This is a genomic window from uncultured Xanthomarina sp. (genome assembly GCF_963971605.1).
Lineage (GTDB): Bacteria > Bacteroidota > Bacteroidia > Flavobacteriales > Flavobacteriaceae > Xanthomarina > Xanthomarina gelatinilytica.
Map to the genome: position 1 here is coordinate 1 of NZ_CAXATZ010000019.1, position 50,918 is coordinate 50,918.

57 protein-coding genes and 2 pseudogenes are annotated in these 50,918 nt (G+C 34.6%); 43 read left to right on the plus strand and 16 right to left on the minus strand.

The window, feature by feature from the left end; translation table 11 throughout:
* From AACY93_RS08435 to AACY93_RS08455, 5 genes and pseudogenes are all read right to left on the minus strand, one after another.
* Positions 1 to 294 (minus strand): annotated as a pseudogene (locus AACY93_RS08435) (hypothetical protein); the annotation flags it as partial.
* A 21-nt stretch (positions 295 to 315) separates the two neighbouring features.
* Positions 316 to 1,161, minus strand: coding sequence for a hypothetical protein (locus AACY93_RS08440; RefSeq protein WP_286852677.1), 846 nt, complete (start codon positions 1,159 to 1,161; stop codon positions 316 to 318).
* A gap of 13 nt (positions 1,162 to 1,174) precedes the next feature.
* On the minus strand, positions 1,175 to 2,617 hold the full coding sequence (locus tag AACY93_RS08445; RefSeq protein ID WP_286852676.1) for a SusD/RagB family nutrient-binding outer membrane lipoprotein: 1,443 nt from the start codon (positions 2,615 to 2,617) through the stop codon (positions 1,175 to 1,177).
* 17 nt (positions 2,618 to 2,634) lie between these two features.
* The gene (locus AACY93_RS08450; protein WP_286852675.1) at positions 2,635 to 5,781 is read right to left on the minus strand and encodes a SusC/RagA family TonB-linked outer membrane protein; all 3,147 of its coding nucleotides are present in this window, start codon (positions 5,779 to 5,781) and stop codon (positions 2,635 to 2,637) included.
* Positions 5,782 to 5,901: 120 nt separating this feature from the next.
* Positions 5,902 to 7,596, minus strand: coding sequence for a POTRA domain-containing protein (locus tag AACY93_RS08455; protein WP_286852674.1), 1,695 nt, complete (start codon positions 7,594 to 7,596; stop codon positions 5,902 to 5,904).
* 343 nt (positions 7,597 to 7,939) lie between these two features.
* On the opposite strand from AACY93_RS08455, the gene rpsL reads away from it, so the two are divergent.
* From rpsL to AACY93_RS08645, 38 genes and pseudogenes are all read left to right on the plus strand, one after another.
* Positions 7,940 to 8,314 (plus strand): 30S ribosomal protein S12, encoded by a 375-nt coding sequence (gene rpsL / locus AACY93_RS08460; protein WP_040492199.1) that lies wholly within the window; start codon positions 7,940 to 7,942, stop codon positions 8,312 to 8,314.
* Between the two features lie 24 nt (positions 8,315 to 8,338).
* Positions 8,339 to 8,815 carry a 30S ribosomal protein S7 gene (gene rpsG, locus AACY93_RS08465; RefSeq protein ID WP_007650485.1) on the plus strand — a complete coding sequence of 159 codons (477 nt, stop codon included), beginning with the start codon at positions 8,339 to 8,341 and terminating at the stop codon, positions 8,813 to 8,815.
* Between the two features lie 6 nt (positions 8,816 to 8,821).
* Positions 8,822 to 10,948, plus strand: a complete 2,127-nt coding sequence (gene fusA, locus AACY93_RS08470) for an elongation factor G (protein ID WP_286852673.1) — start codon at positions 8,822 to 8,824, stop codon at positions 10,946 to 10,948.
* A 12-nt stretch (positions 10,949 to 10,960) separates the two neighbouring features.
* Entirely contained in the window at positions 10,961 to 11,266 is a 306-nt protein-coding gene (gene rpsJ / locus AACY93_RS08475) for a 30S ribosomal protein S10 (RefSeq protein WP_007650482.1), read from the plus strand.
* 172 nt (positions 11,267 to 11,438) lie between these two features.
* Positions 11,439 to 12,056: a 50S ribosomal protein L3 gene (rplC, locus tag AACY93_RS08480; protein WP_007650481.1), complete on the plus strand. Its 618-nt coding sequence runs from the start codon at positions 11,439 to 11,441 to the stop codon at positions 12,054 to 12,056.
* Positions 12,056 to 12,685: a 50S ribosomal protein L4 gene (gene rplD / locus AACY93_RS08485; protein WP_286852672.1), complete on the plus strand. Its 630-nt coding sequence runs from the start codon at positions 12,056 to 12,058 to the stop codon at positions 12,683 to 12,685. Before rplC ends, rplD begins: the two co-directional genes overlap by 1 nt.
* 7 nt (positions 12,686 to 12,692) lie before the next feature.
* Positions 12,693 to 12,983, plus strand: a complete 291-nt coding sequence (gene rplW / locus AACY93_RS08490) for a 50S ribosomal protein L23 (RefSeq protein ID WP_286852671.1) — start codon at positions 12,693 to 12,695, stop codon at positions 12,981 to 12,983.
* Between the two features lie 10 nt (positions 12,984 to 12,993).
* Positions 12,994 to 13,818: a 50S ribosomal protein L2 gene (gene rplB, locus AACY93_RS08495; RefSeq protein ID WP_286852670.1), complete on the plus strand. Its 825-nt coding sequence runs from the start codon at positions 12,994 to 12,996 to the stop codon at positions 13,816 to 13,818.
* A 6-nt stretch (positions 13,819 to 13,824) separates the two neighbouring features.
* Positions 13,825 to 14,103 (plus strand): annotated as a pseudogene (gene rpsS, locus AACY93_RS08500) (30S ribosomal protein S19).
* Positions 14,104 to 14,109: 6 nt separating this feature from the next.
* Positions 14,110 to 14,517, plus strand: coding sequence for a 50S ribosomal protein L22 (gene rplV, locus AACY93_RS08505; protein ID WP_286852669.1), 408 nt, complete (start codon positions 14,110 to 14,112; stop codon positions 14,515 to 14,517).
* Between the two features lie 9 nt (positions 14,518 to 14,526).
* Positions 14,527 to 15,252 (plus strand): 30S ribosomal protein S3, encoded by a 726-nt coding sequence (gene rpsC, locus AACY93_RS08510; protein WP_007650471.1) that lies wholly within the window; start codon positions 14,527 to 14,529, stop codon positions 15,250 to 15,252.
* A 22-nt stretch (positions 15,253 to 15,274) separates the two neighbouring features.
* Entirely contained in the window at positions 15,275 to 15,694 is a 420-nt protein-coding gene (gene rplP, locus AACY93_RS08515) for a 50S ribosomal protein L16 (RefSeq protein ID WP_007650469.1), read from the plus strand.
* Positions 15,695 to 15,707: 13 nt separating this feature from the next.
* Positions 15,708 to 15,899 (plus strand): 50S ribosomal protein L29, encoded by a 192-nt coding sequence (gene rpmC / locus AACY93_RS08520; RefSeq protein ID WP_007650467.1) that lies wholly within the window; start codon positions 15,708 to 15,710, stop codon positions 15,897 to 15,899.
* A gap of 13 nt (positions 15,900 to 15,912) precedes the next feature.
* Positions 15,913 to 16,170: a 30S ribosomal protein S17 gene (gene rpsQ / locus AACY93_RS08525; protein WP_040492188.1), complete on the plus strand. Its 258-nt coding sequence runs from the start codon at positions 15,913 to 15,915 to the stop codon at positions 16,168 to 16,170.
* Between the two features lie 2 nt (positions 16,171 to 16,172).
* Entirely contained in the window at positions 16,173 to 16,541 is a 369-nt protein-coding gene (gene rplN, locus AACY93_RS08530) for a 50S ribosomal protein L14 (RefSeq protein ID WP_007650464.1), read from the plus strand.
* Positions 16,542 to 16,552: 11 nt separating this feature from the next.
* Entirely contained in the window at positions 16,553 to 16,864 is a 312-nt protein-coding gene (gene rplX, locus AACY93_RS08535) for a 50S ribosomal protein L24 (RefSeq protein WP_040492227.1), read from the plus strand.
* Positions 16,865 to 16,866: 2 nt separating this feature from the next.
* Positions 16,867 to 17,418 (plus strand): 50S ribosomal protein L5, encoded by a 552-nt coding sequence (gene rplE / locus AACY93_RS08540; RefSeq protein WP_007650462.1) that lies wholly within the window; start codon positions 16,867 to 16,869, stop codon positions 17,416 to 17,418.
* Between the two features lie 3 nt (positions 17,419 to 17,421).
* The gene (gene rpsN, locus AACY93_RS08545) at positions 17,422 to 17,691 is read left to right on the plus strand and encodes a 30S ribosomal protein S14 (protein WP_286852668.1); all 270 of its coding nucleotides are present in this window, start codon (positions 17,422 to 17,424) and stop codon (positions 17,689 to 17,691) included.
* A gap of 74 nt (positions 17,692 to 17,765) precedes the next feature.
* Complete coding sequence (gene rpsH, locus AACY93_RS08550; protein ID WP_007650459.1) at positions 17,766 to 18,164, plus strand: 30S ribosomal protein S8; 399 nt, start codon at positions 17,766 to 17,768, stop codon at positions 18,162 to 18,164.
* Positions 18,165 to 18,181: 17 nt separating this feature from the next.
* Positions 18,182 to 18,724, plus strand: coding sequence for a 50S ribosomal protein L6 (rplF, locus tag AACY93_RS08555; protein ID WP_286852667.1), 543 nt, complete (start codon positions 18,182 to 18,184; stop codon positions 18,722 to 18,724).
* 10 nt (positions 18,725 to 18,734) lie between these two features.
* A complete protein-coding gene (gene rplR / locus AACY93_RS08560; RefSeq protein WP_007650456.1) occupies positions 18,735 to 19,091 on the plus strand; it encodes a 50S ribosomal protein L18 in 357 nt (118 codons plus the stop codon).
* 6 nt (positions 19,092 to 19,097) lie between these two features.
* Positions 19,098 to 19,622: a 30S ribosomal protein S5 gene (rpsE, locus tag AACY93_RS08565; RefSeq protein ID WP_007650455.1), complete on the plus strand. Its 525-nt coding sequence runs from the start codon at positions 19,098 to 19,100 to the stop codon at positions 19,620 to 19,622.
* An 11-nt stretch (positions 19,623 to 19,633) separates the two neighbouring features.
* On the plus strand, positions 19,634 to 19,816 hold the full coding sequence (rpmD, locus tag AACY93_RS08570) for a 50S ribosomal protein L30 (RefSeq protein WP_007650453.1): 183 nt from the start codon (positions 19,634 to 19,636) through the stop codon (positions 19,814 to 19,816).
* Between the two features lie 12 nt (positions 19,817 to 19,828).
* On the plus strand, positions 19,829 to 20,281 hold the full coding sequence (gene rplO, locus AACY93_RS08575; RefSeq protein WP_007650451.1) for a 50S ribosomal protein L15: 453 nt from the start codon (positions 19,829 to 19,831) through the stop codon (positions 20,279 to 20,281).
* Positions 20,282 to 20,295: 14 nt separating this feature from the next.
* Complete coding sequence (secY, locus tag AACY93_RS08580; RefSeq protein ID WP_007650449.1) at positions 20,296 to 21,642, plus strand: preprotein translocase subunit SecY; 1,347 nt, start codon at positions 20,296 to 20,298, stop codon at positions 21,640 to 21,642.
* Between the two features lie 12 nt (positions 21,643 to 21,654).
* Positions 21,655 to 21,870, plus strand: coding sequence for a translation initiation factor IF-1 (infA, locus tag AACY93_RS08585; protein WP_007094967.1), 216 nt, complete (start codon positions 21,655 to 21,657; stop codon positions 21,868 to 21,870).
* Between the two features lie 5 nt (positions 21,871 to 21,875).
* Entirely contained in the window at positions 21,876 to 21,992 is a 117-nt protein-coding gene (gene ykgO, locus AACY93_RS08590; protein WP_013305171.1) for a type B 50S ribosomal protein L36, read from the plus strand.
* A gap of 2 nt (positions 21,993 to 21,994) precedes the next feature.
* Complete coding sequence (rpsM, locus tag AACY93_RS08595) at positions 21,995 to 22,369, plus strand: 30S ribosomal protein S13 (protein ID WP_007650443.1); 375 nt, start codon at positions 21,995 to 21,997, stop codon at positions 22,367 to 22,369.
* 108 nt (positions 22,370 to 22,477) lie between these two features.
* Complete coding sequence (rpsK, locus tag AACY93_RS08600) at positions 22,478 to 22,861, plus strand: 30S ribosomal protein S11 (protein ID WP_007650442.1); 384 nt, start codon at positions 22,478 to 22,480, stop codon at positions 22,859 to 22,861.
* A gap of 170 nt (positions 22,862 to 23,031) precedes the next feature.
* Positions 23,032 to 23,637 (plus strand): 30S ribosomal protein S4, encoded by a 606-nt coding sequence (gene rpsD, locus AACY93_RS08605; protein ID WP_007650440.1) that lies wholly within the window; start codon positions 23,032 to 23,034, stop codon positions 23,635 to 23,637.
* Positions 23,638 to 23,658: 21 nt separating this feature from the next.
* The gene (locus AACY93_RS08610; RefSeq protein ID WP_007650439.1) at positions 23,659 to 24,651 is read left to right on the plus strand and encodes a DNA-directed RNA polymerase subunit alpha; all 993 of its coding nucleotides are present in this window, start codon (positions 23,659 to 23,661) and stop codon (positions 24,649 to 24,651) included.
* Positions 24,652 to 24,712: 61 nt separating this feature from the next.
* Entirely contained in the window at positions 24,713 to 25,192 is a 480-nt protein-coding gene (gene rplQ, locus AACY93_RS08615) for a 50S ribosomal protein L17 (RefSeq protein WP_007650438.1), read from the plus strand.
* A gap of 89 nt (positions 25,193 to 25,281) precedes the next feature.
* Positions 25,282 to 25,980: a hypothetical protein gene (locus AACY93_RS08620; RefSeq protein ID WP_286852665.1), complete on the plus strand. Its 699-nt coding sequence runs from the start codon at positions 25,282 to 25,284 to the stop codon at positions 25,978 to 25,980.
* 56 nt (positions 25,981 to 26,036) lie between these two features.
* Positions 26,037 to 26,747 (plus strand): hypothetical protein, encoded by a 711-nt coding sequence (locus AACY93_RS08625; RefSeq protein WP_286852664.1) that lies wholly within the window; start codon positions 26,037 to 26,039, stop codon positions 26,745 to 26,747.
* A gap of 78 nt (positions 26,748 to 26,825) precedes the next feature.
* Complete coding sequence (carA, locus tag AACY93_RS08630; protein ID WP_286852663.1) at positions 26,826 to 27,929, plus strand: glutamine-hydrolyzing carbamoyl-phosphate synthase small subunit; 1,104 nt, start codon at positions 26,826 to 26,828, stop codon at positions 27,927 to 27,929.
* A 137-nt stretch (positions 27,930 to 28,066) separates the two neighbouring features.
* Complete coding sequence (gene eno / locus AACY93_RS08635) at positions 28,067 to 29,359, plus strand: phosphopyruvate hydratase (RefSeq protein ID WP_286852662.1); 1,293 nt, start codon at positions 28,067 to 28,069, stop codon at positions 29,357 to 29,359.
* A gap of 185 nt (positions 29,360 to 29,544) precedes the next feature.
* Positions 29,545 to 30,831 (plus strand): citrate synthase, encoded by a 1,287-nt coding sequence (locus tag AACY93_RS08640; protein ID WP_286852661.1) that lies wholly within the window; start codon positions 29,545 to 29,547, stop codon positions 30,829 to 30,831.
* A 112-nt stretch (positions 30,832 to 30,943) separates the two neighbouring features.
* Positions 30,944 to 31,858, plus strand: a complete 915-nt coding sequence (locus AACY93_RS08645) for an arginine deiminase family protein (RefSeq protein WP_007650432.1) — start codon at positions 30,944 to 30,946, stop codon at positions 31,856 to 31,858.
* 169 nt (positions 31,859 to 32,027) lie between these two features.
* Here the strand turns inward: AACY93_RS08645 and AACY93_RS08650 are convergent, their stop codons facing one another.
* The gene (locus AACY93_RS08650; protein WP_286852660.1) at positions 32,028 to 32,558 is read right to left on the minus strand and encodes a YceI family protein; all 531 of its coding nucleotides are present in this window, start codon (positions 32,556 to 32,558) and stop codon (positions 32,028 to 32,030) included.
* 119 nt (positions 32,559 to 32,677) lie between these two features.
* The gene (gene lysS, locus AACY93_RS08655; protein WP_286852659.1) at positions 32,678 to 34,372 is read right to left on the minus strand and encodes a lysine--tRNA ligase; all 1,695 of its coding nucleotides are present in this window, start codon (positions 34,370 to 34,372) and stop codon (positions 32,678 to 32,680) included.
* Positions 34,373 to 34,514: 142 nt separating this feature from the next.
* Here lysS and AACY93_RS08660 point away from each other — a divergent pair, with 142 nt between their 5' ends.
* Both AACY93_RS08660 and lipB read left to right on the plus strand, forming a co-directional pair.
* Entirely contained in the window at positions 34,515 to 34,673 is a 159-nt protein-coding gene (locus AACY93_RS08660) for a YqaE/Pmp3 family membrane protein (protein WP_286852658.1), read from the plus strand.
* A gap of 122 nt (positions 34,674 to 34,795) precedes the next feature.
* Positions 34,796 to 35,512 (plus strand): lipoyl(octanoyl) transferase LipB, encoded by a 717-nt coding sequence (gene lipB / locus AACY93_RS08665; protein ID WP_007650427.1) that lies wholly within the window; start codon positions 34,796 to 34,798, stop codon positions 35,510 to 35,512.
* A gap of 15 nt (positions 35,513 to 35,527) precedes the next feature.
* Here the strand turns inward: lipB and AACY93_RS08670 are convergent, their stop codons facing one another.
* The 5 genes from AACY93_RS08670 to AACY93_RS08690 form a co-directional block, all read right to left on the minus strand.
* Positions 35,528 to 36,334, minus strand: a complete 807-nt coding sequence (locus AACY93_RS08670; protein ID WP_286852657.1) for a tryptophan-rich sensory protein — start codon at positions 36,332 to 36,334, stop codon at positions 35,528 to 35,530.
* Between the two features lie 102 nt (positions 36,335 to 36,436).
* Entirely contained in the window at positions 36,437 to 37,486 is a 1,050-nt protein-coding gene (locus AACY93_RS08675) for a nucleoid-associated protein (RefSeq protein WP_007650425.1), read from the minus strand.
* Positions 37,487 to 37,596: 110 nt separating this feature from the next.
* Positions 37,597 to 38,157: a collagen-like protein gene (locus tag AACY93_RS08680; RefSeq protein WP_155949943.1), complete on the minus strand. Its 561-nt coding sequence runs from the start codon at positions 38,155 to 38,157 to the stop codon at positions 37,597 to 37,599.
* A 154-nt stretch (positions 38,158 to 38,311) separates the two neighbouring features.
* On the minus strand, positions 38,312 to 39,691 hold the full coding sequence (locus AACY93_RS08685) for a hypothetical protein (RefSeq protein ID WP_286852656.1): 1,380 nt from the start codon (positions 39,689 to 39,691) through the stop codon (positions 38,312 to 38,314).
* A 151-nt stretch (positions 39,692 to 39,842) separates the two neighbouring features.
* On the minus strand, positions 39,843 to 40,373 hold the full coding sequence (locus AACY93_RS08690) for an outer membrane beta-barrel protein (protein ID WP_155949942.1): 531 nt from the start codon (positions 40,371 to 40,373) through the stop codon (positions 39,843 to 39,845).
* 180 nt (positions 40,374 to 40,553) lie between these two features.
* On the opposite strand from AACY93_RS08690, the gene AACY93_RS08695 reads away from it, so the two are divergent.
* Positions 40,554 to 41,120: a sigma-70 family RNA polymerase sigma factor gene (locus tag AACY93_RS08695; protein WP_007650418.1), complete on the plus strand. Its 567-nt coding sequence runs from the start codon at positions 40,554 to 40,556 to the stop codon at positions 41,118 to 41,120.
* 8 nt (positions 41,121 to 41,128) lie between these two features.
* Positions 41,129 to 41,848, plus strand: coding sequence for a hypothetical protein (locus AACY93_RS08700; RefSeq protein ID WP_286852655.1), 720 nt, complete (start codon positions 41,129 to 41,131; stop codon positions 41,846 to 41,848).
* Here AACY93_RS08700 and AACY93_RS08705 read toward each other — a convergent pair.
* The 4 genes from AACY93_RS08705 to AACY93_RS08720 all read right to left on the minus strand — a co-directional run bounded on the left by AACY93_RS08705 (position 41,841) and on the right by AACY93_RS08720 (position 48,584).
* Positions 41,841 to 44,603, minus strand: a complete 2,763-nt coding sequence (locus AACY93_RS08705) for a CHAT domain-containing protein (RefSeq protein ID WP_286852654.1) — start codon at positions 44,601 to 44,603, stop codon at positions 41,841 to 41,843. The two genes, AACY93_RS08700 and AACY93_RS08705, sit on opposite strands and share 8 nt — an antisense overlap.
* A 71-nt stretch (positions 44,604 to 44,674) precedes the next feature.
* A complete protein-coding gene (locus AACY93_RS08710; RefSeq protein ID WP_286852653.1) occupies positions 44,675 to 45,316 on the minus strand; it encodes a hypothetical protein in 642 nt (213 codons plus the stop codon).
* 203 nt (positions 45,317 to 45,519) lie between these two features.
* The gene (locus AACY93_RS08715) at positions 45,520 to 47,952 is read right to left on the minus strand and encodes a ribonuclease HII (protein ID WP_286852652.1); all 2,433 of its coding nucleotides are present in this window, start codon (positions 47,950 to 47,952) and stop codon (positions 45,520 to 45,522) included.
* Between the two features lie 32 nt (positions 47,953 to 47,984).
* Entirely contained in the window at positions 47,985 to 48,584 is a 600-nt protein-coding gene (locus AACY93_RS08720; protein WP_286852651.1) for a ribonuclease HII, read from the minus strand.
* A gap of 177 nt (positions 48,585 to 48,761) precedes the next feature.
* Here AACY93_RS08720 and AACY93_RS08725 point away from each other — a divergent pair, with 177 nt between their 5' ends.
* Complete coding sequence (locus tag AACY93_RS08725; RefSeq protein WP_286852650.1) at positions 48,762 to 50,747, plus strand: putative porin; 1,986 nt, start codon at positions 48,762 to 48,764, stop codon at positions 50,745 to 50,747.
* The last annotated feature ends 171 nt before the right edge of the window (positions 50,748 to 50,918 follow it).

Genomic DNA, 50,918 nt, shown 5'->3' on the forward strand with positions numbered 1-50,918 from the left:
AGTTCCAGCAGTGAAATCACTTGAATCTGCTGTTCCACCAGTTTGTACTAATGGAATATGAAGATCTACGAATACTGGCTCAGGAATAGAAGCTGTAACTTCAATTACATATCCTAAGTCCGGATCGATCATGCTTTCGTCAACCACTACGCTTGTACTAGCAGTAGATAGCGTAACTGTTGGACTTGTATAATTAATCATACTAGCTCCAGTGTGGTCGTCTTCGCTACAAGAAGTAGCTAAAACACCAGCAGATAGTGCAAGTAAGAATATAGATTTTAATTTATTTTTCATCTTTAAAATTTTAGTCGATTATTATTGTTTAACATAAACATTTGTATATGTTCTATTACCAGCAGAGAATCCAATTTCATAATTGATCTCTAAGTTCCCGTTAGGTAAAACAGAACCATCATCAGTTGGATTTACTTCGTTAGAGTAATATCCTTGAGCTAGATTTTGAGGTGGAACAGTTAATGTACTGCATGTATCATTAAAGTTAAACCCTTGGTCTGGAGCAATAGCGCCAAAAGCCCATAAACCTGTAGTTTTTGTTTTATAATAACCTGGTGAAATTTCAATTACTGGTTCAATACCGTGATTTACACTAGCTCCATCATCTCTGGTTGCAGTTACATCATACATACCAGCTAAGTTAGAAGCACAGTTAACTACTACAGAAAACTCTCCCATACTTGGAGCAAAATAATACAAGTCACCATCTGCTTGATATAATTTTACTTTGAAAGTAAAAACATCTCCAATTCTTAAATCTGAAGCCTCAACACCTAATCCAGATACATATTCATCAATTGTATCATAAGTTAAGTTGAAAGGTAACGTTGATACGTCTCCAACTATGGCTTCAGGTCCATTGTTTAAAGTTTTTACTATTTCAAAACTAGAAACTTGATTATAATTTCCTAATGATAATAAGGAAACAAAATCTAAAGCAATATCTGCATCATTAAATGCTATTTCTGAGTTCTCAAGATCGTTAGCATCAAGAGGTGTTCCTAATACTTTTCCACTTGAATCGTCTACTGTAATAACCAAACCAGCTTCATCAGTCACTGGAGCATTATTATCAGGGTCAGTATCGCAACCAACAAACAGTGTTAGCGCGAAAAACATTGTCAATAAATAATTTAATTTTTTCATTTTTCTTTTTTTTTTAGTTCATCCACCATACTGGTGAAGTTAATTTATCTCCTCCTGGTAAGTTACTTACAGCAGCATTGTAATTAGCAGCATTTAAAGATTGCTCAATTACTGGGTATGTTAATCTTGAAGGAATTTCGTTAAAAGCACCATCAATTGCAGGAGTTAATGCAGGATATCCAGTTCTTCTCCACTCAATCCAAGCTTCAAAACCTTGACTATATAAAGCCAACCATTTTTGTGTAGAAATCTGCTCCATCGCAAATCCTGGAGTATATATTACAGATCCTGAATAGTAACCAGCAATATCTGCACCATCATTATCAGCAAAACTAGATTCAATTCCAGCTTGGTAGTAAGCAGCAGCAGCAGCATTTCCACCAGAGATATAGTTTTTAAAAGCAGCTTCAGCCAATAAGAATTGCAATTCTGTATAGCTTAAGAATACAGCTGGTAATTCTGGACGTAAATAAAATTCACCAAGAGGTGATACGTTAGCATAGCTGTATGTCACACTTGGTACATCTTGAATACCTGATGGTTTTCCTCTATACTCGCCATCTGCATTAGGCTGAGCAATTACAGGTAGTCTATTATCAACTGGAAAACCACCTACAGTTCCGTCCATTCTATCTACAATGGCACTGTTTACTTTCCACTCATTTCTAGTTCCAAATACCACCGATTCGTAAATTGGGTTGGCATTAGGAGCAGCTGATAAATAAACTAAGTTTGCATCGTCTGCACTAGAAGAGAACAATAGGCCACTGTTCACTAAAGCTTGCATTTCGCTAGGTCTTGCATCTTTTCCAGACATACGCATTAAAGCTCTGAATTTTAAAGAAGCAGCGAATTTTCTCCATTTGGATACATCACCTCCATACATAATATCTTGGCTAGAATCCAAACTTCCGTTTGCAGGATTTAATTTAGAAATAGCTTCGTCAAGAAGGTCTAAACAACCATTGTAAACAGTTTGTTGAGAATCGTAAACTGGAGATATGTTAGTTGCTCCTTGTAAAGCTTCAGTGAATGGAATATCACCGTAAAGATCAGTTAACAATAAGAATGCATATGCTTTCATGGTTAAAGCTGCACCTTGAGCCACCATATTTTCTTCAAGTACTGCTAGTTCATACATAGCATTGGCATCGGCAGCTACACTTTCGTATAAAACAGCCCATACATTTCCTATAGCACTCTCTCTTGGAATGTATCTTTCTTCATCGTTATACTGTACTTTAGAGAAATGTTGTGCCCAGCAAGCTCCCATATCTCCACCGTTGAAGGTACTGTACATCACGTTTCCAGTACTTCTTATCATGCTCCCTAATAATAATTCTGCAGGAACAGAAGTAGGATCGTTAGGATTGCTATTTAATTCTTCAAAGTCTTTATCACAGCTTACAAATACCAAGCCGATGAATAGTAAGACAATTAAATTTATTTTTTTCATAATCTATTTTTTTAAAATTAGAATTTAAGGTTAACATTAAATGAAATACTTCTTGCAGAAGGTAGTTGACCAAATTCTTGACCTTGGTTTCCATTATCATTACTGAATGCAGATTCTGGATCGATATGAGGTACTTTCTTGTAAAGGAAAGCTAAATTTCTACCTACAACAGAGAAATTTACATCGTCTAAAGCAATATTAGCTAACCATTTTTTAGGGAAAGTATAAGTCAATCCTAATTGTCTTAATTTGATGTAAGATGCATCAAACACAGAACTTTCAGCAATACTGTTAGAGAATGCTTTTTTGTTGTAGTTTTCAGCAGATACAATCACATTATTAGGAACATATTCAGGGTTAGCTTCTGTACCAATATTCATAGTACCTTGTCCAATTACACCAGTTTCACGTCCTTGCATTGTTTCATCAAGTACACCTGCATATCTACCCCAAGAAGTTGTCATGGTGTAGATATCTCCACCCATTTTTCCATCCACTAAAGCATCAAATCTAAAGTTTTTGTAAGATACAATTAAATTAGCACCACCAGTCCAATCTGGAGTCACGTTTCCTAATACTTCACTTCCACCAATTACTGGTAAACCATTTTCATAAAGAATTTCCCCATTTGGAGCTCTTTCAAAAGCAGGACCAACAATTGTTCCATAAGATTCACCAACTCTTGCCTCAATTGTAGTACTCCATTGTCCACCTAAAACTAAAGTTTCAAGGTCACCTAAAGATACCACTTCGTTGTCGTTTTTAGCCCAGTTAAGTTCTAAGTCAACTTGCCAATCATCAGTTTTCACTAAAGTACCTCCTAATTGAACTTCCATACCTTTATTTCTCATTTCACCAACATTTTGTAGGGAAGAACCACTACCTGTTGCAGATGATAATTGTACGTCCACAATCAAGTCTTCAGACGTTTGATCGTAGTAAGTAAAATCAAAACGCAATCTGTTTTCAAACAATCTAGCATCTAAACCAAATTCATAACCACTGGTTGTCTCAGGTCCAATTTCTGGATTGTTGATTGCTGAAGGTAAGAACACAAAGTTTGTACCATCCCAACCATCTGTAGCAAATTGGTAAACATCTTGTAATCTGTAAGCTCCTAAAGCTCCAGTAGATCCTACTTTAGACCAACCACCTCTTACTTTTAGTAAAGATACAGTTGATTTATCCATATTGAAAATATCACTCAATACAGCACTTAAAGTTACCGAAGGATAGAAAAAGGAGTTGTTGTCTGTTGGTAATAAACTAGACCAATCATTTCTTGCAGTAACGTCAACAAACAACATGTTTTTGAAACCTATTTGTCCAAATCCATATAAACTGTTAATTTTTTGCTCTGCATATGTTGCTCCTTGTATTGGATCCACACCAGTTTTCACGTTACTTACGTTATATAAACCTGGTAACTCTAATTGAGGTGCAGTAGCATAAATTAAATCATTCTTTCTGTACATGGTGTTTCCACCTACATTTAAAGAGTATGTAAAATCATCAGTAATGTTTCCAGCAGAAGATAATAATACTTCACTGTTAACTTCATAGAAAGTTCTGTCAATGACTCTGTAGTAACCTTCAGGGGCATCATTAGATCCAACCGCTTTATTCTCTCTAGTTTGAGATTTCCAGAAGTCAACTCCTGTTTTACCAGATATTGTTAACCAATTGGTAACATCAAAAGAAAGGTTTACACCACCAATTATACGGTCTTTATTATAAGCATTTAAGTTGTTATCTAAATACCAGAAAGGGTTGTTTTGGAAAACAGTATTCCAGTTTAAAGGCGTTCCTTCAGCAGCAGTACCTTCAGCAGCTAACGGTAAGTTTTGCCAATCTTTTAACGCATTGAAATCTACGTTACGACCAGACCAAATCATCTGTTGTACTGGGTTTGCATTACTGTAACCTACAGTTACTAAGTTGTCAGCCTCAGATCTGATATATTTAGCATTTAAAGACACATTGATTTTGTCACTAACCTGCATAGATGTTACTCCTGCAATATTGTATCTTCTAAAATCTGTGTTAGGAACCATACCTTCTTGATCCAATAAACCTAAAGATAATCTAAAATTAGTTTTATCTGTACCTCCAGTGAAGGAGATATTATTGTTTAAAGTAAGTCCAGTTTCATAGAAATCTTTAATATTGTCTGGTTGAGATACCCATGGAAGAGGTGCTCCATCAACAGTGTAAGAATTCCATTGTACGAATTCGTAACCTACATCTAAAGCAGGACCCCAACTTTCATCAATTCCACCATCACCGTTTTGTCCATCTATAAATTCAAAATAGAAAGGGTTTCCACCTTGTCCATAAGAGTTTTGGAAATCTGGTAATAATAATGGGTTCTCAAAAGAAGCGGATGAACTAAATGTAATACCTAACTTATCTTTAGATGTCGAACCTTTTTTGGTAGTAATAACAATTACACCATTAGCAGCACGAAGACCATATAGCGCAGCTGCGTTTGGACCTTTTAATACTGTTACAGATTCAATATCATCAGGGTTAATGTCAGCAGCTCCATTTGGTAAATCAAATCCACCACCATCGCCTGCAGTTCCATAATTTGAGTTATCAACATAAATACCATCAATAACAAATAAAGGTTGGTTGTCACCAGTAATACTGGATGCACCTCTTAAAACGATTCTTGAAGAAGAACCTGTTGCACCAGAACTGTTAGTAACCTGAACACCAGCAACTTTACCAGAAAGCGAGTTAACCACGTTTGTCTCATTGGACTCAGCAATGTCGTCACCATCAACTTTTTGAACAGCGTAACCAATTGATTTTTCTTCTTTCTTAATCCCTAAAGCCGTAATTACTACTTCATCGATAGCAGTTACATCAGGGGTCATACTAAAGCTAATGTTGTTGGAAGCTCCAACAGTCATTTCTTTTTTGGTATAACCAACGAAAGAGTAAGATAAGACATCTCCAGTACTCGCAGTGATGGAATAGTTTCCATCAAAATCTGTTTGTGTACCATTGGTCGTACCTTTTACAATAATATTAACTCCAGGAAGGGGTAACCCGTTTTCATCGGACACAGTTCCTGAAATTGTTTTTTCTTGTGCAAACGTAAATTGCACAACAAACGCTAGGAATAGCGTTAAAATTCCACTAAACTTTGTTTTCATTTTATATTTTATTTGAATTAGTCTACGCCAAAAATCATAATAAAAAGTTAATTAAACAATATTTAAGGGTTAAAATTTTAATTTTTTTTAAAAATACCGTGAATTTTAGTTAAAAAACCCCTAAAAAAATGCTGTAAGACTTAAATGTACTTGAGAATTCGAGAATTTAAAAGTTTGGTTTTCGTTTTTACCATTGGCAAAATTGAACTTTAGCAGTCCAGCTTTGGTAATTAACCCAAACCCAAACCCAAAACTGTAGAGTTTTTCCTTCTGTGCTATGAGTTTGTTTTCCAAATAGGCAAAGTCTATGATGGTATGGATGTAAATACTGTTATTGAAGACATATCTATATTCTGTATTTAAAACCCCAAATTGTGTTGCCGACAGGCTGTTTTCTTCAAATCCCCTTATGGAATTAATGCCTCCAAACCTGGCCAATTCGTTTTCAAAATACGTATCAGAAAACAAACCAAAACCTGTGCCTCTTAAATAAATGTTGTTTTTTTGGTTCAAGTTGAAAATGTGATAGGCATCCAGAGCAAGTTGTTGTTGTTTTGTGTCTTGTTTTTCAAAGGTTCTGTTTCCAGTTTCAAATTGAACATCCAATAGGGTTTTGGTGTTGAATAGCATATTGTCTTTTTGCCGTTTTCTGTATAGGTAACGAACATTGTAAAATGTTGAAGTGTAATCCTGAATGGTAGGATTGCTGTATAGGGAATCCAGTAGGTTGTTCGATTTAATGGATCTGATACCAACAAACACATTGTTTTTTGGGTTTATTTGATAGAATAGTTTGGCATTTTGGTTTACGGTAGAAAAAGAAGAATCTTTTTTCAGCAAACTTAGTTCCAGCTCTGTTCCAATGGGCGAATTGAATAAATAAGGCAGGTTTAAATTCACCAAAAAATTCTTTTGATCGTTTTCGTCACTTTTGTAAACCAACCTAAAAGACTCTCCGTAATTCAAATTATTGTTCAATTCTAGATTTAAATAGCCACTAAACTCTATGTTGTTTGTCTCCTCATTGGTTCCAAAACCAATAAAGCCATCAAAATTGTTGCTTTTTACTTTTTCAATAAACACATACAATGTGGTCGAGTCTTTTGTAAAGAGAACTTCAGGGTCTTTTAGTTGCCTAGCAAAATTCAGTTCGTTTAAATCTGTTATTTGTTTTTTTATTTGTGTTAAGTTGAAAACTTGTTGTTCCTTGACTTTAAGATAGTTTTTTAAAAAAGACTTCGGGAATTTCTCATAACCTTTGATAATGACTTTGTCAATGCGTCTCACTTGTGTCTTTTCGGAGCGTATGAGTGTTGCATCAATTTCACCTTTGTTGTTGATGGTGATGTCCGATAATTTTAATGTGCTAAAAGGGTCTCCATTTTCCGATAGCTTTAAATTAATGGCAGTAAGCACCCTTTCTGTATCTTCAATTGGAATGCTAAATTGGCCTTCGGAAATATTGTTGGACAACTTTTCCAAAATTTTTCTGGAGACAAGGCTGTCTGTGAAAAATATATTTAGGTAATTGTATTTGGTGTTTAGTAAAAACTTGGCGTTAAAGATCGAATCTTCTTTTCTTAAAGGCAACATTTTACTTTCAATATAGCCTAGGGAGTTCAATTTTTTTCTAAAGGCTGTTAACTCGTTTGAGATGGACTCAAAATCCCTATGGTATTTTTCATACCTAATGGAGCCTATGGTTTTGGTTTCAAGGGAGTCTTTTCCGGTTATTTTTAATTGTAACTCTTGACAGAGCATTTCCGAAGAAAAAAAGAAAGATATAATAAGTATAGCGTGTAATGATTTAATCACTTTTTACAACTGTTAGGGAAAACTATTGGATTTGTAAAACTAACGTAAAAAGAACATTTATTATATATCTGTAATATTAATTTTTTTGTTCAGCGCAAAATTGCCCATATTATATCGATAAAAACTGCCATGCATATACATGTATGGATTCTTTTTTATCCCAGCTTCTTCTTTTATGGCAATAAGCTTTCATGATATAGGTGTGAAACCATTTTAAAAAGCTGTTTGAAAAAAAAATGTCTATGATGTGAAAATTAATCAATTAACATTTGAAAGTTTAAAATATATTTCTACCTTTGCAGCCCTCTAATAAGAGGTATTTGTAAAATATTATATAAAATATATGCCAACAATTTCACAATTAGTACGAAAAGGAAGAGCCAAAATAACCAAGAAGAGTAAATCGGTTGCTTTAGATTCGTGTCCACAAAGACGTGGAGTTTGTACTCGTGTTTACACTACAACACCTAAAAAACCTAACTCGGCAATGCGTAAAGTAGCAAGGGTAAGGTTGACAAATGGTAAAGAGGTGAACGCATACATTCCAGGAGAAGGACACAATTTGCAAGAGCACTCGATAGTATTGGTTAGAGGTGGAAGGGTAAAAGATTTGCCAGGAGTTAGATATCACATCGTTCGTGGCGCCTTGGACACAGCAGGTGTTGCAGGTAGAACACAACGTAGATCTAAGTATGGTGCAAAACGCCCTAAAAGTTAATTAAAGAAAACTTAAGAAGAAGACATGAGAAAAAGACAAGCGAAAAAAAGACCGCTTTTACCAGATCCACGTTTCAACGATCAGTTGGTAACTAGATTCGTTAACATGATGATGTGGGATGGTAAAAAGTCAGTAGCTTTTAAAGTGTTTTACGATGCAATCGATATCGTGGATCAAAAGAAAACAGACGAAGAAAAAACTGCTTTGGAGTTGTGGAAAGATGCCTTATCCAATGTGATGCCTCACGTAGAAGTACGTAGCCGTCGTGTGGGAGGTGCCACTTTTCAAATCCCTATGCAGATTAGACCAGATAGAAAAGTTTCTACAGCAATGAAATGGCTTATTAGTTATTCCCGTAAAAGAAACGAAAAATCTATGGCACAGCGTTTAGCTTCAGAAATTTTAGCAGCAGCTAAAGAAGAAGGAGCAGCTGTAAAGAAACGAGTAGATACTCATAAAATGGCAGAAGCAAACAAAGCATTCTCACACTTTAGATTCTAGTAACAAATGGCAAGAGATTTAAAATATACAAGAAACATAGGAATTGCAGCTCATATTGATGCTGGTAAAACAACAACAACTGAGCGAATATTATTTTACACTGGAGTTAATCATAAAATAGGAGAGACCCATGAAGGGTCTTCAACTATGGATTGGATGGAGCAAGAAGCAGAAAGAGGTATTACAATTACTTCTGCAGCAACTACTTGCGACTGGACATTTCCTAGAGAAAATGGTGAGCCAACAGAGGATGCTAAAGATTATCACTTTAATATTATTGATACTCCTGGCCACGTAGATTTTACGGTTGAAGTAAACCGTTCTTTACGTGTTTTGGATGGTTTGGTGTTCTTATTTAGTGCAGTGGATGGTGTAGAGCCACAATCTGAAACTAACTGGAGATTGGCAGACAACTATAAAGTGCCAAGAATTGGTTTTGTTAACAAAATGGACCGTCAAGGTGCAAACTTTCTGGAGGTTTCTAGACAAGTAAAAGAAATGTTAGGCTCCAATTCAGTGCCAATTGTATTGCCAATTGGTGATGAAGCAGATTTTAAAGGGGTTGTAGATTTAGTAAAGAACAGAGCCATTATATGGCACGAAGATAACTTTGGTTCTACTTTTGATATTGTAGATATTCCAGAGGATATGAAAGATGAAGTTCGTGAATATAGAGCTTTATTGATAGAAGAAGTAGCTAGTTACGATGAAAACCTGTTAGAGAAATTCATGGAAGATGAAAACTCTATCACAGAAGAAGAAGTACATGCTGCCTTAAGAGCCGCTGTTATGGACATGGCTATCATACCAATGATCTGTGGTTCTTCATTCAAAAATAAAGGGGTACAGTTCCTTTTAGATGCTGTATGTCGTTATTTGCCTTCTCCATTGGATAGAGATAATATTAAAGGGATTAATCCTAATACAGAAAAAGAAGAAACGCGTAAACCTGATGTTAATGAGCCTTTTGCTGCATTAGCCTTTAAAATTGCAACCGATCCTTTTGTGGGACGTTTGGCTTTCTTTAGAGCTTATTCAGGGCGTTTGGACGCTGGTTCTTATATCCTAAACAACCGTTCAGGAAAAAAAGAGCGTATTTCTAGAATCTATCAAATGCACGCAAACAAGCAAAACGCTATCGATTTTATCGAAGCTGGAGATATTGGAGCTGCTGTAGGTTTTAAAGATATTAAGACAGGAGACACCATGTCTGATGAAAAACATCCAATTGTTTTAGAATCAATGAACTTCCCAGATCCAGTAATTGGTATAGCTGTGGAGCCAAAAACTAAAGCAGATGTTGACAAATTAGGGATGGCTTTATCTAAATTGGCAGAAGAAGATCCAACATTTACTGTTAGAACAGACGAAGCTTCAGGACAGACTATCATTTCTGGAATGGGTGAGCTTCACTTAGATATTATTGTTGACCGTTTAAGACGTGAGTTCAAGGTTGAAGTAAACCAAGGTCAACCTCAAGTAGAGTACAAAGAAGCCATCACAAAAAAGGCTGAACACAGGGAAGTTTATAAGAAACAATCTGGTGGTCGTGGTAAATTTGCTGATATTGTATTCACGCTAGAACCAGCTGAAGAAGGAAAAGTAGGATTGGAATTCGTTTCAGAAATTAAAGGAGGTAACGTTCCTAAAGAATTTATTCCTTCTATTGAAAAAGGATTCAAAATGGCTATGCAAAATGGTCCATTGGCAGGATACGAAGTTGATGCTATGAAAGTAACATTAACAGATGGTTCATACCACGATGTGGATTCTGATCAATTATCTTTCGAATTGGCAGCAAAATTAGGATTTAAAGCTGCTGCAAAAGCTGCAAAAGCTGTAATCATGGAGCCTATAATGAAACTGGAAGTAATTACTCCAGAAGAAAATATGGGTGATATAGTAGGAGATTTAAACCGTCGTCGTGGACAGGTAAGCGATATGGGAGACAGAGCAGGAGCAAAAACTGTTAAAGCTACTGTACCTCTATCAGAAATGTTTGGTTATGTAACCACATTAAGAACCTTGTCTTCAGGACGTGCAACATCAACAATGGAATTTTCACACTATGCTGAAACTCCTTCAAATATTTCAGAAGAAGTTATTAAAGCAGCTAAAGGCGTAGAAGCTTAAAATCTTAAGAAAATGAGTCAAAAAATTAGAATAAAATTAAAGTCTTACGATCACAATTTAGTAGATAAATCTGCTGATAAGATTGTAAAAACAGTAAAAAGTACTGGAGCTGTAGTAACGGGACCAATTCCATTACCAACTCACAAAAAGATTTTCACTGTATTGCGTTCACCTCACGTTAACAAGAAGTCCAGAGAACAATTTCAATTAAGCTCATACAAGAGATTATTGGATATCTACTCGTCTTCTTCAAAAACCATCGACGCTTTGATGAAACTTGAATTGCCAAGTGGTGTTGAAGTAGAGATAAAGGTGTAAGTAAGACAAGAACATGTCCTTAACGATGGTTAGGGAAAAACGGAAAAATACAATTCAAGGCTGAAACGTATTTTTCAGCCTTGAATTTTAAATAAGGACAAGTCGCGACTTGTCCATAGAAAAACAAACAAAAAGGACAAGTCGCGAATTGTCCATACTAAAAAAACAAAATATGTCTGGGTTAATAGGAAAAAAAATCGGTATGACCAGCATTTTCGATGAAAATGGAAAAAACATTCCATGTACAGTAATCGAAGCTGGACCATGTATCGTTACCCAAGTCAGAACTGAAGAAGTTGACGGTTACAAAGCCATTCAACTTGGTTTCGATGACGCGACAGAAAAAAGTGCTACCAAAGCAGACTTAGGTCACGCAAAAAAAGCAGGAACTTCTGTAAAACGCAAAATCGCTGAATTCAAAGGTTTTGATAAGGAGTACAAATTAGGTGATGCAATAACTGTAGAGCACTTTATTGAAGGGGAGTTTGTAGATATCTCTGGAACTTCAAAAGGTAAAGGCTTCCAAGGAGTTGTAAAACGTCACGGTTTTGGTGGTGTAGGTCAAGCTACCCACGGTCAACACAACCGTTTAAGAGCTCCAGGTTCTATTGGTGCTGCTTCATATCCTGCAAGAGTATTTAAAGGAATGAAAATGGCCGGTAGAATGGGAACTGATAAAGTAAAAGTTGAAAATTTAAGAGTTTTAAAAGTAGTTCCAGAAAAGAACTTACTTGTGGTTAAAGGCTGTGTGCCTGGTCATAAAAACGCTTATGTAATTATTCAGAAATAATGAAAGTAGCAGTTTTAGATATAAACGGAAAAGAAACAGGAAGAAAGGCAGACCTTTCTGATGCTGTTTTTGCTATTGAGCCTAATAATCACGCTGTATATTTGGATGTTAAACAATATTTGGCAAACCAAAGACAAGGAACTCACAAAGCTAAAGAAAGAGCTGAGATTTCTGGAAGTACACGTAAAATTAAAAAACAAAAAGGAACTGGTACAGCTAGAGCTGGATCTATCAAGTCTGGAGTTTTTAAAGGTGGTGGACGTATGTTTGGTCCAAGACCAAGAAACTATGGTTTTAAATTAAACAAAAGTTTAAAGCGTTTAGCTAGAAAATCGGCCTTGAGCATTAAAGCAAACGAAAAATCAATTGTGGTATTGGAAGACTTTAATTTTGATTCCCCAAAAACAAAAAATTTCGTTGCCGTTTTAAAGGCTTTAGACCTGGAAAACAAAAAGTCTCTATTTGTGTTGGGCGCTTCAAATAATAATGTATATTTGTCGTCACGCAATTTAAAAGGCTCTGAAGTTATAAGCAACTCAGAATTAAGCACTTACAAGATTTTAAATGCAAATCAAGTAGTGCTATTGGAGAGTTCTTTAGAAGAAATTGAATCGAATTTAAGTAAATAAGAAACAAATGAATATCTTAATTAAACCTATAATCACAGAAAAAGCGACAGCTGATAGCGAGTTAAGAAACTGCTATACATTCTCAGTGAATACCAAGGCGAACAAGGTAGAAATTAAAAAAGCGGTGGAAGCTGCTTATGGCGTTTCTGTTGAAAAAGTTCGTACTATTAATGTCCGTCCAGATAGAAAGACCAAGTTTACAAAAACTGGGATTCAACATGGTAAAACAAATGCTGTTAAAAAAGCAATTGTACAACTGGCGGAAGGTGAAATGATTGATTTATACAGTAACATGTAATTAGACTAAGATGTCAGTAAGAAAATTAAAACCAATCACACCAGGACAGCGATTTAGAGTAGTAAATGGGTATGACGCCATAACTACTGATAAGCCGGAGAAAAGTTTATTAGCTCCGAAAAAACGTTCAGGTGGTAGAAACAGTCAAGGAAAAATGACCATGCGCTACATAGGTGGAGGTCATAAGAGAAAGTATCGTATTATCGATTTCAAACGTAACAAAACTGGAATTCCAGCAGAAGTTAAGTCTATTGAGTACGATCCAAACAGAACAGCTTTTATTGCATTATTGCACTATCAAGATGGTGAAAAAGCATACATAATTGCACAAAACGGTTTGCAAGTAGGGCAAACAGTGGTATCTGGTGATACTGCTCCTACTGAAATTGGTAACGCCATGCCATTAAGTAAAATTCCTTTGGGAACCATTATTTCTTGTGTTGAGTTGCGTCCAGGACAAGGAGCTGTTATGGCTCGTAGTGCTGGTACATTTGCACAATTAATGGCAAGAGGAGAGAAGTTTGCAACTATCAAACTTCCTTCAGGAGAAACCCGTTTGGTATTGGTAACATGTATGGCAACTGTAGGGGTTATATCAAACTCAGACCATCAATTGTTAGTATCTGGTAAAGCAGGTAGAACAAGATGGTTAGGAAGACGTCCACGAACAAGACCAGTGGTAATGAACCCTATTGATCATCCAATGGGTGGTGGAGAAGGACGAGCCTCAGGTGGTCATCCACGTTCTAGAAAAGGTTTACCTGCTAAAGGTTATAGAACCCGTTCTAAAACAAAAGCGAGTAATAAATATATTGTAGAACGTAGAAAGAAATAATAAGTCATGTCAAGATCATGAAATAAAGGACCTTACGTTCATTATAAATTAGAGAAGAAAGTTCAAGATAACGTTGAATCTGGAAAAAAATCAGTAATCAAAACTTGGTCTAGAGCCAGTATGATTACCCCAGATTTTGTTGGACAAACTATTGCAGTTCATAACGGTCGTCAATTCGTACCAGTATATGTAACTGAAAATATGGTAGGACATAAATTAGGAGAATTTTCACCAACAAGATCTTTTAGAGGTCATGCAGGTGCTAAAAACAAAGGTAAAAAGTAGTAAGCTATGGGAAGTCGTAAAAAACAAATGGCAGACGCGATTAAGGAAGAGAAAAAGCACATTGCTTTTGCTAAACTTAATAACTGTCCTACATCACCAAGAAAAATGCGTTTAGTAGCCGATTTAGTAAGAGGCGAAAAAGTTGAGAAAGCGCTTAATATTTTAAAATTCAGTCAAAAAGAAGCATCAAACCGTTTAGAAACCTTGTTACTGTCTGCAATTGCAAACTGGCAAGCAAAAAACGAAGATGCCAATATTGAAGAGGCTGAATTGTTTATAAAAGAAATAAGAGTGGATGGCGGATCTATGTTAAAAAGATTACGTCCAGCACCTCAAGGTCGCGCATACAGAATTAGAAAACGTTCAAACCACGTAACAGTTGTGGTAGGAGCCAATAATAACACACAAAGTTAAGATAGAGATATGGGACAAAAAACAAATCCAATCGGAAATCGCTTAGGAATTATCAGAGGATGGGAATCTAACTGGTACGGAGGAAACGATTATGGCGATAAACTTGCCGAAGACGATAAGATCAGAAAGTACGTTCACGCACGTCTATCTAAAGCTAGTGTTTCAAGAGTAATTATCGAAAGAACCCTTAAACTTGTAACCGTTACTATCACAACGGCCCGTCCTGGTATCATTATTGGTAAAGGAGGTCAAGAGGTAGACAAGTTAAAAGAAGAGCTTAAGAAAATTACTGGTAAAGAAGTTCAAATTAACATATTTGAAATTAAAAGACCAGAACTTGATGCGCAATTGGTGGCAGCTAGTGTTGCTCGTCAAATAGAAAACAGAATTTCTTACAGACGTGCAATCAAAATGGCTATCGCTGCAACCATGCGAATGAATGCAGAAGGAATTAAAATCCAAATCAGTGGTCGTTTAAATGGTGCCGAGATGGCACGAAGCGAACACTACAAAGAAGGACGTATTCCTTTATCAACGTTCAGAGCCGATATTGATTACGCTTTAGTTGAGGCCCACACTACTTATGGTAGATTAGGGATTAAAGTATGGATCATGAAAGGCGAAGTATATGGTAAAAGAGAACTTTCTCCTCTTGTTGGGTTATCTAAGAAGCAAGGAAAAGGTGGAACCGGAGGACGTGGTGGAAACAAATCCAACCCTCGTCGTAGAAAGTAATTTTTTATAAAGAACACAAAAAATGTTACAGCCTAAAAAAACAAAATTTCGTAAGCAACAAAAGGGACGCATGAAAGGTAACGCCGGAAGGGGTCACCGTTTATCCAGTGGAACTTTTGGTATAAAATCGTTAGACACAAGCTTTGTTACAGCTCGTCAAATAGAAGCTGCACGTATTGCTGCTACACGTTTCATGAAGAGAGAAGGATCTATCTGGATTAAAATTTTCCCAGACAAGCCTATCACAAAGAAACCTCTTGAAGTACGTATGGGTAAAGGTAAAGGTGCTGTTGAATACTGGGTAGCAACCGTTAAACCAGGTAGAATATTATTTGAAGTAGGTGGTGTGCCATTAGAAGTAGCTCAAGAAGCTTTACGTCTAGCAGCACAAAAACTACCAGTTAGAACTAAGTTTATAATTGCTCGAGATTACGAAGCATAATTTATTTGATATTATGAAACAATCAGAAATTAAAGAATTATCTGTAGCTGAGTTACAAGAGAAACTTAGTGAAACCAAAAAGAGCTATGTAGATTTAAAAATGGCTCATACAATCTCTCCTTTAGAGAACCCAATTCAATTACGTTCCTTAAGAAGAGACGTAGCTAGAATTGCGACCGAATTAACTAAAAGAGATTTACAATAATTCTGCCGAAAAGATGGAAACAAGAAATTTAAGAAAAGAACGTATAGGAATTGTTACTAGTAACAAAATGCAGAAATCTATTGTGGTTTCTGAAGTTAAAAAAGTAAAACACCCTATGTATGGAAAGTTCGTGTTAAAAACAAAAAAATACGTTGCGCACGACGAAACAAACGATTGTAACATTGGAGATACTGTAAAGATCATGGAAACAAGGCCTATGAGTAAATCCAAATGTTGGAGACTAGTTGAAATAATTGAAAGAGCTAAATAATTATGATACAAACAGAATCAAGATTAAAAGTAGCTGATAACACTGGAGCAAAAGAAGTATTGACCATACGTGTTCTAGGTGGTACCAAGAGAAGATACGCATCTGTTGGCGACAAAATTGTTGTTACAGTTAAAGATGCAACACCTAATGGAAACATTAAAAAAGGTGCTGTTTCAACTGCAGTTGTTGTACGTACAAGAAAAGAAGTAAGAAGACCAGATGGATCTTATATAAGATTTGACGATAACGCATGTGTTTTATTAAACCCAACCGGTGAGATGAGAGGAACACGTGTATTTGGTCCTGTTGCAAGAGAACTTCGTGATAAACAATTCATGAAAATTGTATCATTAGCACCTGAAGTGCTTTAATGCAAAATAAAATGACAAAGCTTAAAATAAAATCAGGAGATACCGTAAAAGTAATAGCCGGAGACCATAAAGGTTCTGAAGGGAAAGTGCTTAAAGTATTAAAAGATAAGAACAAAGCGATCGTTGAGGGAATCAACATGGTAAAGAAACACACTAAGCCAAGTGCACAGAACCCTCAAGGTGGAATCGTAGAAAAAGAAGCAGCTATTCAAATTTCCAACCTATCATTGTTAACCTCTAAAGGGGAAACAACCAGAGTTGGGTACAGAATGGAAGGCGATAAAAAAGTGAGATTTTCTAAAAAATCTAATGAAGTAATTTAGTTATGGCATATACACCTAGACTTAAAGAAGAGTACAAAAGCAGAATAACTGCAGCTCTTACAGACGAATTTGGTTATAAAAACATCATGCAAGTGCCTAAACTTCAAAAGATAGTAGTATCTAAAGGAGTTGGAGCAGCAGTTGCCGATAAAAAGTTAATTGACCACGCTGTGGAAGAATTAACAACTATAACTGGACAAAAGACCGTTGCAACCATCTCTAAAAAAGACGTTGCATCATTCAAATTACGTAAAGGTATGCCAATTGGCGCCAAAGTAACTTTACGTGGTGAAAGAATGTACGAATTTTTAGATCGTTTAATTACTTCAGCATTACCACGAGTAAGAGACTTTAATGGAATTAAAGCCACAGGATTCGATGGTAGAGGTAATTATAATTTAGGAATTACAGAACAAATTATCTTCCCAGAAATCGATATCGATAAGGTAAACAAAATTTCTGGAATGGATATTACATTTGTTACCTCAGCAGAAACAGATAAGGAAGCAAAATCATTATTAACAGAATTAGGATTACCTTTTCAAAAGAATTAAGATATGGCTAAAGAATCAATGAAAGCCCGTGAGGTAAAAAGAGCAAAAACAGTAGCAAAATATGCTGAGAAACGTAAAGCTTTAAAAGAAGCTGGAGATTACGAAGCATTACAAAAGTTACCAAAAAATGCTTCTCCTGTACGCATGCACAACCGTTGCAAGTTAACAGGAAGACCAAGAGGTTACATGAGAACCTTTGGTATTTCTCGTGTTATGTTCAGGGAAATGGCTAACCAAGGTTTAATACCTGGAGTTAAAAAGGCAAGCTGGTAATATTATAAAAGAATTATAAACGGGAATTAGGTTTAACAAAAAGAGTTAAAAACCGATTTCGAAATTTAATAACTATGAATACAGATCCAATAGCGGATTATTTGACTAGAATTAGAAATGCTGTTCGAGCCAACCACAGAGTGGTTGAGATTCCAGCATCTAATTTAAAAAAGGAAATTACTAAAATATTATTCGAACAAGGATATATTTTAAGTTACAAATTTGAGGACAACTCTGTACAAGGGACCATTAAGATAGCCCTTAAGTACAATAAAGAGACCAAAGAACCTGTAATTAAAAAGATTCAAAGAATAAGTAAACCAGGTTTACGTAAGTATGCAAGTTCAAAAGAACTACCTAGAATTTTAAACGGTCTTGGTATTGCCATTGTTTCTACTTCTCATGGAGTAATGACAGGTAAACAAGCACAAAGGGAAAATGTAGGTGGCGAAGTACTTTGTTACGTTTACTAATTAAAAGCGAATAAGAAATGTCAAGAATAGGTAATAACCCAGTAGCAATTCCAGCAGGAATTACAGTTGATATTAACGATAACATTGTTACAGTTAAAGGAAAATTAGGAGAATTGACTCAAGAATTTTCTGATGTTGCAATTAAAGTTGAAGATGGAAATGTATTTGTAGAGCGTCCTTCAGATTCTAAAGTACACAAAGCAAAGCATGGACTTTATAGATCCCTTATCAATAACATGATTAAAGGCGTATCTACAGGATGGACAAAGCAATTAGAATTGGTAGGTGTTGGTTATAGAGCATCAAACCAAGGACAAAAGTTAGACTTAGCGTTAGGATTTTCTCATAACATTGTTTTAGATATAGCTCCTGAAGTACAAGTGGAGACAATTTCAGAAAAAGGAAAAAATCCAATAGTAAAATTAACTTCATCAGACAAACAATTAGTTGGTCAAGTAGCAGCTAAAATACGTGGTTTTAGACCACCAGAGCCTTACAAAGGTAAAGGAGTTAAGTTTGTAGGAGAAGTATTAAGAAGAAAAGCAGGTAAATCAGCTTAATAATTAAGTTATGGCATTAACAAAGAACGAAAGACGATTAAGAATTAAAAGCAGAGTTCGTAAAATAGTTTCAGGAACTGAGGCTAGACCAAGATTATCTGTTTTTAGAAGCAATAAAGAAATATATGCTCAAGTAATAGATGATGTATCTGGTAAAACCATTAGTGCAGCATCTTCTAGAGATAAAGACATTAGTTCTGCAAAAGGTACTAAAACTGAAATAGCAGCTTTAGTAGGTAAAGCAGTAGCTGAAAAAGCCCTTAAGGCAGGTGTGGAAACCATTTCTTTTGATAGAGGTGGATACCAATATCATGGTAGAGTTAAATCATTAGCCGAAGGAGCTAGAGAAGCAGGACTTAAATTCTAAGAAATTATGTATCAGAAATACAAAAGCGCAGAGTTAGTAAAACCAAGTGGATTGGATCTTAAAGATCGTTTGGTTGGTGTACAAAGAGTTACAAAAGTAACTAAAGGTGGTAGAGCATTTGGGTTTTCGGCAATAGTAGTTGTTGGAGATGAAGCAGGTGTTGTAGGTCACGGTTTAGGAAAATCTAAAGACGTAGCAAGTGCAATAGCAAAAGCTGTTGAAGATGCTAAGAAAAATTTAGTACGTATTCCTTTAGTAAAAAGATCCTTACCACACGAACAAAAAGGTAAATATGGAGGAGCAAGAGTAAACATTATTCCTGCAGCTCCTGGTACAGGTGTTATTGCTGGTGGTGCTGTAAGAACAGTGTTGGAAGCAGTAGGTGTTCACGACGTGTTATCAAAATCACAAGGTTCATCAAACCCTCATAACGTAGTTAAAGCTACTTTCGATGCTTTATTACAACTAAGAAATGCAAACACTATTGCACGTGATAGAGGTATATCGCTAGAAAAAGTTTTTAAAGGATAATACAGGAAACGATGGCAAAAATAAAAGTAAAAAAAGTTAAAAGCGCAATCAATCGTACGTTAAGACAAAAAAGAATTCTTGAAGCTCTTGGTCTTAAAAAGATTGGACAAGTCGTAGAACATGATGCCACACCAAACATCCTTGGTATGGTTAATAAAGTTAAACATTTAGTTTCTGTAGAAGAAACAAAATAATAAGATACTGAAATGGATTTAAGTAATTTAAAACCTGCAGAAGGTTCAGTTAAAAGTCAAGGTAAACGAATAGGACGTGGACAAGGTTCTGGAAAAGGTGGAACGGCAACTCGTGGCCACAAAGGAGCAAAATCCCGTTCTGGATATTCAAAGAAAATTGGATTTGAAGGAGGGCAAATGCCTCTTCAAAGACGTGTACCTAAATTTGGCTTTACTAACATCAACAGAGTAGAATATCAAGGTGTAAACTTAGATACTTTACAACAATTAGTAGACGAAAAGAAAATTAAAGATACTTTAGATTTCGATACCCTTGTAGCTCTAAGATTAGCTGGAAAAAACGATCTAGTTAAAATTATGGGAAGAGGCGAGTTAAAAGCTAAATTAAAGGTATCTGCTCATAAGTTTACCGCTTCAGCAAAAGCTGCGATTGAAGCTGCAGGAGGAGAAACTGTAACTTTATAATCACAAACAAGCGCATGAAATTTATAGAGACACTAAAGAATGTTTGGAAAATAGAGGAATTAAGAAACAGAATCATTTTAACCCTTGGTCTGTTATTAGTTTATCGTTTTGGCGCACAAGTGGTTTTACCAGGTATTGATGCAGCTCAATTGGAAAATTTACAGAGCAACACAGAGTCTGGTTTATTAGGTTTGTTAAATGCATTTACAGGAGGAGCTTTTGCTAACGCTTCTGTTTTTGCTTTAGGAATCATGCCATATATCTCTGCTTCCATTGTGGTTCAGTTAATGGGAATAGCTATTCCTTATTTACAGAAACTGCAAAAAGAAGGAGCCAGTGGCCAAAAGAAAATCACACAAATTACACGTTGGTTAACCATTGCCATCTGTTTGGTGCAGGCGCCAGGATATTTAGCAAGTTTGCCAACAGCATTTGGTATTCCACAAAGTGCCTTTTTATTGGGTACTGGAGGGTTATTCTATTTTTCATCAATAGTTATTTTAGTTACAGGCTGTATCTTTGCTATGTGGTTAGGAGAGAAAATTACCGATAAAGGTATTGGTAACGGAATCTCTTTATTAATTATGGTTGGAATTATTGCAACCTTGCCAAAAGCATTTTTACAAAACGCATCTTCCAGGCTAGAAGGAAACAACGTGATGTTGATTCTTTTTGAATTGGTTATCTGGTTGGTTATTATCTTAGCCTCAGTTATGCTGGTTATGGCAGTTAGAAAAATAGCGGTACAGTATGCAAGAAGAACTGCTTCTGGTGGTTACGAGAAAAACGTAATGGGATCCAGACAGTTTTTACCATTAAAACTAAATGCATCTGGAGTAATGCCAATTATCTTTGCACAAGCCATTATGTTCGTGCCAAGTTTAATAGGTCAGTCCTCATTTTTGAAAGACACTAGTGCAGGACAATGGATGTCAACAAATTTTGCTGATATATTTGGTTTTTGGTACAACTTAGTTTTTGCTTTATTAATTATAGTATTTACATACTTTTATACAGCAATCACAGTGCCTACAAACAAAATGGCAGACGATTTAAAACGTAGTGGTGGTTTTATTCCTGGCATACGTCCAGGTTCTGAAACTTCAGAATATTTAGATAAAATAATGTCTCAAATAACATTACCAGGATCTATATTCCTAGCCTTAATAGCTGTGTTCCCAGCCATTATAGTAAAGCTAATGAATGTACAATCTGGATGGGCCTTATTTTTTGGTGGAACCTCACTATTAATTATGGTTGGAGTTGCAATAGATACTATGCAACAAGTAAACTCTTACTTGTTGAATAGACATTACGACGGCTTGATGAAAACAGGTAAAAATAGAAAAGCAGTAGCTTAATATATCAATACTATGGCAAAACAAGCAGCAATAGAACAAGACGGAACAATAATAGAAGCATTATCCAATGCCATGTTTCGTGTTGAACTAGAAAATGGTCACATAGTGACAGCGCATATATCTGGTAAAATGCGTATGCATTACATAAAATTATTACCAGGAGACAAAGTAAAATTAGAAATGAGTCCTTACGATTTAACTAAGGCTAGAATAACTTATAGATACTAACAGAGATGAAAGTAAGAGCATCAGTTAAAAAAAGAAGTGCAGATTGTAAAATCGTGCGTAGAAAAGGTAGACTTTACGTAATTAACAAAAAGAATCCTAGATTCAAACAAAGACAAGGGTAGTTATGGCAAGAATTGCAGGTGTAGACATACCAAAAAACAAAAGAGGAGTTATCTCCCTAACTTATATCTATGGAATAGGTAAAAGTAGAGCAAAAGACATTTTAGCCCAAGCTAAAGTGGATGAAAGTACAAAAGTTCAAGATTGGACAGACGACGAAATAAGTAATATTCGTGAGGCTGTTGGTTCTTTTACTATTGAAGGAGAATTACGTTCTGAAACACAAATGAACATTAAGCGATTAATGGATATTGGTTGTTACAGAGGTATTCGTCATAGAGCTGGTCTTCCATTAAGAGGACAACGTACAAAAAACAACTCTAGAACTAGAAAAGGTAGAAGGAAAACTGTTGCTAACAAAAAAATGGCAACTAAATAATTAAAAGACATTAGTCATTAGAGTTTAGACGTTAGATGAATCTGTTTGAAATAGCAATGTTTAGGATTCTAACAACTAAAAACTAACAACTAGAAATCTAAAAATAATATGGCAAAGTCAAGTACTAAAAAGCGTAAAGTAATTGTTGATGCAATAGGTGAAGCTCACGTAACAGCATCTTTCAATAACATTATCATTTCGCTTACAAACAAAAAAGGAGACGTGATCGCATGGTCTTCTGCTGGAAAAATGGGATTCAGAGGTTCTAAAAAGAACACACCTTATGCTGCTCAATTAGCTGCTGAAGATGCTGCTGCTGTAGCACAGGAAGCAGGCTTAAAGAAAGTAAAAGTATACGTAAAAGGTCCTGGTAACGGTAGAGAATCTGCAATACGTTCCATTCATAACGCAGGTATTGAAGTAACAGAAATTATAGATGTTACTCCATTGCCACATAATGGATGTCGTCCTCCAAAACGTAGAAGAGTATAAGCAAGCATACCAAAGAATTAATATCAACTGTTTTTAATGGTTGATATTAATTTTTTATGTGTAAATTTGCACTCTTAAAAAATAATAAACAAGTATCAACGAGAGGATAACGGTTATCGAAGGATAAGATTAAGACCTTAATTCATAACCACTCTCATAACAAATTTAATATGGCAAGATATACTGGTCCTAAAACTAAAATAGCTCGTAAGTTTGGTGAAGCTATTTATGGAGAAGATAAGTCTTTTGAGAAAAGAAACTATCCTCCAGGTCAACATGGTGCAAACAAGCGTCGTGGAAAAAAATCTGAATATGCAATCCAGTTAATGGAAAAGCAAAAAGCAAAATACACTTATGGTGTGTTGGAAAAGCAATTCAGAAACATGTTTAAAAAAGCAACTGCTGCTCCTGGAATTACAGGGGAAGTATTGTTACAATTATGTGAGTCCAGATTGGACAACGTTGTTTTTAGAATGGGAATATCCCCTTCAAGAAATGGTGCTAGACAACTAGTGTCCCACAGACACATTACAGTAAACGGAGAAATTGTAAATATCCCATCTTACCACCTAAAACCTGGAGATGTTGTTGCTGTAAGAGAAAAATCAAAATCGCTTGAAGCTATCGATAAATCTTTATCAAATTCAAGCCAAGTTTACGAATGGATTACTTGGAATACCGAAAAGAAAGAAGGTACTTTTGTTTCTGTACCTGCTAGAATTCAAATTCCAGAAAACATAAACGAACAATTCATCGTCGAATTATACTCTAAATAATAACTGATACAAATCGCAAATATGGCAGTATTTAATTTTCAAAAGCCCGACAAAGTAATCATGATTGATTCAACCGATTTTGAAGGAAAATTCGAATTTCGTCCTTTAGAACCTGGTTACGGATTAACAGTTGGAAATGCTCTAAGGAGAGTTTTACTTTCTTCTTTAGAAGGATTTGCAATCACTTCGGTTAGAATTGAAGGTGTAGATCATGAATTTTCTACTATTGCTGGCGTTGTTGAAGATGTTACTGAAATTATTTTAAACTTAAAACAAGTACGTTTTAAAAGACAAATAGAAGATGTGGACAGCGAATCTGTTTCAATATCTCTTTCAGGACAAAATCAAATAACAGCTGGTGATTTTCAAAAATTTATTTCAGGATTCCAAATATTAAATTCAGAGCTTGTAATCTGTAATTTAGATCCTAAAGTAAATATCAATATGGAAATTACTATTGAAAAAGGTAGAGGTTACGTTCCAGCAGAAGAAAACAAAAAAGCTTCTGCTCCTATAGGAACCATCTTTACAGATTCAATTTACACACCTATAAAAAATGTTAAGTACAGCATTGAGAACTATCGTGTGGAACAAAAAACAGATTACGAAAAATTGGTTTTCGAAATCATTACTGACGGTTCCATCACACCTCAAGATGCTTTAACAGAAGCTGCAAAAACATTAATCCATCACTTCATGTTGTTCTCTGATGAAAGAATAACCCTTGAAGCTGATGAGATAGCTCAAACAGAAACTTATGATGAAGAATCCCTTCACATGAGACAACTATTAAAAACCAAATTGGTTGATATGGATCTGTCTGTTCGTGCGCTTAACTGTTTAAAAGCTGCTGAAGTAGATACCTTAGGAGATTTAGTATCTTTTAACAAAAACGACTTAATGAAGTTCCGTAACTTTGGTAAAAAATCCTTAACAGAGCTTGAAGAGCTTGTTAATGTGAAAGGATTAAACTTTGGAATGGATCTTTCAAAATATAAATTAGATAAAGATTAATACATCATATTTTGCTCCTCTATAAAGGGTTGTAGCAAGATGGTGATTAAAACAAAATGTCATGAGACACGGAAAAAAAACAAACCACTTAGGGAGAAAAACAGCTCACAGAAAATCAATGTTGGCCAATATGGCTTGTTCCTTAATTGAACACAAGCGTATTAACACAACAGTAGCTAAAGCTAAAGCTTTAAAACAATTTGTGGAGCCTTTAGTAACAAAATCTAAAGAAGACACAACACATAACAGACGTATTGTTATGTCTCGTTTAAGACAAAAAGAAGCTGTTGCAGAATTATTTAGAGATGTTGCCCCTAAAGTAGGAGACAGACCAGGAGGATACACAAGAATTATTAAACTTGGTAACCGTTTAGGTGATAACGCTGATATGGCAATGATTGAACTTGTAGATTACAATGAAATTTACAATGCAGACAAAGCTAAGAAGAAAACAACCAGAAGAAGTAGAAGAGGTGGTTCTAAATCAACCGAAGCTAAAGCTCCTGTAACAGAAACTAAAGCTTCAAACGAAGAAGAATAGTTAAAATTTCTGTTAATTAATGTTAATATAATAAGGATAGACCCAATAAGTCTATCCTTTTTTTATATTTGCAGCCTAAATTTTATACAATGAACAAATTTTTGGTTTTTATACTGGCATTATCAGTTAACTTTTCATTTTCTCAAGCATCTTCAGATGTGTCTGCAAACAGTTTAACAAACGCAAGCAGAATGTTGTCTAACAACGGACTTTGGATTTCCAGTGCTCCAAAAAGCACGAAGCTAAAAGGAACTCCTTATTTATTTGAATCTTGGAACAATGATGACGCCGTAATTTTTATGCAAGATAAAGCTTATAGGTTAAAATCACTTAATTATAACATACAATTAGAGCGTTTTGAAGCTAAATTTTCTGAAGATTCAGTTTTTGCATTCAATCCAAAAAATATTAAAAAAGTAATGATAGAAGGAAGAACCTTTAAACGTTATCTAGATCCTGAATTCCAAAGAAATTCCTTTTTTGAAGAATTGGCAGCTACAAAACCCATCTCTATTTTAAGAAAACATGAAATAGAAATTGTTGAAGCAAGTTTTAACCCAATGACTCAGCAAAAAGTTTCAGACGATCAAATGGTACATAAAGAAAAGTACTATTACACAAAGGATGGAGAAACCCTTAAAGAAACCAAACTTAAAAAATCTGCTGTCTTAAAATTGATTGATGCAGATAAAAAAGATGTCATTAAACAATACGCTAAAGACAATAATTTAAGCTTTAAAGATATTAATGACCTTAAAAACATTTTAAAACATTATAACACTCTTTAAGGTTAAGAGTTTTTTAATTACTAAAAAAGCTTTATATTTAATTAAAACAATTATTTATGAAGCTTTTCTTATTTTACATGTTTAGTGCTTTTATGTTAACACCTTGTTTTTCTCAAAACATGCGAAGTTCACTTTCCAGCAGCTCCGCAAAGTTCCAGACAAGTAGAACAGTTACTACTGCAGATATGTTTCCAGATGAAGCTTTCCAAAAGAGGCTGTACAATAAGGAAGATGGTTCAAGATATTTATATGATACTTGGGAAAGGACTTCCAAAATTATTTTCTCAAACGGTAAAGAACTCAAACTAAAAAATATAAACTTTAATCTAAAAGAGAATAGGTTTGAAACGGAAACCTTAGGTGATACCCTATTTATTTTCAACAATGAAAAGGTTAAAATGGTTTACACCTCTACTGAAACCTTCATTAAAATGTACAATCCAAAAACACGTGAAGCAGGTTTCTTTGAGCCCATATTGGAATTAAATAAAGTCTCGCTGTTTAAGGTGCCCGAATTACATATAGTCAAAGGGGTTTTAAATCCATTGACCCAAGAAACAACTCCTGATGTCCTTACCCGAATTTCAACATATTTTTATTCTAAGAATGATTCAAACTTAGAAGAATTAAAACTTAAAAAGAAACACATTTTGAAAACATTTTCTGATAAGAAAAACGAGATTAGCACTTTTGTAAAAGACAATAAATTGGATTATGAATCTGAAGAAGACTTGATTAAGATCTTTACCTATTACGATTCCCTTTAATAAAAAAGAAATCATAAAAAAGGATAAACATTTTAGTTTATCCTTTTTTTTATGCAATTTTGCAAAACTTTTTTAATCATGAAATACAACAAACGAGACAAAGCCATTATTTTACTAGCAGACGGAACCATTTTTCATGGTAAAGCTGTAGGAAAATCTGGTACAGCCTTTGGCGAGGTATGCTTTAATACAGGCATGACTGGTTATCAAGAAATTTTTACAGATCCTTCTTATTTTGGTCAACTCATGGTAACTACCAATGCTCACATTGGTAATTACGGAACACATGAGGACGAAGTGGAATCCAATTCCATTAAAATTTCTGGTTTAATTTGTAAAAATTTTAGTTACCAGTATTCTCGTGATGCTGCAGATGCATCTTTGGAAACATTTTTAAACAAACACGATTTATTTGCCATTTCCGATGTGGACACCAGAGCTTTGGTAAGCTACATAAGGGATAATGGTGCCATGAACGCTGTAATTTCTACAGACGTTAACAACATTGAAGGCCTTAAAAAAGAACTGGCTCAAGTTCCTGATATGAATGGTTTGGAACTGGCTTCACAGGTATCCACCAAAGAACCATATTTTTATGGGAATGAAAATGCAACTTATAAAATAGCAGCTTTAGATATAGGGATTAAAACAAACATACTAAGAAATTTAGCCAAACGGGATGCCTATATAAAAGTGTTTCCTTACAATGCCACTTTTGAAGATATGAGTGCCTTTAATCCAGATGGATATTTTTTATCCAATGGACCTGGAGATCCAGAACCTTTAAAAGAAGCACAAACGTTGGCAAAACAGATTATAGAGAAAAACTTGCCTTTATTTGGCATCTGTTTGGGACATCAAGTCATTGCTTTGGCAAACGGAATTTCCACTTACAAAATGCATCATGGGCATAGAGGCATAAATCATCCGGTTAAAAACCTAATAACAGGTAAAGGTGAAATTACATCACAAAATCACGGCTTTGCCATTAATAGGGAAGAAGCAGAAAACCATTCAGACATAGAAATAACACACGTTCATTTAAACGATCATACAGTGGCTGGAATTCGCATGAAAAATAAAAATTGCTTTTCGGTACAATATCATCCCGAAGCAAGCCCTGGACCACACGATTCTTCCTATCTGTTCGATCAGTTTATAGAAAACATTAAAAACAAATAATCAAAAAAACCTCAAAGAAGATTTACTTCCTTGAGGTTTTTAACTAAAATTTTTTAGCTTAACCTACAGGATCTCAAACTTAAAACATCGGGACTTGTAGGTTTTATAAATAAACAACTAATTTTAAACTATTTGAGATGAGCATTATTATTAACATTCACGCAAGACAAATTTTAGATTCCAGAGGAAACCCAACTGTAGAAGTAGATGTGGTAACCGAAAACGGCATTATGGGAAGAGCTGCTGTGCCATCTGGGGCTTCAACCGGAGAACATGAAGCTGTAGAATTACGTGATGGAGGAAACTCTTATATGGGTAAAGGGGTTTTAAAAGCTGTAGAAAACGTGAATACCATTATTGCTCAGGAATTGCTTGGAACCTCTGTGTTTGAACAGAACCTTATAGATAAAACCATGAGGGATTTGGATGGTACGCCCAACAAATCAAAATTAGGGGCCAATGCTATTTTGGGTGTTTCTTTAGCTGTAGCAAAAGCTGCAGCAAACGAATTAGGTATACCGCTTTACAGATATGTTGGAGGCGTTAGTGCCAACACACTTCCTGTGCCTATGATGAACATCATCAATGGAGGTTCGCATAGCGATGCTCCTATCGCTTTTCAGGAGTTTATGATTATGCCTGTAAAAGCCAAAAATTTCACTCATGCCATGCAAATGGGAACAGAAATTTTTCATCATTTAAAAAACGTATTACACGATAGAAACTTAAGCACTGCAGTAGGGGATGAAGGTGGATTTGCCCCAAATTTGGCTGGTGGAACAGAAGACGCACTGGATACCATTAAAAAAGCTGTGGAACAGGCAGGATACACTTTAGGCGATGATATCATGATTGCGTTGGATTGTGCTTCGGCTGAATTTTATATCGATGGTAAATACGATTACACTAAATTTGAAGGTGATAAAGGACAAGTAAGGACCAGCAAAGAACAAGCCGATTATTTAGCTGAACTAACCTCTAAATACCCAATCATCTCCATAGAAGATGGTATGGATGAAAACGATTGGGAAGGTTGGAAGTATTTAACCGAAAAAATTGGAGATAAAGTACAATTGGTTGGCGACGATTTGTTTGTAACAAATGTGGAACGTTTGTCCAAAGGCATAGAAAATAACATTGCCAATTCCATTTTAATTAAAGTAAACCAAATAGGAACACTTTCCGAAACCATTGCTGCTGTAAATATGGCTCACAATGCAGGTTATACTTCTGTCATGTCTCATCGTTCTGGTGAAACGGAAGATAATACCATTGCAGATTTAGCCGTGGCTTTAAATTGTGGGCAAATAAAAACAGGTTCGGCATCACGTAGTGATAGAATGTCTAAATACAACCAGTTGTTGCGCATTGAGGAAGAATTGGAAGATGTGGCTTACTATCCAGGAAAAAAAGCATTTAAAGTGAAGTAGCTCCCTTTAAATTAAATTTTATTTAAAGCGATTATCCGTATCTGGATAATCGCTTTTGTTTTACTATTGATTTTTCTAATATTTTTATTAGTAAAACCTTTGTTAAGTGCTTTATAAATCGTTATATATTTTGTAAATTCGTGAAGTTAAAAAGTACAACAAAATACATTAATTTTTTACAATATATGTCAGATAAAGCTACAATAGAAATTAAAGGTAAAACTTATGAATTTCCCATAATAGAAGGAACTGAAAATGAGGTTGCCATAGATATCAAAAACTTAAGAAACAGCACAGAAGGTGTTATTACTTTAGATCCAGGTTATAAAAACACAGGGTCTTGCGAAAGTGCCATAACGTTTTTAGATGGAGAAAAAGGAATTTTAAGATACAGAGGATATTCTATTGAAGAGCTTGCCGAAAAAGCCAATTTCCTGGAAGTTGCATTTCTTTTAATCTTTGGGGAATTGCCAACTAAAGAACAGTTGGAAAAATTTCATGCAGATATTAAGGCGCAATCTGTTGTAGATGAAGATGTAAGAAAGATTGTGGATGCTTTTCCAAAATCGGCTCACCCAATGGGAGTTATTGCTTCTTTAACTAGTGCATTAACTGCTTTCAACCCTTCTTCGGTAAATGTTAACTCTGAAGAAGACATGTACAAAGCCATTGTGAAAATATTGGGTAAATTTCCAGTATTGGTAGCTTGGACTTTTAGAAAAAAGAATGGTCTGCCATTGGATTATGGCGATAAAAATTTAGGCTATGTGGAAAACATCTTAAAAATGATGTTTAAACAGCCAAACGAAGATTATCTTTTCAATCCAATTGTTATAAACGCCTTGGATAAGTTATTGATACTTCATGCAGATCACGAACAAAACTGTTCTACCTCTACTGTAAGAATTGCAGGTTCATCCCATGTTGGTTTGTTTGCTTCCCTTTCTACAGGTATATCAGCCCTTTGGGGACCACTTCATGGAGGTGCCAATCAAGCTGTATTGGAAATGCTTGAAGCCATAAAGGAAGATGGTGGAGACACTGAAAAATATATGGCCAAAGCAAAAGATAAAGAAGATCCGTTTAGATTGATGGGCTTTGGACATAGAGTATACAAAAATTTCGATCCAAGAGCCAAAATCATCAAAAAGGCTGCAGACGAAATTTTAAACGATTTGGGTGTTGAAGATCCTATATTAAACATAGCAAAAGCTTTAGAACAAGAAGCTTTAAAGGATCCTTATTTTGTAGACAGAAAATTATATCCAAACGTAGATTTCTATTCTGGAATTATTTACAGGGCCATGGGCATCCCAACAGATATGTTTACTGTAATGTTTGCTTTGGGTCGTTTACCAGGTTGGATTGCTCAATGGAGAGAAATGAGATTGAACAACGAACCTATTGGTCGTCCTAGACAGATTTATGTAGGGGAAACTTTAAGGTCCTTTAAAACTATTGATAAGCGTTAATTAAATAAACATAATAGTTAAAAGCTTCATTTTTATTAATGGAGCTTTTTTTTATATTTAAAAAAACATCAAAAATAGAAGTCAAAAATAAATTAATTAGGTTTGTAATACTATGATAAAACTAAACGTAACCAACGAAACATCTAGATTAAGAGCCGTAGTTTTAGGCACTGCAGTTAGTAATGGTCCCACACCAACCGAAGAGCAAGCTTACGACCCAAAATCTTTAGAACATATTAAAGCAGGAACCTATCCTGTGGAAGCAGACATGGTCAAGGAAATGGAAGCAGTTGCAAAGGTATTCGAGAAGTACAACATTAAAGTGTACAGACCAGAATTGATAAAAGACTGTAACCAAATTTTTACAAGGGACATAGCATTTGTTATTGACGATGTTTTTGTAAAAGCGAATATTCTTCCAAATAGAGAAGAAGAATTGGATGCTATTCAGTATGTTATAGACCAAATAGATCCAAAAAAAGTGGTAAGACCTCCAGAAGAGGTTCATATAGAAGGTGGAGATGTCATGCTTTGGAACAACCATATTTTTATTGGTACCTATAAAGGTAGTGACTATAAGAACTATATAACTGCCAGAACCAATATGGAAGGTGTGCAGTATATCAAGGATTTGTTTCCACATAAAATTGTGAAGGAATTCGATTTGGTGAAATCCAAAATTGAACCAAGGGACAATGCCTTGCATTTGGATTGCTGTTTCCAACCCGTAGGGAAAAATAAAGGCATTATCTATAAAAGTGGTTTCCGGGAAGAAAGCGATTATATGTATTTGGTTGATTTGTTTGGAAAAGAGAACTTGTTCCATATAACCAGGGAAGAAATGTACCATATGAACAGCAATGTGTTTTCCATAGCTGAAGATGTGGTTGTTTCTGAAAAGAATTTTACCAGATTAAACGCTTGGTTAAGAAGCAATGGCTTTACCGTTGAAGAAGTGCCTTATGCTGAAATAGCCAAACAGGAAGGTCTTTTGCGATGCTCGACGCTACCTTTGATTCGGGATTAATTTAAATTCGTTCATTCTATTGAAGCAGTTCTCTTGAACGATGAATTATTGTCAATCTGAACTTGTTTCAGATTCTAAAAAGGATAAAAGCTTACTTAAGATTCTGAAATAAATTCAGAATGACACTTTTTTAGTTTTATGACAGATACTAGAGCAAGAATAGAATTTGCTACTTGACTTTACAGGTAATGGTCACTTTAGCAGTTTCGCCAACGCGTATAGTGCCAAAGTCCTCACCAATTTTATAGTCAAAACGATTGATTTCCAATTCGCCTATAAATGTATTGTTTTTAAATGTAAAAGGAATAGTCACGGTTTTGGTAACACCATGAATGGTCATCTCACCTGTGGTTTGATAACCATCGCTGGTTTTGGAAACAGAAGATGATTTGTAACAAATAGTGGGATACTTTTCTACCTCAAAAAAATCAGCAGAATGTAAATGGGTATCGCGCTTTTCGTTTTTGGTATTTAAGGTTTTGGATTCAATACAAATGTCAAAATTAGAATTGGAAACATCCGATTCATTAAACTTGAATTCCCCTTGCATACCTGTAAAAGTACCTTTTACAGTAAAAATACCACCTCCAGATATTTTAAAATCAACGACCGATTTATCTGAATCTATGTTTTGTGCTTGAACAGCATAGGTTGTGGACAAAAGAAGGCAAACCAAAAATATACTTTTTAAAATTTTCATAACGTCAAGTTTTTTAATGTTTGTTAAGTCGTTGCAAAAACGTTTTCATTTCCTTAAAAATAAAAAAAAGGAACTACATTTCTGTAGTTCCTTGACTTATAATTACGTTAAAAGTTGTCTTATATAGCTTCAACCATTAAGCCTTCGTCTGTTTTTTCAACTTTAGCAAGTTTGTTTTTTGTGAGGCCTTTTATGGATTTATCCCATTTTTTATTGCTTAAACCAGATTTTGCTTTTAAAGTGTTTAGATCTATTGGTGAGGAGGTTTTTAGAAGTTTGAAAACAGTTTTTTCGTCTTCGGTCATTTCTATGGCTTTTTTTTCTGGTCTCATTTGAGGGAAGAAAAGCACTTCTTGAATAGATTGATTGTTTGTTAAAAACATTATTAATCTATCCATACCAATTCCCATTCCTGAGGTTGGAGGCATGCCATATTCCAGGGCACGAAGGAAATCGTAATCAATAAATTCGGTAGCTTCGTCGTCTCCTTTGGCAGCCAGTTTTAATTGGTGCTCAAACCGTTCACGTTGGTCTATTGGGTCGTTCAATTCTGAATAAGCATTGGCAATTTCCTTACCACAAACCATAAGTTCAAAACGCTCGGTTAATTCTGGATTGTCCCTGTGTTCTTTACACAAAGGGCTCATTTCTTTTGGATAGTCGGTAATAAAGGTTGGTTGGATGTAGTTGCCTTCACATTTTTCACCAAATATTTCATCAATAAGTTTTCCTTTACCCATGGTTTCATCTACTTCAACACCTAGGTCTTTGGCAGCTTGTCTTATTTGTTCTTCTGTTTTACCAGTGATATCGAACCCAGTAAAATGCTTAATGGAATCGGCCATGGTAACCCTAGCGTAAGGGGCTTTAAAATCTATTTCGTGTTTGCCAAAGGTGGCTTTGGTAGTTCCGTTTACTGCCAAGGCGCAATGTTCCAAGAGTTGTTCGCAAAAATCCATCATCCAGTTGTAATCTTTGTAGGCTACGTATATTTCCATGGCTGTAAATTCTGGATTATGTGTTTTGTCCATCCCTTCATTTCGGAAATTTTTAGAAAACTCGTATACACCTTCAAACCCACCAACTATAAGACGTTTTAAATATAATTCATTGGCAATTCGCATGTATAATGGAATATCCAAACTATTATGGTGTGTTACAAAAGGTCTTGCTGCTGCACCACCAGGAATGGGTTGCAGGATAGGGGTTTCTACTTCAAAATATCCAGCTTGGTTAAAGAAATCCCGCATGGCATTAAAAAGCTTGGTCCTTTTCACAAAGACTTCCTTTACGTGAGGATTTACCACTAAATCGGCATATCGTTGTCTAAAACGCAACTCTGGATCTGTAAAGGCATCGTGTACATTGCCATCGGAATCTGTTCTAGGTAAAGGTAAAGGTTTAAGGGCTTTACTAAGAAGTTTGAAATCTTTCACCTTTACGGTTTTTTCGCCCACTTTGGTTGTGAATAATTCACCTTCAACACCAATAAAATCACCAATATCCAAAAGTTTTTTATAAACGGTATTGTATTTGGTTTTGTCTTCACCAGAACAAATTTCGTCTCTGTTAAAGTAGACCTGTATCCTGCCTTCGCTATCTTGAAGTTCTGCAAAGCTGGCATTACCTTGAATTCTACGTGACATCAACCTTCCTGCAACCACTACTTTTTTATCTTCTGCAAAATCCTGTTTTACCTGTTTGGACGTGTGCGTGTATGGGAATAAATCTGCTGGATAGGGGTTGATGCCCAACTCGCGTAATTTGGCGAGTTTGTCTCTTCGTACTAATTCTTGTTCTGATAATTGCGACATATATAATGTAATTGTGTTTTTTTGAAGCTACAAAGATAAATACTATAAGTTAGGATATCAATTTATTATATTGGAAATTGTTTGTAACAAAACAGTATGTTTGTTGACAAATAAGTACATCAATCATTTAAAATAATCCATCATGAGTTTTTGGCGTGTTTTGCTTTCCATTTTTTGCCCTCCTTTGGCTGTAATAGATAAAGGCTGTGGGTCTATTCTAATTGTATTTTTATTATGGCTTTGTGGATGGGTACCAGGGGTTATTGCGGCCTTGGTGATTTTGAACAACCCAAGAAACTAGAATTCTGTTGCTTTTAATAAAGATATCAAAGCTTCCCTATGTGTGTTTTTTGCGAATTTCTTAGGAATAAACAATAAACTCTAAATCGAAATTCAGAAGAAATTATCGTAATTTTGCTGTCTATGAATAAGCGCATACAACTTCAGGATTTAGGAAGTAAGGATTATAAAGAGACTTGGGACTATCAAGAGTCATTGTTTAAAGAGATTGTAGATACGAAGGTTAAGAACCGGAGGGAAAATGCCAACCTGGAAACGACCAATTACTTTTTATTTGTAGAGCATCCACATGTGTACACACTTGGAAAAAGTGGCGACATGAGCAATTTGCTTATTAACGAAGAGCAGCTTGAAGCAAAAGGAGCCAGTTTTTACAAAGTGAATAGAGGTGGAGATATAACCTATCATGGTCCAGGACAAATAGTGGGCTATCCTATTTTGGATTTGGAAAACTTTTTTACGGATATTCATAAATATCTTCGATTACTTGAAGAAATGATTATTTTAACTTTAGCAGAATATGGCTTGAAAGCCGAACGAAGTAAAGGGGAAACTGGTGTTTGGTTGGATGTGGGAACCCCTTTTGCCAGAAAAATATGTGCTATGGGAGTTCGTGCCAGCAGATGGGTAACCATGCATGGTTTCGCCTTAAACGTCAATGCCAATCTAGGTTATTTTGACCATATGATCCCTTGTGGGATTCGTGGAAAAGCTGTAACATCTTTACATGTAGAGCTTGGTAAAAAAGAAGTTGATGAGGTTGAGGTAAAAAACAAGCTGTTAAAGCATTTTACTGTATTGTTTGAAGCAGAATTGGCTTGTTCAGAAAGCAAATGTTAATATTTTTTTAGTTTTCTACACTTTACTTACTTTATATTGCTTGTATTTAATAAGTGGGCTTGTAGCTTTGTTTTTATACCCATGAACCGAACTGCTAATAATTATAATAATAGCGGTTATTATAGCCATATAAAAAATACTGGTATGTGTGTCTTTATTAGCTACAGCAATGGCTATTAAGGCCCAAGCTCCAACAAGTGCAAATTCACGCATGTTACGTTTCCAGGTAACCCATAAATTTATTAGCGTTGCAATACCAATCATGATGAGGGTCCAGGTTACGTCTGATACCCCAAAACCATTCCAATTAATTTTTACTAAATAAGAGGAAACATTAGCAATACTCGCTACAGTAACCCAGCCACTATAAAACGTAAAAGGCCACCAAACAAAAACAATAGTCGTTATGGGAGCATCCCAAAGTTCCATGGCATTGTTTAAAACAATTTTTAAAAGTGCAAACAGTAATATAAATATAAAAATACAAGAAAGCCCTGTATACTCATACAGCCAACTAAACACCCAAGCGCTATTGGCAATGCAGGAAATAACAAACCACCAACCTGTTTTTAAAATAAAGTCGTGGTTGGAGGATGTTTTTACAAACAAGCTTCTGCCTAGATACACGATAAAACCCAATAATAGCAAATAGATAAAACCCCATATGGAGAATGCGTAGCCAGCAGGAGTAAATAAGGAATTATACTGATTTGAAACTTCGCCAATAGTGGTATTGTTAATCTTTCCTGTGTTTGATAGATAATTAATGAATATGGTTGCCAAAAGAGCCAACCCGTTACTTATTTGCAATGTTTTTTTCATAATTAGGTATACATGTTTCAACCTAAGTTACAATTTTGACACTGAATAAACAATTAATCTATTTTTAATTAAGAACTATTAGATATTAAAACGTAATAGGCATTACCCTTCTGCATTGAAATACACTTTGTAATAGTGCATTTTTTTCTCATCGTCGTAACCACGTTCCAGGTATTCACTGGATGCGTCAGGAGCATCGATATCCAATTTAATTTGAATGTTGGTATCCAGTTTAATTTCGGTTTTAATTTTTTTCTTCTCTTTTTTCACTACAGCTTCAGCCACATCAAATTGATTTCTAATAAGGATGTCCTGTTCGCTTTCAAAGGTTTTTTTGTAATCGTCAAATAGGGTTTTGTGTTTGTCTTCTTCAAAAATTTCGTCTTTAAAGCGTTCAATATTTACAGTTTCGTTTTCTTTGAAAAAATCGATGGTTTTTGCTAAAAACGTACTTTGCTCTTGGTTGCCATAAGATATTTTTAAAATGTCTTCAGAAAAATCCTTACATAACTCAATGTATTGTTGGGTGTGGTTGTTGGCATCGTCTGCATATTTGATGTTCAAAAAATGATTGGTCCAATATTGCGCATCGTAATTGTTGTTGTCTGCACTAAGTACAATGGGTCCTTCGGCATCTGTTTGGTTTAAAATTAAACAGGCTTTATCCACTTTTTTAGAGCTGATGCCTTTTTGTACCAACACATCATAACTATTGTTTTCCAAATAGGTTTGAAAGAAATTGACCTTGTTTTCTATTTTAAAAATCCCTAAGGCATTGGTGGTTATTTCGTTGAATTCAATACCTTCAAACATGACAATAAGCACATCGCCAGTTTTTATTTGTGCCGAATTGGATTGCTCGAACAAATGTTTCACGATGTGTTTGGAGGTTTCAACAAAGGCATCATCTTCAGAAAACAGTTGTGAACTGTAGGTGTTTATTTCGTTTAAGGAAATATCGGCATGATGGTTAAACCTGTAAGATTGCACCACAGATCCAAAAGGCCTTAATAAAAACGGCAACATCAGCTCGTAACTGGCTTCGTCGAAATGCACTTCTTTTTCTGAAAAAGCATTTTTGGTGTTGTTGTGCTTGTTACCCACTTTATGGATGATACATTTGGATATGGAGGCGTTTTTACGTGAAATCATGGTCTGAATATTGAGACTGCAATACTAAGCATTTTGTTAGAAACAGCTAAGCGATGTTCATAAAAAAACCGAAGGGATTAGCTTCGGTTTTTAGAAAATATATTTAAAGATTAAGGCTTTAAATCAAACAACTCCATAACTTCCTTGTAGGACATTTTAGATAAATCTGTATTTCCTAATCTTCCAGTAGCATTAGCTGGTATGATTACATATCTATATTCAGCTATTCCAGGACCTCCAAAGGTGCCAGGATCTCCAGCGCCACTTACATTTCGCATTTTAATAGTTAAGTCATTAAGCTCTATTTGAAAACTTAATGTTTGTTCTCCACCAGTAATATTAGCTGAAAAAGGAAGTATAAATGTGTCTGTATTACTTATTACAAAACGCGTATAAACGAGAACTACTCCATTGTCAACAATATCTTGAGAAATGTCAGGTACTGTTATTGGATAGTTTCTATAGTCTATGCTAAATTCATCAGTTAAAGGAGACCAAACTGCTTCATCATATTCTATCCAACCAGAGCTTATAACATTGGCATTGCCATCTGTGCCAGCTGGGCCTTGAGGACCTGCTGGTCCTACAGCACCATCCTCACCATCTTCTGGAGAACAGGAAACACTAAAAGCGACCAATATAGCCATGAGTACGTACTTAGATTTTGACATTGTTTTTTGAATTGTTTTTGAAATTGTTTTCATGATTTTAAAATTTATAATTAATAGTTATATGGTATTTATGTTTGTTTTTTTGAAAGGTTAACATGGAAATGGAAAAAAACCGAAAAGCATTCTTTTCGGTTTTTTAAGGTTTAAATTTCCATTATAAGAATGTTGTTGCTCCAAAACCAGAAGCACTAGGTGATGAGGTGCCAACACCATCATTGTCGTCTTCGTATTGAGGTTGCTCAGGTCTAGCATCGTTTGCAAGAATGTATTTTTGAGCTTCGTACATGGACACTTGTCCATCGCTGTTCAAATCGGCATTAACAGTTGCTCCAGTTATTGGGTCTTGTCCTGTAACAGCAGCAAAAAAATGATAGGTAAACTCGCCATATAAACCAGAGGTATGAGAGTAGGTAACCTGAAATTCTGTTCCAGAGGTCATAATAACCCTGTTAGGCCCTCTAAAATCCCAAATAACGCCACCGCTGTAACAAGGTTTTACAACAGCTATCATAGAACCAAAACCAAGTTCATTAATTTTTGTTGCTAAGTAATCGTCGGTTAATGCCGTAGAGGAATTATAATAAAAATATTGTTCGTCTGTATTGTCAGAAATACTTCCTCTATTATCATCACCATCAGCATCGAACACACCAGTGCTTGGGCGTCCAAAATTATCTTTGCCTCCTCCATGGTTATTCATCATTAAAAAGAATTTGGTGGCACTATTTGTATACTCGTTTAAGTAGCTAAAAGCTTCATCCAGACCTGTTTGGTTGGCAGCATAATGCACAGGGATTTCGCTGTCCTCACCAACACCATTTTTATAGACTACGCGTATTTTGTTTTCTGGATAGCCTTTGTCCCTTAAAATGGTATACATTAATTTTAAATCGTTCCAATATCTTTTATAAGCATAACTAGAATTAATGCCTCCACTATATAACAAAGCTGTTTTATTGTTCTGAAAGACTGGGAACTCGCAGATTTGTGGGTAAATTTGACAGATAGAAATTATTGGAGGTCTTTGAATAATGATATTTGGATTGATAATCTGAATATTGGTTAGATCGCTAATGACAATGGTTGCCAAAGAAATGTCTCCAATTAATTGCGAAGAAACTTGAATGGTATTGTCTTCATTTTCTTCACAGGTTCCTTTAATTTTCACTTTTTTTCCAAAATACTCTGCGAAATTCAAGGAATTATCCAAGCTTGAAACTTTATCTATATAGATGTAGTTGATTTCGTTAATAAGACCATCTATATAATAATCGTTTTTATCGATTAATAGTTTAGCAATGCCGTTTTCTTCCACTAAAATTCCTTCCACTTCAAATTCCTGTCCAATGTTATCTCTCCATTGTGTATTTTTAATATTGGAATATCCTGTTATTTCACCAGGAGGATTGTTTTCTTCACTTGGTGTATCGTCTGTGTCACAGGAAAAAATAATTATTCCTATTAACACCATGAACAATGTTTTGAACATAAAGCCTAGATTAAAGCTTTGTTTGTTGTTTTTTAAATATTTCATCGTATTGTTTTTTAAAGGTTTGCTATTTAATGAGTTGTTTTTAAAAAGGTTAACATAGCAATGAAAAAAAGCCAAAAAATGGTTTTTGGCTTTTCCCCTGAAGACAGATTCAAATAAAATAATTAGGTTAACAAATGCAGAGTCGGTTTCTTTAAATTTGGAATAGAATGCCAGCATTTACCACTATTTGTTCGTAATCGCTTACAATGTATTTTGGTTCTAGGTAAACACTTAGCTTTTCGGAGAAAGCCCATTTGCCACCAGCTCCAATATTGGCACCAAAAGCGTTATCGCTTACCTCATAAGTATCGTAATAATACCCATAATAATACGCGCCTGTTTTGTAGTTGGAATAATTGACACCTAGCAACGGATAAATTTTTAGCTTGTCATCAATAATGTTGAAAAAGTAATGGGCATTTACATCTACAGCTAAAATATTTTGGTTGTAGCCATATAAGCTATTTCCAAAAAAGTAAGTTCCTCCAGGTGCAATAGCAATTTGTTCCGTAATGTTGAACTCTGCTTTAAGTGTAATTCCAGGACCTGAAACCTTTTCGTTATAAGCCAATCCGCCACCAAGGGCTATTTGTGCCTGGGTTTGTAATCCAAACAATAGGATTGCTGCATACATAAGTAGATTTTTTGTGTTGTTGAAGGATTTGAAATTAAGTAGTTTCATGTTTTTAAATGTTTTTAAGTTATTGATGTTTTTCTTTTTAATATTGTATAAACAGAAAGGTTAACATTCAACACTGGAAAACATACAATTATTGATAACTCTTTTAAAAATGAATGGCTTCTGCTTAAAAAAAGTTAATTTAGCAGCATCGTGTTAACCTTTTATAATTTAGGATATTAAATGCATAGAGTTCAAGAGAACATAACTGTTGAAGATTTAAAAAAAGGCTCCGAATTGCTCTTTAAACGGGTTTATGAAGACAATAGGAACCATTTTATAAATTTTGCCAAAAAGTATCATCTGTCCCAAGAAGATACCATAGATGTCTATCAAGATGCCTATATTATTTTCTATAATAATGTGATGCAAGGCAAAGTGGAAGAATTTACAAGTTCTATAACTACCTACTTATTTAGTATAGGAAAGTATTTAATTTTTGATAAAATGAAAAAGAATAAGAAGACTATAAATCCAGATTTCGATTTGTCCCTTATTAGAGAAAAAGAAGAACTTGAAGATATGAACCTGGATTTAGATCAGGAAGCCCTAACAACAGAACAAGTTTTGTTGAAAAAGCATTTTGCAACCTTAGGAAAAAAATGTCAGGAATTGTTAACCTTATTCTATTACAGAGGATTTACCATTAAAGACATTATAGAAACTAGTGAATATACCAGTGAAAATGTGGTTAAAAGTGCTAAATCCAGATGTATGAAAACCTTAAAGGAACGAATTAATAGCAATTAACAATAGCAATGAACAATCAAGAACTTTTATATCATTATTTTTCTAACAGTTTAACACCTGAGCAAGAATCCGTTTTCAAAAAATTACTGGAAACAGATGCCGAATTTAAAGCTGAATTTGAATTTGAAAAGGGATTGCAAAAAGCCATAAAAAGCCATGAAACCGATAGGCTAAAAGCAATGCTTAATGAGGTTGAAACAAAAATAAATAAACGTCATAATACCGTGTTTAACTACAGAAACCTTGCCATAGCTGCTTCTATAGCCATTTTGTTTGGTTGGTTTGGATACAATACCTTTTTTAGTACCAATTACATTAGTTTGTATGAGAATCATTTTACCGAATATCCAAATACGGTTTATACCATTACCAGAAGTGACGATGCCAATTCTATAGAACGTGAAGCTTTTGTAGCTTACGAAACCAAGAATTACCAAACAGCCATTGAAAAATTTGAGGCACTTTCAGCTGATGAAACCAAAGATTACCTAAATTTTTACAAAGCTCAAGCTTATTTGGGTATGGACAACATTCAAGAGGCCAAAGGTTTGTTTCAACAAGTAGTTGCCAAAAATGAAAGTTTTGTTGCAGAAGCTACATGGTATCTGGCCTTAATTGCAATTAAAGAGAAAGATAAATCTTTGGCAGTATCCTATTTGGAACACTTAATGGCCAATTATTCCTATAACAAAGATAAAGCACAAGCACTTTTAAAGGAGCTTAACTAGACTTTTGGTTTTTCTTTACTAGCAAACCTATTATCAATAACAAAACAACTCCTATTGCCACATACCATAACCAATTGTTGGTAGTGGCAATTGCTGAGGTATTTCCAGAAATTATAAATCCAGACCAGTAATAAGGATGCACTAAGGCATTTTGGCTGTTTTCATTTAAAAAAGAAACTTGTGCTTGTTGCAATGCCAAGCTTTTGGAGTTTCCTTCTGATAGATTTTTATAAAAAGCATCCATGATCTTTAAAGTGGAGCCATCGTTAATTTTCCATAAGGTGCTGGATATACTGGAAGCTCCACCAAAGTAAAAGCCTCTGGCAAGACTTAAAAATCCTTCCCCACGTTTTAAATTGCCTATGCCACTTTCGCAAGCACTCAAGGTTACCAAATTGGTGTTGAGGTTTAAATTATATAGATCGCTAACATAAAGTAGGTTGGAATTGGTGTTATTGGGTTGAAATGCCAAATAGGAATATTCGGGAGTTTCATCATTTAAAATGGCATGTGTGGCAAAATGTAACAACCCATAATGTTCACTTTCGGTATTAAAATTTTGAAGTGTCGCTTGGGTATTGGTCAAGGTTTTTCCACTGAAATAATTTAAGATGTCCTCGGCTTCGGTTTGATTGTTTGGTAAAGGCATTAAGTTGGCATTAATCGATGCATCAAAACTGGGAGCAAAGGCCAAAACCTTGTTGTTGATGCCTTCTTTCTCTGAAAGCTGTTTAAATAAAGTAGCAGAATTTACATAGCTTATGGCATGGTTTTCAATTACATACTTCGCTCTGCCATTGGTTGAAAAGCTTGAAAATGGAATGTAATTCAATAAGCCATCTGTTACAATAATAAGATTTTTATGGGACAGATTATCAATGTTTGGAGCCACTAGTTTAGTGTACAAATAAAACGATTTGCTGTTTAACTCTTCAAGATTGGATTTTGGGTTGTTTAGCAATTTGTACAGGGAAACAATATTGTTTTCTAGGTCGTTATTTAATTTACAACGTGTTATATGTTTTGATTTTTTTGTAATGGTGATTGTATAAATGTGATGATTTCCATAAAAGTAGGATAGCAAAGCATCCTTGGTATCCAAGAGGGTTTGTAATTCTTTTATGTTTATTACTTTAGAATTGTATTTTAAATCGTAATAGGTTTTATACCTGTTTTCTATGGTTGTTATAAGTTCCCTGTAATTGTTTTTAACGTCAAAGAGTCTATCCTCCAAAGCTTGATTCTTGGTATGGTTGATTTGTTTTTCTAAATGATTGATTTTGGATTTTAAAAGTTGTTCCTTTTCAATGATATCTTTTGGAATGTTCGCGAATTTTGTGGCTTTTGTGCTTAAAATGGCTTCTAAAAGCAAAACACTCTTGCTTTTTTCTGAATAATAAAAAGCCTTATCCAAAAGTGAGTCTTGTTTGGTTTCTTGATATAAATTATAAACAGCTTCTAGGCCAGATTCAAAAACTGGAAAAGCTTCCTCCATTAAAAACAGTTTGTCTGTGTTGCTTTTAAAAGTAGGCTTTAGCTGGTCTAGGGTTTCTAACGCTTGATCAATGGTTATAAGGTTTTCTGAATACAATTTTAAACTGTTTAAAGCCAAGGCTTTGTTTTTTAAGATTTTTAAAACCACTGTTTGGTTAATGGTAGAGGAATTGTTTATTTCTGAAAACTGTTGTAAGGCTAGATTGTAATTTTCCAAAGCTTTAGTGGGATTCTTAAATTTGGCATGCAACAACCCAATGTTGTTATAAGCTTCAGCCACATCGTTATGAGGTTGGTTTTTCCATTTTTGTTTAATGAGATCTAAAGCTATTTGCAGTTCTTCTTCTGCCATTTCATAAGCTCCTGTAGCTATATGTATTTTGGCTTTGGCCTCGTAGTACACGTTCCATCTTGGATGCTTGTCAGGAAGGTTTTTTTTAATGATATTTAAGTAATAATTGGCACTATCTATTTGCGATTGATTTAAATAGTTTTCCAACAAATGGTTGGCCTCTGTAACAATACTGCTGGAAGAACCGTTGTTTACCAGGTTATACTTCAAAGATTTTTTAAAGTAGCTGTTGGAGGAATCCAGCTGTTTTTGGTTCTTTAAAACTTCTGCCAATAAACTGTAAGTTCTATTAATCTTTACAATATCGTCTGCTTTATTGGATTCTAAAAAGTGAATGTTTTTTGTGTAATAATCTTTGGCTAAGTTGTATTTGCCGTCGTTTACATACATTTTTGCTATAAAGCTGTATGCACTGGTTAACAAATCTATTAAATATATATTCAGCTTTCTGCTATCCAAGGTTTCAATTGAGGTAATGATGGCTTGAAATGCTTTTCTGGATTTATCATAGTCGTTTAACCTGAAATAATACAGACCTTTATCCAGCCAGATGGAATTTATATAGATTAGGTAGTTTTCTGTTTTTTTTAATTCTGAATCATTCTTTAATACTATAGAGTCCAACCGTTCCAAGTTGGTTTTCATTCTTTCAAGATTGTAAAAATGACCTGCTGTTTTATTTGAAGCACTGATGCTGCTTATTAAGCTTTCAAAATCCCCATGTTTGATAGCCATGGAATTTATTTTATTGAAATAATAATATGCAGAATCTTCTTGAGTATAAAGATGTTGGTAGGCTTTGCCATAAAATTCCGTTATGGCATTACTGTAAAGGGAATCTGTTTTGTTTTGGGAAAAAACATGGCTCTTAAAACATATTATAAGTAGTAGCAATAGAGGCGTTTTCATAAAAAAAGTCTTCAGTATGACTGAAGACTAAATTACAAATATTTTAATGAATAATATTTTGAATGATTGTTTTATTCCGGTTCTTGAAAATCCAATAAAATGGAATAGGTTTGGCCGTCACTTTGTATGGTTAGTGTAGCTTGGCCATTAAATCCTGGCTGTTCAAATTGAAATGGTTGAAACCTTCCTGAGTTTTGTGTGTTTGGAATAATCTCAACAGGAGAATTGTTGTTTGTGCTAACTATTATGGTTTCTGTTTCATAATCCCTAATAGTTAAGCTTAATTGGTCTGTGCCTGGTAATAAAACAATGTTCCTAATGGAGTTGTAAACATTAAAGCAAATACATGGTGATGGCGATGGTGGAATAGGAGGTATAATAGGGTTGATAATAGAAAAAGCTTCAGCAGGACTTAAAATACCAGCTATTTCGGTTTCATGTAAGTCTATTTGGTCGTTTGCTGCAGCAATGTTTTCTTGTGCTTGATTATATCCTGGATCGCTATCTGGTATTTGCATCCACTCCTCAATGTCTTCATTAAGCCTATTGATTTCGGATTCTAAATAGAATGTTCTTAAATCACCTTCATAAATATAATTTGTTGCAGTTAATTCTATTTCCTCATTCGTATTGTTGTTGTCATCGTCTTCACAGCTCATATTGGTAAACAATAGTAGTGATAAGATAATTAGGACAAATGTGTTTTTTTTCATAATTATTGAATTTTGGGTTTCTTATTGAACTTTAATGGTTACCATAATATAAAGTTAACATTTTGACACAGTTTTTTATGTATATGTTCTTTAAAATATACTGGTTAAAATACTAAAATAAACGGAATATACCATTAAAACTAATTGTAAGCAAAAGCATTGTATGGTTGGTCTTGGTTTGTGTATGTTTGGTAAGCTTAAGCTTAATTAATCTGGTAAATAAGTATGGAATTACTGTCTCCTTTGGTTACAAACTCCAGATTTTTGTCTTTATCAATATTATCAAGGCTTATTTTGGAGTTTCCATAAACAGGGAAGTTGGCAATAGACTTTCCTTGGCTGTCAAACAGATAAATTTTCTTGGCTTGTAAATCGGTTACAGAAACATAAATTTTATCGTAGATGTAAAAAATATCTGGTTTGGTGTAATTGCCATAGTCCATTTCCAAGGTTTTGTTTTTTATGGTCAACCTATTTTCGGACTGTGCTACAAGGGTTTTGGATGTGGTTTCTATGTGGTGCCTATCTGTAAGTTGGAGGTTTTGTTCTGCTGTATTTCCGTTGGTATCTATGGTAACCAGTTTGCCATCTGTTGTGGTAGTTGTAAATTTGTTATTGTACAAATACACAGCTTGGTTGGAATAGTTATAACTGTTTTTTGGAGATACTCTGGTTTTACCCACACGATCCAAGATATACAGTTTGTTTGCTGTTTTAAACAACAGGTAATCTTTTCTGCCTATTCTAATATGTTGTGGTTGATATATCAAAGGGCTTTCTGCACTTTTAAAATTAAAGCCTTTAACGGTTTTTCCCAATTGATCATACATAAGAATGTTTTTCCCTTGGGTAACCAATAAGCGGTAATTCCTATTGTTGTCGTAATCGAAAACAGAAAGGGGTTGGGTAACTTTATCGTTGAATTTTAATGGGAACGGAGCCACCTCTTTTCCATTTCTGTCTAAAACATAAATACGATTTGGCGTAGCAAACGCCAATTGCAGTCTACCGTTTTTGTACATATCTATTTGTTCTATTTTGCCAAGTATGGCACCATCAAGTTGTTTTTTCCATAGTAATTTCCCTGTATTGGAAATTAAATACAGGTTATTTTTTACATCTTGAAGAATAATTTCTTTTTGGTTTGTTTCATGATTTTTAACAAATTGAGGTGTGTTTAAAATCTCTTCAGTAATTTTTATGTTGAATTCTTCCGTAACCGAATTTTCAATGGCCTTGGTTTTGCTCTTTTTAATAATGGCATTTACGTGTGCAAAATTGGTGTCGTAAATAAACTGTATGGCAGACGCTTTATAATGGTCCAGTTGCAATGGGAGGTTTTCATTAAGAAACTGTTCCATTTTACGGTTTAATGTGGAAGGGTTCACTACATACATTAGCGAAGCTTCATCGCTCAAATTCTCCTTTATGGTTTCAAAATAGGATCTTTGGCTTAAAGTGGTATTGTTTTGATAATTTGCTATAATGTTTTGAAGCATGTCCACTGAGCTGCCAAAAACAAAGAAATTGTCTATTGCACAATATAAAACAGCATTGTTGGATTGTACAAAAGGCGAAAACGTTTGTTGGAACAAATTTGGAGAGGAAAAATGGTAGATATCAATATCCCTATAGGTCTCTGCTAGGTTTTGTTGGTTGGAAAGCGCATGGCTTGTGGAAACTTCGTCTAACGAATTTAATACAATGGCTTCTTGGCTACCTTCAAAAACAACGCCTACTTCAACAATGTTGTCAAACAAAGTGGTCTCTGTAGATAAGGAGTCAATAGTTTGATAAGATTTTAAATTTTGTTTGAAATTACTGAAATTGTTAAAGGTAAAGCTTAAAAACGCATCGCTGTTGGAAGGTGTTATTCTGGCCATTTGGTTTTCTTGCGGCATGGTGTTTTTAAAAACCTCTATAAGGCTTTTTGTGGAGTCTGTTGCTTTTGTAATGCCATTAAAAAGTATTTCATCTTGTTTTAAATCTATATCTAACAAAATGGAATTGCCTAGTTTTTGCTTTGCAACTGTATCATTTATAAAAAAGGAATTAAAGTAATTGTTGTTTTCATTTATTAAAACAGATAACTGACTGTTTTTGTCTGCTGTTTCCAATAATTCCGCAAATTTTAATGGATTGTTCTTCTTGTCCAGAGATTGGGTCAATAGATCCATATGCGAAGCTCCAATAAACACACTGTCCTTAATAACACTATACAGCAAATGATTCTCCACGGTTGTTTTGGTTATGGAAAGGTTTTTGGTACTAATGGTTTCAATTTTATGGTTGAGTAGGGAGTCAACAGTAAATAGGTCTTTGGTGTAATCTGTAATTATGGCATATTGCAAACTATCGTTTTTGTCCGAAACAAAACATAGCAATAGTTCGGTGTTTGTTTTAAAATAATTTAAGGCTTCCAGCTGTTTTGAAACAGATGAAACTGTTTTGGATTTTGACAGTTCCTCAAGAAAATGGTTGTTGTTAATGTTGTTTTTTAGACTTTCAAGATCGGAAACCTTTAGTATAAATGAAGCATTTTCTGGAATAAAATCCAATGGGTTGCCGTGGTTCCTGTCTTTAGTGCAACTGGTAACAAATAAAGTAATTAGGATGAAATTAAAAATGCCTTTCATTTATGTTGAGGGTTTTATGCAAATATAATAAGTTATAGTTCTAATTTTAATTGTTCAGGCAAGAGTCTAAAAGATTTTCTATGATACTCTGTTATACCATATTCCTTTATGGCAAGTCTATGTGCTTTGGTTGGATAGCCTTTGTTTTGATTCCATTGATACATGGGAAATTCGTCATGTATGGATTTCATGTACTCATCTCTATAGGTCTTTGCAAGTATGGATGCGGCAGCTATGGAAAGATACTTGCTGTCTCCTTTAATAATGGTCTTGCTTTGAATATCTTGAAAAGGTTTAAACCTATTGCCATCCACAATAATAAACTCGGGTTTTGTTTTTAAGGTTTCAATGGCCTTGTGCATGGCAAGTATGGAAGCGTTTAAAATATTTATTTTATCTATGGTTTCTGGAAATACATGTGCCACACTGTATGCTAAAGCGTGTTCTTCTATATAAGGTCTTAAAAAGTCCCTTTTTTTTTCAGATACTTGCTTGGAATCGTTTAATATGGAATTTTTAAAATCTTTCGGTAAAATAACTGCAGCAGCAGTAACAGGTCCAGAAAGACAGCCTCTGCCAGCTTCGTCTGTCCCACATTCTATGGAAAAATTTGAAAAATTAAATTTCAGCATTTATATAAATCTTAAGAATAAGTCGTTATTATTAATTGTAATATTGTCTTTTATAAATAAAATCCAATAAGATATTTTCTATTTTTGACAAAAATTAGTTATCAGATTATAGAATAAGGATAATACAATACAAATTCAATACAAGTATTAGACACCTGCAAGGTCTAAAAAATAATTATGAAGAGAATATTTTTAGCATTTTTTTTAATAGGTATTGTTGATTTTGGATTTTCACAAATTTCACCAACTCGAAATAAAACCCAAACGCAAAATCAAGATGGATTGATTGCGAACCCAGATTATCAAGATAACATGAATCAAGGTTCCACTATAAGTACCAGTAATAAAAATATTAAAAACAAAGACGCTAAAATAGAGCAGTATTTAATTATTTCAAAAGAGAGGGATACAACCTTTGTAGATACCACACTTAATGTAAAAAGAGATTACAAATTCAATTATCTAAGAAATGATAATTTTAATTTAATGCCTTTTTCAAATGTTGGTCAATCCTATAATACCTTAATATATAGTTTTAACGATTTGGATTTAATGCCTTCTTTTGGAGCAAGGGCTAGGCATTTCAATTACATGGAAGTTGAAGACATTTATTACTATCATGTGCCAACACCACTCACAGAGCTTTATTACAAAACAGCTTTTAGTCAAGGGCAACAAGTCGATGCTTTTTTTACGACCAACACTTCCAAACAGTTTAACTTTTCAATAGCCTATAAAGGATTGCGTTCCTTGGGTAAATATCAACATGCTCTAACCAGTACTGGAAATTTTAGGTTTACCTCAAGTTACAAAACAAAAGACAATAGATATGTTGCAAATGCTCATATAGTTATGCAAGATTTGTTGAATGAAGAAAATGGAGGCTTGCAAGATAGTAACATACCTTATTTTGAATCTGGTAATCCAGAATTTAAAGACAGGTCTGTACTGGCTGTAAACTTTGAAGATGCCGAAAACATTTTAAAGGGAAAACGTTTTTATTTGGATCACAGATATAAAGTTTTAAAGGAAAAAGATACTTTAACCAAAAACAAACTAAGCTTTGGGAATATCATTTCTTTTGAAGATAAATACTATGAATATAACCAGGAGGATCAAAACGATTATTTTGGAGAAGCATTTCAGCAAGAAGCATTAAAGGACAGAGTAACCCTTGAGGATTTTTACACCCAGCTTTATACTGAGTATAGCAATAATATACTAGGAAACATTAAGTTTCATGTTGCCTATAACAATTTTAATTATGGGTATGACAAGGTTACATATATAAATAATACTTTAATAACCAATAGGTTGTTGGGAGATGTGTATTCTATTGGAGGAGCCTACTCCAAAACCATAAATAGGTTTAGTCTGGAAGGTAATTTTGGATTAAACGTATCTGGAGACTTTGAGGGGAATTATATTAGTGGTCAAGCAGCATATCAATTTACTAAGGATATAGCCTTTGGGGCAAAAATCAGTCATAATTCCAAAGCGCCAAACTATAACTACTTATTATACCAAAGTGTATACGAAAACTATAATTGGCAAACCAACTTCAATAACATAGAAACACAAAACATAGAACTAGCTTTAAAGTCCAAAAAACTTGCAAATGTTTCAGTAGATGTAACTTCCATAAACGATTATACCTATTTTAAAAAAGTAACAGACACAGGTTTGGTAAAACCGTTCCAAAGCAATAAATCCATTAGCTATTTAACGGTTAAATTAGAGAAGGAAATTAAGTATGGAAAATTTGCTTTGGATAACTCTATAGTTTATCAAACTGTTAAAGACGACAACAGTGTTTTCAATGTTCCGGAAATCGTAACTAGAAATACGTTATATTATTCAGATTACTTTTTTAAGAGAGCCTTGTTCTTGCAAACAGGAATTACCTTTAATTACTTCTCTAAGTATTATATGAATGGTTATGATCCGCTATTGGCTGAATTTTATGTTCAAACAGAACAAGAATATGGAGGGTTTCCAAGATTTGATTTCTTTGTGAATGCAAAAATTCAACAAGCCAGAATCTATTTAAAAGCCGAGCACTTTAATTCAGCCTGGACAGGTTACGATTATTACTCTGCTCCAAATCATCCTTATCGGGATTTTACAATACGATTTGGTATTGTATGGAATTTCTTTTTGTAAAGTACTTTATTGACATCCAATTTGGCCTCTAGCAAGAAATAGTATAATTTTTTAAAATAAATTTTTGGACGTAAATACTTGGCAACAAGGCAAGAAAAGAAACACTTGCAAATCCTTTAAAAAATACTTGGCAAAAAGTTTGTTTGATAAAGGAAAAGGGTTGTATCTTTG

Excerpts from the sequence above, each read along its gene's own strand:
- AACY93_RS08645 (WP_007650432.1), top strand. The coding sequence starts at position 30,944 with ATGATAAAACTAAACGTAACCAACGAAACATCTAGATTAAGAGCCGTA.
- rplF (WP_286852667.1), top strand. The coding sequence starts at position 18,182 with ATGTCAAGAATAGGTAATAACCCAGTAGCAATTCCAGCAGGAATTACA.
- AACY93_RS08620 (WP_286852665.1), top strand. The coding sequence starts at position 25,282 with ATGAACAAATTTTTGGTTTTTATACTGGCATTATCAGTTAACTTTTCA.
- rplQ (WP_007650438.1), top strand. The coding sequence starts at position 24,713 with ATGAGACACGGAAAAAAAACAAACCACTTAGGGAGAAAAACAGCTCAC.
- AACY93_RS08660 (WP_286852658.1), top strand. The coding sequence starts at position 34,515 with ATGAGTTTTTGGCGTGTTTTGCTTTCCATTTTTTGCCCTCCTTTGGCT.
- AACY93_RS08685 (WP_286852656.1), bottom strand. The coding sequence starts at position 39,691 with ATGAAATATTTAAAAAACAACAAACAAAGCTTTAATCTAGGCTTTATG.
- lipB (WP_007650427.1), top strand. The coding sequence starts at position 34,796 with ATGAATAAGCGCATACAACTTCAGGATTTAGGAAGTAAGGATTATAAA.
- rpsK (WP_007650442.1), top strand. The coding sequence starts at position 22,478 with ATGGCAAAGTCAAGTACTAAAAAGCGTAAAGTAATTGTTGATGCAATA.
- rplC (WP_007650481.1), top strand. The coding sequence starts at position 11,439 with ATGTCTGGGTTAATAGGAAAAAAAATCGGTATGACCAGCATTTTCGAT.
- AACY93_RS08700 (WP_286852655.1), top strand. The coding sequence starts at position 41,129 with ATGAACAATCAAGAACTTTTATATCATTATTTTTCTAACAGTTTAACA.
- rpsH (WP_007650459.1), top strand. The coding sequence starts at position 17,766 with ATGAATACAGATCCAATAGCGGATTATTTGACTAGAATTAGAAATGCT.
- AACY93_RS08690 (WP_155949942.1), bottom strand. The coding sequence starts at position 40,373 with ATGAAACTACTTAATTTCAAATCCTTCAACAACACAAAAAATCTACTT.
- rpsG (WP_007650485.1), top strand. The coding sequence starts at position 8,339 with ATGAGAAAAAGACAAGCGAAAAAAAGACCGCTTTTACCAGATCCACGT.
- AACY93_RS08720 (WP_286852651.1), bottom strand. The coding sequence starts at position 48,584 with ATGCTGAAATTTAATTTTTCAAATTTTTCCATAGAATGTGGGACAGAC.
- rpsE (WP_007650455.1), top strand. The coding sequence starts at position 19,098 with ATGTATCAGAAATACAAAAGCGCAGAGTTAGTAAAACCAAGTGGATTG.
- rplV (WP_286852669.1), top strand. The coding sequence starts at position 14,110 with ATGGGAAGTCGTAAAAAACAAATGGCAGACGCGATTAAGGAAGAGAAA.
- rplN (WP_007650464.1), top strand. The coding sequence starts at position 16,173 with ATGATACAAACAGAATCAAGATTAAAAGTAGCTGATAACACTGGAGCA.
- rplD (WP_286852672.1), top strand. The coding sequence starts at position 12,056 with ATGAAAGTAGCAGTTTTAGATATAAACGGAAAAGAAACAGGAAGAAAG.
- AACY93_RS08450 (WP_286852675.1), bottom strand. The coding sequence starts at position 5,781 with ATGAAAACAAAGTTTAGTGGAATTTTAACGCTATTCCTAGCGTTTGTT.
- rplE (WP_007650462.1), top strand. The coding sequence starts at position 16,867 with ATGGCATATACACCTAGACTTAAAGAAGAGTACAAAAGCAGAATAACT.
- AACY93_RS08625 (WP_286852664.1), top strand. The coding sequence starts at position 26,037 with ATGAAGCTTTTCTTATTTTACATGTTTAGTGCTTTTATGTTAACACCT.
- AACY93_RS08610 (WP_007650439.1), top strand. The coding sequence starts at position 23,659 with ATGGCAGTATTTAATTTTCAAAAGCCCGACAAAGTAATCATGATTGAT.
- rplR (WP_007650456.1), top strand. The coding sequence starts at position 18,735 with ATGGCATTAACAAAGAACGAAAGACGATTAAGAATTAAAAGCAGAGTT.
- rplO (WP_007650451.1), top strand. The coding sequence starts at position 19,829 with ATGGATTTAAGTAATTTAAAACCTGCAGAAGGTTCAGTTAAAAGTCAA.
- rpsC (WP_007650471.1), top strand. The coding sequence starts at position 14,527 with ATGGGACAAAAAACAAATCCAATCGGAAATCGCTTAGGAATTATCAGA.
- AACY93_RS08680 (WP_155949943.1), bottom strand. The coding sequence starts at position 38,157 with ATGTCAAAATCTAAGTACGTACTCATGGCTATATTGGTCGCTTTTAGT.
- AACY93_RS08715 (WP_286852652.1), bottom strand. The coding sequence starts at position 47,952 with ATGAAAGGCATTTTTAATTTCATCCTAATTACTTTATTTGTTACCAGT.
- rpmC (WP_007650467.1), top strand. The coding sequence starts at position 15,708 with ATGAAACAATCAGAAATTAAAGAATTATCTGTAGCTGAGTTACAAGAG.
- AACY93_RS08640 (WP_286852661.1), top strand. The coding sequence starts at position 29,545 with ATGTCAGATAAAGCTACAATAGAAATTAAAGGTAAAACTTATGAATTT.
- AACY93_RS08670 (WP_286852657.1), bottom strand. The coding sequence starts at position 36,334 with ATGAAAAAAACATTGCAAATAAGTAACGGGTTGGCTCTTTTGGCAACC.
- rplB (WP_286852670.1), top strand. The coding sequence starts at position 12,994 with ATGTCAGTAAGAAAATTAAAACCAATCACACCAGGACAGCGATTTAGA.
- AACY93_RS08675 (WP_007650425.1), bottom strand. The coding sequence starts at position 37,486 with ATGATTTCACGTAAAAACGCCTCCATATCCAAATGTATCATCCATAAA.
- fusA (WP_286852673.1), top strand. The coding sequence starts at position 8,822 with ATGGCAAGAGATTTAAAATATACAAGAAACATAGGAATTGCAGCTCAT.
- carA (WP_286852663.1), top strand. The coding sequence starts at position 26,826 with ATGAAATACAACAAACGAGACAAAGCCATTATTTTACTAGCAGACGGA.
- rpsM (WP_007650443.1), top strand. The coding sequence starts at position 21,995 with ATGGCAAGAATTGCAGGTGTAGACATACCAAAAAACAAAAGAGGAGTT.
- AACY93_RS08695 (WP_007650418.1), top strand. The coding sequence starts at position 40,554 with ATGCATAGAGTTCAAGAGAACATAACTGTTGAAGATTTAAAAAAAGGC.
- infA (WP_007094967.1), top strand. The coding sequence starts at position 21,655 with ATGGCAAAACAAGCAGCAATAGAACAAGACGGAACAATAATAGAAGCA.
- rpsD (WP_007650440.1), top strand. The coding sequence starts at position 23,032 with ATGGCAAGATATACTGGTCCTAAAACTAAAATAGCTCGTAAGTTTGGT.
- lysS (WP_286852659.1), bottom strand. The coding sequence starts at position 34,372 with ATGTCGCAATTATCAGAACAAGAATTAGTACGAAGAGACAAACTCGCC.
- secY (WP_007650449.1), top strand. The coding sequence starts at position 20,296 with ATGAAATTTATAGAGACACTAAAGAATGTTTGGAAAATAGAGGAATTA.
- rpmD (WP_007650453.1), top strand. The coding sequence starts at position 19,634 with ATGGCAAAAATAAAAGTAAAAAAAGTTAAAAGCGCAATCAATCGTACG.
- AACY93_RS08725 (WP_286852650.1), top strand. The coding sequence starts at position 48,762 with ATGAAGAGAATATTTTTAGCATTTTTTTTAATAGGTATTGTTGATTTT.
- AACY93_RS08705 (WP_286852654.1), bottom strand. The coding sequence starts at position 44,603 with ATGAAAACGCCTCTATTGCTACTACTTATAATATGTTTTAAGAGCCAT.
- AACY93_RS08710 (WP_286852653.1), bottom strand. The coding sequence starts at position 45,316 with ATGAAAAAAAACACATTTGTCCTAATTATCTTATCACTACTATTGTTT.
- eno (WP_286852662.1), top strand. The coding sequence starts at position 28,067 with ATGAGCATTATTATTAACATTCACGCAAGACAAATTTTAGATTCCAGA.
- rplX (WP_040492227.1), top strand. The coding sequence starts at position 16,553 with ATGACAAAGCTTAAAATAAAATCAGGAGATACCGTAAAAGTAATAGCC.
- rpsJ (WP_007650482.1), top strand. The coding sequence starts at position 10,961 with ATGAGTCAAAAAATTAGAATAAAATTAAAGTCTTACGATCACAATTTA.
- AACY93_RS08440 (WP_286852677.1), bottom strand. The coding sequence starts at position 1,161 with ATGAAAAAATTAAATTATTTATTGACAATGTTTTTCGCGCTAACACTG.
- AACY93_RS08650 (WP_286852660.1), bottom strand. The coding sequence starts at position 32,558 with ATGAAAATTTTAAAAAGTATATTTTTGGTTTGCCTTCTTTTGTCCACA.
- rpsL (WP_040492199.1), top strand. The coding sequence starts at position 7,940 with ATGCCAACAATTTCACAATTAGTACGAAAAGGAAGAGCCAAAATAACC.
- rplW (WP_286852671.1), top strand. The coding sequence starts at position 12,693 with ATGAATATCTTAATTAAACCTATAATCACAGAAAAAGCGACAGCTGAT.
- rplP (WP_007650469.1), top strand. The coding sequence starts at position 15,275 with ATGTTACAGCCTAAAAAAACAAAATTTCGTAAGCAACAAAAGGGACGC.
- rpsQ (WP_040492188.1), top strand. The coding sequence starts at position 15,913 with ATGGAAACAAGAAATTTAAGAAAAGAACGTATAGGAATTGTTACTAGT.
- rpsN (WP_286852668.1), top strand. The coding sequence starts at position 17,422 with ATGGCTAAAGAATCAATGAAAGCCCGTGAGGTAAAAAGAGCAAAAACA.
- ykgO (WP_013305171.1), top strand. The coding sequence starts at position 21,876 with ATGAAAGTAAGAGCATCAGTTAAAAAAAGAAGTGCAGATTGTAAAATC.
- AACY93_RS08445 (WP_286852676.1), bottom strand. The coding sequence starts at position 2,617 with ATGAAAAAAATAAATTTAATTGTCTTACTATTCATCGGCTTGGTATTT.